The organism is uncultured Mucilaginibacter sp., from assembly GCF_937859865.1.
Classification (GTDB): domain Bacteria; phylum Bacteroidota; class Bacteroidia; order Sphingobacteriales; family Sphingobacteriaceae; genus Mucilaginibacter_A.
Genome location: NZ_CALMAT010000048.1, coordinates 1 through 42,961, shown reverse-complemented (window position 1 = coordinate 42,961; position 42,961 = coordinate 1). Strand labels below are relative to the sequence as shown.

Annotated in this window: 41 protein-coding genes; 16 read left to right on the top strand and 25 right to left on the bottom strand. The window is 39.8% G+C overall.

Annotated elements, in window-relative coordinates; translation table 11 throughout:
• Positions 1-107 precede the first annotated feature (107 nt).
• Positions 108-416 carry a 50S ribosomal protein L21 gene (gene rplU / locus Q0192_RS05710; protein WP_174288451.1) on the top strand — a complete coding sequence of 103 codons (309 nt, stop codon included), beginning with the start codon at positions 108-110 and terminating at the stop codon, positions 414-416.
• 51 nt (positions 417-467) lie between these two features.
• Positions 468-890 (top strand): 50S ribosomal protein L27, encoded by a 423-nt coding sequence (gene rpmA / locus Q0192_RS05705; RefSeq protein WP_299287423.1) that lies wholly within the window; start codon positions 468-470, stop codon positions 888-890.
• Positions 891-1,190: 300 nt separating this feature from the next.
• On the opposite strand, the gene Q0192_RS05700 is transcribed toward rpmA, so the two are convergent.
• Both Q0192_RS05700 and Q0192_RS05695 read right to left on the bottom strand, forming a co-directional pair.
• The gene (locus Q0192_RS05700) at positions 1,191-2,417 is read right to left on the bottom strand and encodes a CDP-glycerol glycerophosphotransferase family protein (RefSeq protein WP_299287420.1); all 1,227 of its coding nucleotides are present in this window, start codon (positions 2,415-2,417) and stop codon (positions 1,191-1,193) included.
• A gap of 201 nt (positions 2,418-2,618) precedes the next feature.
• Positions 2,619-3,998 (bottom strand): bifunctional cytidylyltransferase/SDR family oxidoreductase, encoded by a 1,380-nt coding sequence (locus tag Q0192_RS05695; protein WP_299287417.1) that lies wholly within the window; start codon positions 3,996-3,998, stop codon positions 2,619-2,621.
• Positions 3,999-4,367: 369 nt separating this feature from the next.
• Here Q0192_RS05695 and Q0192_RS05690 point away from each other — a divergent pair, with 369 nt between their 5' ends.
• The 3 genes from Q0192_RS05690 (at position 4,368) to Q0192_RS05680 (ending at position 5,935) form a co-directional block, all read left to right on the top strand.
• Positions 4,368-5,237 (top strand): NmrA family NAD(P)-binding protein, encoded by an 870-nt coding sequence (locus Q0192_RS05690; RefSeq protein ID WP_299287414.1) that lies wholly within the window; start codon positions 4,368-4,370, stop codon positions 5,235-5,237.
• A gap of 150 nt (positions 5,238-5,387) precedes the next feature.
• On the top strand, positions 5,388-5,609 hold the full coding sequence (locus Q0192_RS05685; protein ID WP_299287411.1) for a DUF433 domain-containing protein: 222 nt from the start codon (positions 5,388-5,390) through the stop codon (positions 5,607-5,609).
• Positions 5,606-5,935: a DUF5615 family PIN-like protein gene (locus Q0192_RS05680; RefSeq protein WP_299287408.1), complete on the top strand. Its 330-nt coding sequence runs from the start codon at positions 5,606-5,608 to the stop codon at positions 5,933-5,935. The genes Q0192_RS05685 and Q0192_RS05680 overlap by 4 nt, the downstream gene beginning before the upstream one ends.
• On the opposite strand, the gene Q0192_RS05675 is transcribed toward Q0192_RS05680, so the two are convergent.
• From Q0192_RS05675 to Q0192_RS05640, 8 genes are all read right to left on the bottom strand, one after another.
• Positions 5,932-6,906 carry a polyprenyl synthetase family protein gene (locus tag Q0192_RS05675; protein ID WP_299287405.1) on the bottom strand — a complete coding sequence of 325 codons (975 nt, stop codon included), beginning with the start codon at positions 6,904-6,906 and terminating at the stop codon, positions 5,932-5,934. The genes Q0192_RS05680 and Q0192_RS05675 overlap by 4 nt on opposite strands.
• A 17-nt stretch (positions 6,907-6,923) precedes the next feature.
• On the bottom strand, positions 6,924-9,062 hold the full coding sequence (gene rnr, locus Q0192_RS05670; protein ID WP_299287402.1) for a ribonuclease R: 2,139 nt from the start codon (positions 9,060-9,062) through the stop codon (positions 6,924-6,926).
• 62 nt (positions 9,063-9,124) lie between these two features.
• Positions 9,125-10,858: an ABC transporter ATP-binding protein gene (locus tag Q0192_RS05665; protein ID WP_299287399.1), complete on the bottom strand. Its 1,734-nt coding sequence runs from the start codon at positions 10,856-10,858 to the stop codon at positions 9,125-9,127.
• A 3-nt stretch (positions 10,859-10,861) separates the two neighbouring features.
• On the bottom strand, positions 10,862-11,569 hold the full coding sequence (locus Q0192_RS05660) for a 3'-5' exonuclease (protein ID WP_299287396.1): 708 nt from the start codon (positions 11,567-11,569) through the stop codon (positions 10,862-10,864).
• 33 nt (positions 11,570-11,602) lie between these two features.
• Positions 11,603-12,880: a DUF5103 domain-containing protein gene (locus tag Q0192_RS05655; RefSeq protein WP_299287393.1), complete on the bottom strand. Its 1,278-nt coding sequence runs from the start codon at positions 12,878-12,880 to the stop codon at positions 11,603-11,605.
• Between the two features lie 8 nt (positions 12,881-12,888).
• The gene (locus Q0192_RS05650; protein ID WP_299287390.1) at positions 12,889-13,653 is read right to left on the bottom strand and encodes a hypothetical protein; all 765 of its coding nucleotides are present in this window, start codon (positions 13,651-13,653) and stop codon (positions 12,889-12,891) included.
• Complete coding sequence (locus tag Q0192_RS05645) at positions 13,650-13,844, bottom strand: hypothetical protein (RefSeq protein WP_299287387.1); 195 nt, start codon at positions 13,842-13,844, stop codon at positions 13,650-13,652. Before Q0192_RS05645 ends, Q0192_RS05650 begins: the two co-directional genes overlap by 4 nt.
• 100 nt (positions 13,845-13,944) lie before the next feature.
• A complete protein-coding gene (locus Q0192_RS05640) occupies positions 13,945-15,870 on the bottom strand; it encodes an ABC-F family ATP-binding cassette domain-containing protein (RefSeq protein WP_299287384.1) in 1,926 nt (641 codons plus the stop codon).
• A 192-nt stretch (positions 15,871-16,062) separates the two neighbouring features.
• On the opposite strand from Q0192_RS05640, the gene Q0192_RS05635 reads away from it, so the two are divergent.
• A complete protein-coding gene (locus Q0192_RS05635) occupies positions 16,063-16,611 on the top strand; it encodes an FUSC family protein (protein ID WP_299287381.1) in 549 nt (182 codons plus the stop codon).
• 377 nt (positions 16,612-16,988) lie between these two features.
• On the opposite strand, the gene Q0192_RS05630 is transcribed toward Q0192_RS05635, so the two are convergent.
• The 7 genes from Q0192_RS05630 to Q0192_RS05600 all read right to left on the bottom strand — a co-directional run bounded on the left by Q0192_RS05630 (position 16,989) and on the right by Q0192_RS05600 (position 23,747).
• Positions 16,989-18,167, bottom strand: a complete 1,179-nt coding sequence (locus tag Q0192_RS05630) for a carboxypeptidase-like regulatory domain-containing protein (protein ID WP_299287378.1) — start codon at positions 18,165-18,167, stop codon at positions 16,989-16,991.
• Between the two features lie 490 nt (positions 18,168-18,657).
• Positions 18,658-19,518, bottom strand: a complete 861-nt coding sequence (locus Q0192_RS05625) for an Rpn family recombination-promoting nuclease/putative transposase (RefSeq protein WP_299287375.1) — start codon at positions 19,516-19,518, stop codon at positions 18,658-18,660.
• 219 nt (positions 19,519-19,737) lie between these two features.
• Complete coding sequence (locus tag Q0192_RS05620; RefSeq protein WP_299287372.1) at positions 19,738-20,187, bottom strand: hypothetical protein; 450 nt, start codon at positions 20,185-20,187, stop codon at positions 19,738-19,740.
• A gap of 232 nt (positions 20,188-20,419) precedes the next feature.
• Positions 20,420-20,896, bottom strand: a complete 477-nt coding sequence (locus tag Q0192_RS05615; protein ID WP_299287369.1) for a GNAT family N-acetyltransferase — start codon at positions 20,894-20,896, stop codon at positions 20,420-20,422.
• A 154-nt stretch (positions 20,897-21,050) separates the two neighbouring features.
• The gene (locus tag Q0192_RS05610; protein WP_299287366.1) at positions 21,051-21,971 is read right to left on the bottom strand and encodes a response regulator transcription factor; all 921 of its coding nucleotides are present in this window, start codon (positions 21,969-21,971) and stop codon (positions 21,051-21,053) included.
• A 69-nt stretch (positions 21,972-22,040) separates the two neighbouring features.
• Positions 22,041-22,850, bottom strand: coding sequence for an SDR family oxidoreductase (locus Q0192_RS05605; protein WP_299287361.1), 810 nt, complete (start codon positions 22,848-22,850; stop codon positions 22,041-22,043).
• A 162-nt stretch (positions 22,851-23,012) separates the two neighbouring features.
• Complete coding sequence (locus tag Q0192_RS05600) at positions 23,013-23,747, bottom strand: SDR family oxidoreductase (RefSeq protein WP_299287358.1); 735 nt, start codon at positions 23,745-23,747, stop codon at positions 23,013-23,015.
• A gap of 201 nt (positions 23,748-23,948) precedes the next feature.
• Between Q0192_RS05600 and Q0192_RS05595 the strand changes: the two genes are divergently transcribed.
• Positions 23,949-24,860 (top strand): AraC family transcriptional regulator, encoded by a 912-nt coding sequence (locus tag Q0192_RS05595; RefSeq protein WP_299287355.1) that lies wholly within the window; start codon positions 23,949-23,951, stop codon positions 24,858-24,860.
• 758 nt (positions 24,861-25,618) lie between these two features.
• On the opposite strand, the gene Q0192_RS05590 is transcribed toward Q0192_RS05595, so the two are convergent.
• The 4 genes from Q0192_RS05590 to Q0192_RS05575 all read right to left on the bottom strand — a co-directional run bounded on the left by Q0192_RS05590 (position 25,619) and on the right by Q0192_RS05575 (position 31,073).
• Entirely contained in the window at positions 25,619-26,467 is an 849-nt protein-coding gene (locus Q0192_RS05590; RefSeq protein ID WP_299287352.1) for an Rpn family recombination-promoting nuclease/putative transposase, read from the bottom strand.
• A gap of 230 nt (positions 26,468-26,697) precedes the next feature.
• Entirely contained in the window at positions 26,698-27,543 is an 846-nt protein-coding gene (locus tag Q0192_RS05585) for a hypothetical protein (RefSeq protein WP_299287349.1), read from the bottom strand.
• Between the two features lie 246 nt (positions 27,544-27,789).
• Positions 27,790-30,351, bottom strand: a complete 2,562-nt coding sequence (locus tag Q0192_RS05580; protein WP_299287346.1) for an FtsX-like permease family protein — start codon at positions 30,349-30,351, stop codon at positions 27,790-27,792.
• Positions 30,352-30,380: 29 nt separating this feature from the next.
• Positions 30,381-31,073: an ABC transporter ATP-binding protein gene (locus Q0192_RS05575; RefSeq protein WP_299287343.1), complete on the bottom strand. Its 693-nt coding sequence runs from the start codon at positions 31,071-31,073 to the stop codon at positions 30,381-30,383.
• A 100-nt stretch (positions 31,074-31,173) separates the two neighbouring features.
• Here Q0192_RS05575 and Q0192_RS05570 point away from each other — a divergent pair, with 100 nt between their 5' ends.
• The 3 genes from Q0192_RS05570 to Q0192_RS05560 all read left to right on the top strand — a co-directional run bounded on the left by Q0192_RS05570 (position 31,174) and on the right by Q0192_RS05560 (position 36,726).
• Positions 31,174-31,857 carry an arylesterase gene (locus Q0192_RS05570; RefSeq protein ID WP_299287340.1) on the top strand — a complete coding sequence of 228 codons (684 nt, stop codon included), beginning with the start codon at positions 31,174-31,176 and terminating at the stop codon, positions 31,855-31,857.
• Between the two features lie 345 nt (positions 31,858-32,202).
• On the top strand, positions 32,203-35,712 hold the full coding sequence (locus tag Q0192_RS05565) for a PKD domain-containing protein (RefSeq protein ID WP_299287337.1): 3,510 nt from the start codon (positions 32,203-32,205) through the stop codon (positions 35,710-35,712).
• A gap of 3 nt (positions 35,713-35,715) precedes the next feature.
• Entirely contained in the window at positions 35,716-36,726 is a 1,011-nt protein-coding gene (locus Q0192_RS05560) for a type IX secretion system membrane protein PorP/SprF (protein ID WP_299287334.1), read from the top strand.
• A gap of 58 nt (positions 36,727-36,784) precedes the next feature.
• Here the strand turns inward: Q0192_RS05560 and rpoN are convergent, their stop codons facing one another.
• Entirely contained in the window at positions 36,785-38,263 is a 1,479-nt protein-coding gene (rpoN, locus tag Q0192_RS05555; RefSeq protein ID WP_299287331.1) for an RNA polymerase factor sigma-54, read from the bottom strand.
• 135 nt (positions 38,264-38,398) lie between these two features.
• On the opposite strand from rpoN, the gene mscL reads away from it, so the two are divergent.
• Both mscL and Q0192_RS05545 read left to right on the top strand, forming a co-directional pair.
• Positions 38,399-38,788, top strand: a complete 390-nt coding sequence (gene mscL / locus Q0192_RS05550; RefSeq protein ID WP_299287329.1) for a large conductance mechanosensitive channel protein MscL — start codon at positions 38,399-38,401, stop codon at positions 38,786-38,788.
• 265 nt (positions 38,789-39,053) lie between these two features.
• Entirely contained in the window at positions 39,054-39,719 is a 666-nt protein-coding gene (locus Q0192_RS05545; protein ID WP_299287326.1) for a cyclase family protein, read from the top strand.
• Between the two features lie 171 nt (positions 39,720-39,890).
• Here Q0192_RS05545 and Q0192_RS05540 read toward each other — a convergent pair whose 3' ends face one another.
• The 3 genes from Q0192_RS05540 to Q0192_RS05530 form a co-directional block, all read right to left on the bottom strand.
• Positions 39,891-40,301, bottom strand: a complete 411-nt coding sequence (locus Q0192_RS05540; protein ID WP_299287323.1) for a type II toxin-antitoxin system VapC family toxin — start codon at positions 40,299-40,301, stop codon at positions 39,891-39,893.
• Positions 40,283-40,501, bottom strand: a complete 219-nt coding sequence (locus Q0192_RS05535; protein ID WP_299287320.1) for a hypothetical protein — start codon at positions 40,499-40,501, stop codon at positions 40,283-40,285. Before Q0192_RS05535 ends, Q0192_RS05540 begins: the two co-directional genes overlap by 19 nt.
• A gap of 168 nt (positions 40,502-40,669) precedes the next feature.
• Positions 40,670-41,560 carry a ChaN family lipoprotein gene (locus Q0192_RS05530; protein ID WP_299287317.1) on the bottom strand — a complete coding sequence of 297 codons (891 nt, stop codon included), beginning with the start codon at positions 41,558-41,560 and terminating at the stop codon, positions 40,670-40,672.
• Positions 41,561-41,676: 116 nt separating this feature from the next.
• On the opposite strand from Q0192_RS05530, the gene rpmH reads away from it, so the two are divergent.
• From rpmH to tsaB, 4 genes are all read left to right on the top strand, one after another.
• Entirely contained in the window at positions 41,677-41,835 is a 159-nt protein-coding gene (gene rpmH / locus Q0192_RS05525; RefSeq protein WP_299287314.1) for a 50S ribosomal protein L34, read from the top strand.
• Positions 41,836-41,917: 82 nt separating this feature from the next.
• Positions 41,918-42,301: a ribonuclease P protein component gene (locus Q0192_RS05520; protein ID WP_299287311.1), complete on the top strand. Its 384-nt coding sequence runs from the start codon at positions 41,918-41,920 to the stop codon at positions 42,299-42,301.
• Positions 42,298-42,540 carry a membrane protein insertion efficiency factor YidD gene (gene yidD, locus Q0192_RS05515; protein ID WP_299287308.1) on the top strand — a complete coding sequence of 81 codons (243 nt, stop codon included), beginning with the start codon at positions 42,298-42,300 and terminating at the stop codon, positions 42,538-42,540. The genes Q0192_RS05520 and yidD overlap by 4 nt, the downstream gene beginning before the upstream one ends.
• 5 nt (positions 42,541-42,545) lie before the next feature.
• Positions 42,546-42,961 (top strand): tRNA (adenosine(37)-N6)-threonylcarbamoyltransferase complex dimerization subunit type 1 TsaB (gene tsaB / locus Q0192_RS05510; protein ID WP_299287305.1); only part of this gene is annotated, 416 nt, incomplete at its 3' end.

Genomic DNA, 42,961 nt, shown 5'->3' with positions numbered 1-42,961 from the left:
CAGCGTTTGGCCGATGCCGAAGACCGCACAAAATAGATGGCAATACTGTTTTTATTAATGGGAAAAGATGCTATATTTGCGCCTCATTTAAAAAATATTATTTAACAATGTACGCAATAGTAAGTATAGCCGGACAGCAATTTAAAGTTGCTAAAGACCAGAAGCTTTTTGTGCACCGTTTGCAAGGAGAAGAAGGCGCTAGTATTGAATTTGACCAGGTATTGTTGGCAGAAAACGAAGGAAATTTTTCAATCGGAAGTGGTTTGGAAAATGCACGTGTTTCGGCTAAAATCGTGTCTCATTTAAAAGGTGATAAGGTGATCGTTTTCAAAAAGAAACGCCGCAAAGGCTACAAAAAGAAAAACGGCCACCGCCAGCAATTCACAAAAATCGAGATCACCGGGATCACTTTATAATTGATTTTTAAATTCGGGGCTGAACTTTGTCCCACAAAAAATTAAAACAAAATGGCACACAAAAAAGGCGCGGGCAGTTCAAGAAACGGACGCGAATCGCATAGCAAACGTTTAGGCATTAAAATATTTGGCGGCCAACCGGCCATTGCAGGCAACATTATTGTACGCCAGCGCGGCACACCGCACAACCCCGACAAAAATGTAGGCATCGGCAAAGACCATACTTTGTTTGCTTTGGTTGATGGTTACGTAATGTTCAAAAAGAAAGCAGACAACCGTTCTTACGTTTCGGTTATCCCTTTTGAAACTGCAGATGTTGCTCAACAAGTAACACCAGAACCGATTGCACTAAACGAAACCGTAGATGCACACCCAACGGTAGTAACACCGGAAGGCAATTTGGTTGACGAAGCCATTGCTTCTACAGAAACTGAAACTGCCACAGAAGGCGAAGGAGAAGCTGTTCCGGCTTAATTTCTTACTGTAAAATTTAAAAAGCCCAAACCAGAAAAAATCTGGTTCGGGCTTTTTGTTTGAATATCTAATTTGTTTTGAAACAGATTGATCAATAGAAATCCGGAAATCAATCCAAATTTAAAAAATAAAGGGCTTGTTTAGATTTATGCTAAACTACCAATGCTTCTTTTACCCTATAAAAATTTGTGCTTAGATCAAATCAATAAATCAACCCTTCACCAAATTTTAGGTGATAAAAGAAGCATTCAAATTGTATTCAATAAATTTTGTACAGGCTTTACAGTTTAAAAACCAAACTTAATGCTTTCTGATTTTCAATTCTGAATACACAAAGCCGACTATTTTTTTGGATGCATCACCGTTATAATTTCCCCAAAACTTATCTCGAATTGTACTGATCTCATTGATACTTTCAGCCTTCATTTCTTTATCAAAAATTTTGTAAAAACCCTGGTTATCCTTTACAATAGCACCGGCCACATTTTCCATAAACGGATAATTAAAATCACGGGTATCAACGTACTGGTCATAATCAAAAAGGTAAAGTACCACTTCTTTTCCCGGCATGATGATGTAATCATAAAGGATAGAAGAATAGTCTGTAATCAATGTATGGGTGTATGGCAAAATCCCATATACATCAATATTGCCATGCAGAAGAACAAGGTTTGATAAAGCGGTTATCTCTTGGATATGCGGCGTGTTGATATGCAGTTTAAGGATCAGCAATGCATGGTTGGCAAGCAAAATATCGTTTAAAACAGCAAAATCAATCCCGGTATCTTGGAGAAAATCAATCGAATCGCGCCAGGTAGGCATATAAATATACACCTTGTCGTAGTTTTTCATCAACCCGAGCAACTGTAATGTTTCCTCCCGTTCGTATTTCTGGATAAAACGCAGCCGCTCATCTTCGGTAGCCAATAAAATATCGTTTCGCGGGTAACCGAAATCAAGGCATTTTTGAAGCGGGATACGAAAGGCCGTAGAAAACGGGATAGATTGAAATTGAGTAGAAGAAACAAACCAGCTTGGCCTTTTGTACAACCAGGGCATCGTAAGCCGATAAAAAAACTTTTTTCTTTTGTAAAGATCAGTAAGCTTTCCCCGCTCTATGTTAAACTCAATTTTTTTTAAACCTACGCCATGCCATAGATTTATCAGGACGGCACCGCCGCTGGTGTAATAATTTATATCGGCCGGGTAGGCATTGTAAAAGTAAACTTTTGCGGTAAGGCAATGCCAAACTCCTGCAAAGCTTTTCTTTTTATAAACCTTTAAGCCAAGTTTCTTTAATTGAAAATAGATGCCCGGGTCAGGGGTGATATAGATAGCCTTGATATCAGGGCAATGTTGGTTTACATAAATAAACAAGTATTTAGGGTTGTCGTTAAAAGCATCTACAATATAATTGGCAAACACCCACTTTTTTTTATCGCGCGGCATCAAAAAAGACAGCAGGTATAAACTATAATTACGCAGTACTTTATAAAAAAACAATAAACGGGCTTTAAATTTGAACACAGCTAATTATATAAAGTAGATTTTTTAATTGCATCGGAAATTGTTTTGTTATGGTCTTTTATTAAATTTTTTACAAGAAAAACAGCAATGCTTCTTTTATGCCCATAAATTTTGTGCAGGATATTTACCGAAATAGAAACCATAAAAAAGGCAATGATTTTTAGGTGGTAAAAGAAGCATGGCAAATAGTTGAACAGGCTTTTAAAACGCCGACAATTTAACATCAATTACCTGGCCGGAATGTTCAGACAAAATAGCAGCTATCGAAGCATTTGCAACATGGTCTGCAGATAAAAGCGTGTTTATATTTTCGTTGCCAAAGTTCTTGATCCTCATCGGCGTGTGGGTACGCTCCGGGTTGATACAATTTACCTTGATTTTAAAACCGTCCCACTCTTGCGAAATAGCCTGGACAAAATTTACCACAGCAGCTTTTGAAGAAGAATAAAGGCTGTAATAGGCGCGTCCTCGGGTATATGAACTCGAAGTAAAAAACAGGAGATGGCCCTGGCTTTCTTTCAAATAGCTAAAACTCTCAAGGGCTACATGAACTGTCCCTAAATAATTGGTATGCACAGCCTCCAAAATCTGTTCATAATCCATGTTCATCAAAGGTTCTTTTTTCAAAACGGCAGCCGTATTGATTACAAAATCAATCTTGCCTTCCTGCTGATATACATTTTTTAAAGCTTGTGCAACACTTGTCCTGGAACAGATATCCACATTGCCGCAACTTCTGGAAAATGGATATACAATGGCGTTATTGGCAGCGGCAATATCAACAATGCTTTTTCCAATTCCATAACTTCCTCCAAAAACCACCAGCACCTTGTCTTTCAAACCTGTAAAATCTGTTACGGCCCAATTTGTAAAAACAGAAGCTTTTAACTGAAACAACCGGTCTAACAAGTAAGTGTCTTCTTTATAAGTTAGTTTCATGTTGGCTTCTTCTCCCTTAACTACAAAAATTGGTTCGGCAGGAAGATATTTTTTAACAACGCCGCAATCATCGGTAGATTTAAAGTTTGGATCTTTAAAAGCACTTTGGTAAGCTTTTTTTATCAATTGTAAAGTAAAAGCTTGCGGGGTTTGGCCCCGCATCAGTTTGCTGCGGTCGGGTATGGTTTCAATTTCACTGTCTGCTGATGTTACCTGGATGATCGTATCCACCGCAGGGACCGCAACGTCTACTGCCCGATAACCTCCCTCCAAAGCCTGGATCACTTCATCAATAATCCGATCTGAAACAAGCGGCCGGACAGCATCATGAAAAATAAGATGACAATCATTGCAATCTTCGTAGGCATTGATGGCACTCCAGGTTGACAAATACCTTTCGTTGCCGCCAAACAAAATTTTTTTAACCTTGGTGTAGGCGTTTTTGTTCACGCTGTCTTCGATCATTCCGATAAAATCAGGATGGCCAACTACCGCTATTTCATCTATTTTTTTATGCTTTTGAAAAATATCCAAAGTATGTTCTAAAACGGTTTTCCCCGCCACTTTAAAAAACTGTTTGGGCAACTCCAGGTTTAGGCGGGCCCCTGTTCCGCCAGCTAAAATAACTGCAATATTTCTCATTAATTTAATAATCTAATAGAAGAAAGAAATTGATTACTAAACCTTTTCTATGGTTTATTTGGTCTCGGCTTTCAGTATTTTTCAAACTTAAAATTTTATGTTGATATTTTTCAAATTTGTTATTGTAATGATGTTGATGCAAAATTTTCCTATGCTTCTTTTACCACATAAAAATCATTGTTTGTTTTGATTGGAAATAGGTTCAGAATTAAAATTCTGGTTGTTTTGCCCACAACAAACAATAACATTTCGATAAACATTTTGCCACAATAAAGCATTGACCATGTAGGTTAATACTGTTTTTATCGGGTAATATTTTAAACGTAAAAGGCAATACCAACATCGTTTATATAAACATATTTTTTTGTGATGAAAAAGGTTTTGATAACAGGCGCAACCGGTAATGTAGGCATTGAGGTAATCAAATGTTTAAGTAAACTTAACCATACAATTCAAGTTTTTGCCGGTTTACGGAACGTGGAAGAAAATCAAAAAAAATTGGCAGCTTATCCTATTAGCGCTGTACAATTTGATTTTACCGATAGCACAACTTATAAAAGTGCCTTGCAAAATTGTAATATTTTGTTTTTGTTAATGCCGCCTCAAATTTCTAAAGTAGAAAAACATTTCAAATCTTTTATTACATTGGCAAAAGCAGAAAGAGTTGAGCATATCCTGTTTTTATCTGTCCAAGGTGTGAAGAACAATAAAATAATTCCACATTATAGAATTGAGAAATTGATTGCAAAAAGCAATATTGCTTATACCTTTTTGCGACCGGCTTATTTTATGCAAAACTTTACAACTGTTTTGCGAAATGATTTGGTAAACAAAAGAACAATATTTTTGCCAGCCGGAAATGCAAAGTTTACACTGATAGATGTGCGAGATATTGGCATGGCAGCAGCAACAATAATTGCAGCTACTAAAAACCATGTTAATAAATCATACGATTTGACCAGTGACGAAAAGCTTACTTTTGAAGAAATGGCAAACAAATTTACTGCCAAGTTGGGAACGAAAATCCAATATCAATCACCAAATTTATTAAAGTTTTATATAACAAAACGAAGGGAAAAAGTTCCAACTATGTTTATTCTGGTTATGATTATGCTCCACTACTTTCAACGGTTTCGCAAAGGACCACCAATTTCAAATTGTATAGAAAAAATAACCGGCAGGCAGCCTATATCGTTTGATCAATTTGTAGTTGATAACAAAGCTTTACTTGTAAAATAACCTACTTGGAGTTGAACAAGTTTCTAAAACTACCGATACTTCTTTTACCGTATAAAAATTGGTGAATTTGGTATAAACCACCTTCTTTAAAATATAATTATATTTGGTTATTAAAACTATAACACTAAAATATCAACAAACTTGTAAATTATGGAAAACCACGTCATCAACATTGATCCTGAAATTTTAGGAGGAACACCAGTTTTTTTCGGAACACGAGTTCCAATTAAAAATTTGTTTGATTACTTGGAATCCGGCGAATCTATTGATTATTTTTTGGATGACTTTGAAGGTGTACAACGGGAGCAAGTAACGAAAGTTTTGGAAATGTCGCTCAAGTTAATTGAGTTATCAACAAATAATTTAGCATGAAAATTTTACTTGATGAATGTGTAACCAAACATTTAAAACCACATTTAAATGGGTTTGAAGTTTTTACGGTAAGAGAAATGCAATGGAGCGGTATTAAAAATGGCAAATTGATGAGCTTATGTGTATCAAGCAATTTCGATATTTTGCTAACCATTGATAAAAACCTCCAGTATCAACAGAACCTGGATAAGTATCCTCTAACAATTGTCGTTTTCAATTCTTATACAAGCAAAGCAGAAGAACTAATATCATTTTTACCAGCTTTTCGTGAAAAGCTTTCAAAATTTAAGAAACATAAAGCTTACGTTATCAATAAAACTTGTTAATTCTCCCTTACCAGCAACATATCCGCAAACTCATACAATTGCGATTTTTGTGCTTCATCCAACGGCAAATCCTTTAAACTTTGCAGAGCGCGTTGGGCGTAGCGGTTCATTTCCTGTTCTGCTTTTTCGCGGATCTCCATTTGGTCAAACAGCTTTTTAACAGCCGATACTTTTTTTACCGCATCAAAATTGGTAAGCTGCAACCAGGAATTGAGTTCTGCAAATTGCGTTGCATCCGCAGTTTCCAAAGCTTTGATTAACAAATACGTTTTTTTGTTGGATAAAATATCGCCGCCAACTTGCTTTCCGAATTTTTCGGGATTGCCATAAACATCCAAAATATCGTCCTGCAATTGGAAAGCAATGCCTAAATCTTCGCCAAAAGCATAAGTTAAATTGGCTTCGGTTGGCGTGGCACCGGCAATCAAAGCACCGATTTTTAAAGCGCCGCCCAAAACAACCGCAGTTTTTAAACGAATCATGTTGATATAAGCATCAATTTTAACAACTGGCAATTGCTCAAAATTCATGTCTAACTGCTGGCCTTCGCAAACGGCAATGGCCGTATGGTTAAAGATTTCTAAAACCGGGCGCAGCACTTTTTCATTTACCTGCATCATCAGCTTGTAGCCTTCCACCAGCATTGCATCGCCGGAAAGAATACCAACGCTCGAATTCCACTTTTCATGGACCGTCGTTTTCCCTCTGCGGATTGGCGCATTGTCCATAATATCGTCGTGCATCAACGTAAAATTATGGAACACTTCAATAGCAATTGCCGGATTGATGGCCTGGTAAATATCGCCGCCAAAAGCATCGCAGCCCATCAAAAGCAGGGCAGGACGCAAACGTTTTCCGCCCAAGTTCATCATGTACTGCATCGGCTCGTAGAGTTCTGCCGGTTCTTCAGGATATTTTTTGCCTTCGATGGCCTGAACAATAATATTTTGTAGCTGCTGTATTGAATACATAAAATTTTCTGAAGGCGTTATTCCTGGACGAGTGAAAAATCAATTTGCTTTTTGGTAAGGTCAACGCTTTTTACCTTGATTTTTACCTCGTCGCCCAACTGATAAATTTTCTTTTTCCGCTGACCGATAATAGCGTAATTCTTTTCGTCCAATGTATAAAAATCGTCGGTAATGTCGCGTAGCCGGATCATCCCTTCGCACTTGTTTTCTTCAATCTCCACATACATTCCCCACTCGGTAACACCCGAAATTATACCGGTAAAAACAGTACCAATCTGGTTTTGCAAATACTCGGCCTGCTTGTATTTCACCGAAGCACGTTCTGCATCGGCCGCTTTTTTCTCCATTTGCGAAGAATGCACGCTTAGTTTTTCATAAGTTTCTGCATCCACCGGTTTTCCGCCAGCCAAATAGTGTTCCAATAAACGGTGCACCATCACATCTGGATAGCGGCGGATGGGCGAAGTAAAATGCGTATAAAAATCAAAAGCCAAACCGTAATGACTGGTTTTCTTAGTTGTATAAACCGCTTTTGCCATCGAGCGGATAGCCAATTGCGTTAACACGTTTTGCTCTTTTTTGCCTTCCACATCGGCCATTAAATGGTTGAGCGATTTTGCAATTTCTTTATCCGTGTTCGTGTTGATTTTGTAACCGAAACGCAAAGCAAACTGCGCAAAAGAAAGTAGGTTATCTTCCTTCGGCGAATCATGCGAACGGTAAACAAACGTGTATTTGCTTTTGCCTTTGCCTTTTTTACCAATAAATTCTGCTACGCGGCGGTTGGCCAGCAGCATAAAATCTTCAATCAGTTTGTGCGCATCTTTGCGTTCTTTGGTGTAAACGCCCAAGGGTTTGCCTTGCTCGTCCAACTTAAATTTTACCTCAGTCGTTTCAAAGCTGATGGCTCCGTTTTTAAATTTTCGGTCGCGTAGTTTGTAAGCCAGTTCGTTCAACAGCAAAATCTCTTTTACAAAATCTCCTGATTGTGCTTCAATGATTTCCTGCACATCTTCATAAGCAAAACGCCGGTTAGAATGAATGATCGTTTTGCCAAACCATTCGGTTACAATTTGTGCATCGGCATCCATTTCAAAAACGGCCGCAAAACACAGCTTGTCTTCTTTTGGCCGAAGCGAACAAACGCCATTGGATAACCTTTCGGGCAACATTGGAATTACACGGTCAACCAGATAGACCGAAGTGCCGCGCTCAAAAGCTTCAGCATCTAAAGGCGTATTTGGCAAAACATAATGCGAAACATCGGCAATGTGGACACCAATTTCGTAATTGCCATTCTCCAAAAATTTAAAAGAGATGGCATCGTCAAAATCTTTCGCATCAACCGGGTCAATGGTGAAAGTGGTTGTCGTCCTAAAATCGCGGCGTTTGGCAATTTCTTCTGCCGAAATTTCATCGCTGATCTCTTCTGCTTCCCGTTCAACTTCGGCAGGAAACGAAAGCGGAAAGCCGTACTCGGCCAAAATCGCGTTCATTTCGGTATTGTTCTCGCCTTGTTTTCCCAAAATTTGTTTGATGCGGCCAATCGGGTTTTTGGCTTCCGGCGGCCAGTCGGTAATTTCTGCAATCGCTTTGATACCGTTTTTAGCACCATTCAATTCCGAGATCGGGATAAAAATATCATGCAGCATTTTCCTATCGTCGGGGATGAAAAAAGCAAAACGTTCAGAAAGTTTGACAATGCCCGAAAACTCCATTTTGGCGCGCTGGATAATCTCGATCACTTCGCCTTCTTTGTGCTTGCCTTTGGATTTTCCGTAAACGTAAATCTTCACGCGGTCGCCGTGCAAAGCGTTGCGCAATTTCCGCGGGGCCACAAAAATATCAGTTTCAGCTTCGTCATCGGTAACGATAAAAGCCGAACCGTCAGCCGTTAAATCTACCCGGCCTTCCACAAAAGTTTTCAGTTCTACCAGTTGGAAGTTGCCGCGCGATACTTCTTTTAGCACCTGTTTTTTGGCCTCTTCCTGCAAAATTTCCAGGATAGTTTCCCTGGATTCGGGATCAGTAATGTTCAATTTTGCCGAAACCTGTTTGTAATTATAAGATTGGTTGCCATTATTCTCAAAAACCTGCAGCACCAATTGGCTAAGCACTTGTTTTACAGAATGGCTGGTTTTATTTTTTGTTGCCATATATTCTTTGCAAAGATACAAGGATTTAGCCTGATAAAGTGTTTTGCCTGGCTGAACGATTTTTAGTAAGGCAAACCGGAACCGGGAATGGAAGCAATCAGTTTTTGCGTATAAGTTTCTTTGGGATGTTCGTAAATCTCCTGCGGGTCGCCAGTTTCAATGATTTCGCCTTTGTTCATCACCATCATACGGTCGGCAAAATGTTTTACCACCGAAAGATCGTGCGAAATAAAAATATAAGTGAGGTTAAATTCGCGCTGCAATTCTTTCAGCAAATTTAAAACCTGCGCCTGCACAGAAACATCCAAAGCCGAAACCGATTCATCACAAATGATAAACTCAGGCTGCAAAGCCAAAGCGCGGGCGATGACAATGCGTTGGCGTTGTCCACCGGAAAATTCATGCGGATAACGGTTAAAATGTTCGGGCAATAAATTTACGCGGTCCAACAATTCCAGCACTTTCTTTTTTCGTTGTTGCTGATTTGCGTACAATCCATGAACTTCCATCGGTTCTAAAATGGCGTTTCCAATCGAGAGTTTTGGGTTGAGGGAAGAGTAAGGATCTTGGAAAATCAACTGCATTTTTTTCCGCATCCGGCACATTTCATTTTGCGGAAGCGTTAAAATATCTTGTCCTTTAAAAATAATTTTGCCCAGATTTGGTTCGATCAAACGGATCAAACTTCGTCCCAGCGTTGTCTTGCCGCAACCTGATTCGCCAACCAAACCCAGCGTTTCTCCCGGAAAAACTTCAAAGCTGATGTTGTTTACCGCTTTTACCACTTCGGTTGAGCGTTGCAGAAACCCTTTTTTAATCGGAAACCAAGTGTTTAGGTTTTTGATTTTCAGCAAAGGTTCCTGATCGTACAGCTTTTTTTGCCGCTGCTTTTTTTCATCGTCGCTCAAAGCATACCGTTGCCGGATTTCGTGGATGGTTGTGCCGAAAGTTTGGATTTCGCCATGCAAACCTGTCTTTAAAAAATCGCGGATAACCGGCAACTTTTTTAAGCGAAATTGCGGCGAAGGGCGACAGGCCAGCAGTCCTTTAGTGTAAGGGTGCTGCGGATCAGAAAAAATAGTTTCAGCTGCAGCCTGTTCCACAATCCTGCCTTTGTACATTACAATTACTTCGTCGGCAATTTCACGGATCACACCCAGATCATGCGAAATAAAAATCAAACTGCTGTTGCGCTCATTTTTGATGCGTAAAAGAAGCTCCAGGATTGATTTTTGTACGGTTACATCCAAAGCTGTGGTTGGTTCATCGGCAATTAAAATTTCCGGGCTGCAACTTAGCGCCATGGCAATCATCACGCGCTGTTTTTGCCCGCCCGAAATTTGGTGCGGATAAAGTCCAAAAATAGCTTCCGGCCGCGGCAGTTGTACTTCTTCAAAAAGCTCGATTGTTTTGCTTTTGGCTTCTTTTCGGCCAAGTTTTAAATGCAGTTGTATCGCTTCGGCAACCTGGTAACCGCAAGTTAAAACCGGGTTTAAGGAAGTCATCGGTTCCTGGAAAATCATTCCAATTTGGTTACCGCGAAAGCTGCGCATTTCTGCTTCCGATAGTTCTAATAATGCTTTGTTGTTCAGTAAAATAGAACCCGTTACCTTTGCTTTTTCTTCATCCAGCAAACGCATTAAAGCCAGCGAAGTAACAGATTTTCCGGAACCGGATTCGCCCACAATCCCCAGCACTTTTCCAGGCTCCAATTGAAAGGATACTTCTTTTACCGCATAAAAATTGGTGTCCCCGGTTTTGAAACTTACATTGAGCCGGTCAACTTTCAAACTCATTGGCTAATCAATATAAGTAATGTTTTCTTCGGAAATTAAATCTTCTCCGCGGAAACGTTTGAGGAGTTGTGCTACCGTGATAACGTCTTTCTGGCAATAAATACGAATGCGTTCCTGGTCGTTTTCTTCCCAATAAACGCGGCCAACTTCGCTGCCGTCTATGTCGTCTTTTGGTGTTGGAATGTTGAAAATAGCAGCCAGCAAACTCAGCGAAGTGTAGTTTTTATGGTCGCCGAACTTCCACAATTCCATCGTATCCAAATGGTTTACTTCCCAAGGTTTTTTGCCGAAAGTTTGGAGTTGAGGCGGAATGGCGATTTGATGGATCAGCATCCTTCGGCACAAATACGGAAAATCAAACTCTTTGCCGTTGTGCGCACACAGGATTTTGTTGACAGGTTGGCGGTTAAGCATTGTTGCAAAACTTTCCAGCAATTCACTTTCTTCATCGCAACAATAAGATTTAATGCGAAGCGAATTTCCCTCAGCATCCGAAAAAACACCGGCAGAAATGCAAATTATCTTTCCGAATTCGGCCCAAATTCCTGCCCGTTCGTAAAAATCTGCCGCCGAAATTTCTTTGCGCTGGTAAGCCGTTTTCTGTTCCCACAAAAGCTGCAAATGTTCCGGCACTTCTTCGTAGTGTCGAAATTGCGGTGCCGTTTCGATGTCTAAAATCAACAGGTTTTGTAGGTCCAATTGTTCGAGCATGCTTCTTTTATCGTGCTTTTTTTGGTGATGTGTTTAGCGCAAACTGTTTCCTTTAACCGAATTGAGCAATTGATATCCTACCAATTCTTCGTAACGGCTGCCTGCGCGTTTGTAATACACCAAAATCTGGTAATCGTTTTCGGTTTCAAAATGGCTGCCGTCAATCGTGGTTTGGTCAATCTCGTTTCCATTTTTCAGCACGTAATGATAATCATAAATGCCCTGCTTTAAATATAAATTGCTGTAAAAAAAGCCGCGCGAAGCATCGTAAACCATTTTGCTGCTTTCATCCAAACGGTAATTGTTAAATTTTCCGGTGATAAAAACAGTACTGTTTGGCGTTGGCGGCGTGAAATATAAATTGAAGTAAACGTGCGCATAATCGGCATCTAAACGCGGATCGCGGCCATTGATATTGCGGATGAAAAAGTTGCCGTCGTTATCGTATTGAAAAGTGTAACTGGGCTGATCCAACGGACGATCATTCATCAACATCACCGTGTTTGCCGTATCGCGGTAAATTTTATCAATGTGTTCTCCACCCGAAAGCAAAGTGCGCAAATCAAAACGTCGAAATTCATTTCCTCCGGGAAAATCATTGGTTTGGAAATCGGTGTATTGCAGCAATCCGCCTTGGATAAATTGCGGGCGCGTGTTCATTTGGCTTACATCGTTCCGGCCATTTTGTAAAACCAAAGTCCGAACTTCAGCATAAGGATTGGTTACGTTTAACGGCGTTACATCAACATTAAAATTGAGTTTTTGGTTGGAAGTCCGGCTGGCCACATTGTTGGAAGGCGCGATGACAGCGGCAATTCCGGCACGGTTATCAATTACATAAAAACGGCGCGTTAAAATAGGTTGCTGCGGGTTTCCTTCGGGATAAACTTTTAAAACGTAATTTCCCGAAAGTTTTGGAGCGATGTTGTAATTGGGAAATGTAAGCTGGTAATGGGTGTATTTTTGCAAAGTGTTTGATGAATAACGGTAATCCATGATCCGGTCTTCGTTGAAACTTTGCAAGTATTCGGAAGGCGACAAGTTGGAAGGTTTCCAGTCGGCATCGCAATGTTCGATGGTATAACTGTAGGATTTAGAGCCGCCGTTCAGATCATCAAAACTCAACAGCAAAACATCGTTACTGCGCAAACCAATGATCGGGAAAGAGCTTTCCTGCTGCGCGTTAAAAAGATCAACAGATTTGATGTTGGGTTGGAAAACAGCGTCTTGATAAATGGTTTGCGCTTTTACATTTCTGAAATTTAACAGGTAAAAGAAGCATATCAACCAAAAACTTAAACTTGTTTTCATAGGCGTTTTTATTCAGCTAATACTTCCGGCGGACTTTGATTGATCCGGTAATAAGTAATATTTAAATTCATTACCTCGCGGTAAGGAATAATGGTGAAATCTCCGGGCATGTAATAATAAGGATCGTCGTTTTCGGGCCGATGATCGTCTTTCAAATAACGGCGCTTTACATCGCTCAAATACAATTGGTCAATTCCGTTGGAACTGGAAAGGACGTAGTGCGAGAGGTAGCCGCTGTACAAAACACTGCCTTCAGCCGTTTTTACCAATGCATCAACATATTGGACTTCCGGCTGCACATCATACTGTCCGCCAATATTTGGAAAACCCAGGATTTCTCCGGTAAAAACATAATGCCATTCGTTTTGATAACGAAACAACTGGTATTTACGGTCGAGCTTTAAGTTCCGCACCACATATTTACCGAGGTAGCCTAAAATTGCACCGGCCAATGCAGTAAAAATAAAGTAAAAGAAAATATGATAGATGTTTTGATAAATCTGTAAGAAAGCAACACTGGTTTCGCTGCTGCTGCCGTTGCTTCCAATCAGGAGGAACAGTGGCCACAAACTTATTTTATAGCCCGACAGCCTGATAAAACCCTGGCAAACAAGGTGGATCAGAATGCTAAAGAGGAGCGAAGGGAAAAGGTAATCGGTAAAGTTTTGCTTAAAATATTCCTTAGAAAATTCTCCGCTGTAATACAAACGCCTGAACAAAAAACCCGGCACCAGCATCAACAACAAAATGATGGTAGGCAGGGCAAAATTCATCTGCTTTTTGGAAAAGAACCGATGCGTTCAACAGTAATCAATCCGTTTTTAGAAGTTCCTTTAAGCGATTTTTTATTATGACGTTCATCATCAATAGCTTCCATAATATCGGGCAGATGGCCTTCTTTTGCCAATTTGATAAACCTGTCGCTTAATAATTTGGGTGCCGTGTTAAAAAATGAAAAAGCCATAATTTAATTATCCTGTTTAAAATTAAGAAACAAATCCTGTAATATAAAATACCAAGACCTTAAATTGTTTGCTGATTTTATGCCGGTAAAAGAAGCATCGTTACCTTTCTTCCATTTCCAGGATCTGGTCGGCCAGGGCTTCCCATTTTTCCTGCTGTTGTTTCAATTCTTGCTGTTTTTGTTTCAGGTTTTTGTTCACTTCCTGCAAACGGTTTTGCTGTTTGTAAATTTTATCGTCGCTCAGTTCGGCTTCCAGTTGCTTTACATTTTTTTCCAGCTCCGTAATTTTCTGCTCCATTCCGGATAAATCCTGGTTCAGTTTTTTTAATTGTTTGGATTTATCTTCCGTTGGCTGTTTAACCGCAACGGTTTCTTTTTTTACCTCTTTTTTAGGCTGAGGTGTTGCCGGAGCCGATTTCGCTTCCAATTTCCGTTTGGCCTGCCAAACTTCGTACTCGGCGTACGTTCCCGGATATTCTTTGATCTGCTGGTCTTCGATAAACCAAATCTTGTTGGCAATATTGTCGAGGAAAAACCGGTCGTGCGATACGGCAATCACCGTTCCTTCATATTGCTGCAAAGCCTGGATCAAAATATTGACCGAAGCAATATCCAAGTGGTTGGTCGGCTCATCCAGAATCAAAAAGTTGGCATCGGCAGTTAAAGCTTTGGCCAATGCCACGCGTGATTTTTCGCCTCCGGAAAGTACTTTGATTTTTTTGAAAACATCATCACCGGTAAACAAAAACGAACCCAAAATAGAGCGCAGTTCCGTTTCGTTGTGTTTTGGGGCGAAGCGTTGCAATTCCTGCAAAATCTCGCTGTCCAGGTGCAAAGCCTCCAACTGGTGCTGTGCGAAAAAGGTTTGGGTAACGTTGTAACCGGTTTCGCTTTTGCCTTCAAAATCCTGATCTGCACCGGCAATAATGCGCAAAACGGTAGATTTACCGCGGCCGTTGGCACCAATCAAAGCAATTTTATCGCCTTTTTCGATGACGGCATGTGCGCCTTCCACAATGTCAATCGCCGGATATTTTTTGGTGAGGTTTTCAATATTGATGACATGGCGGCCAGACTGACGGGAAAACTTAAAACTGAAATTTACCGATGGGTTATCATCGTCCACATCTTCCACACGCTCCAGTTTATCTAAAGCTTTGATACGCGATTGCGCCATTTTTGCTTTAGAAGCTTTGGCGCGGAAACGCTCGATCAGTCGTTCTTCCTGTTTAATTTTTGCCTGCTGGTTTTTAAACTCGTTCTTCTGGATTTCTCCTCTCAAGTCTTTTTCTTCAACATAAAAAGAGTAGTTGCCTGAATAAGAAGTCAATTTTCCTTTGCGGGATTCGACTGTTTTGTTGATTACTTTATCCAAAAACCACCTGTCGTGCGATACGATCACCACTGCGCCTTCAAAAGCTTTTAAATAATCTTCCAGCCATTGGATCGAAGGCAAATCCAAGTGGTTGGTTGGCTCATCCAGCAATAAAATATCGGGCGCTTGCAACAGGATTTTGGCCAGCATTACGCGCATCCGCCAACCGCCCGAAAAAGTGCTCAATTTGCGTTCGGTATCGGCATCGCTAAAACCCAAACCAGCCAAAATTTCGTGCGCTTTGTACTCGATATTGTAACCGTCCAAAGCTTCAAACTCGCTTTGTTTATCGCTCAATTTATGCAAAACATCTTCCGAATAATCGGTTTCCAGTTTCTTTAATAAAGCTTCGATTTCATCGTGCAACTGGTTTTGCCGCTCAAAAGCTTCCATCGCCACGTGCAAAATACTTTTATCAGAAGCGTAAGAAAGCAAATCCTGGTTCAGGTAACCGATGGTGAGTTCCTTGGATTTGGAAATAGTGCCCGAAGTAGGTTTCAAATCGCCCACAATCAGCTTCAGCAAAGTTGTTTTTCCGGTTCCGTTGGCGCCAATCAAACCAATTTTTTCGCCTGGTTTAATATGCCAGTTGGCTTCGTCGTACAATGCCCTGGAACCAATTTCGTAAGTTAAATCATTAATTGCAATCATTGGCACAAAGGTAAGTTTTTACCATGATATTTACGTTTTTTGTGCCATATAGGTACAGGAATATTACCAGAAGCAAACAGAATTTTGAGTTTGGCAGATGCTTCTTTTATCACATAAAAATTGGTGTCCGCCGATTGTATTAAACCAAGGCATACCTTTGTTGTTCAGTTTTCGATTTGCTTAACAAAATATATGGACCAGAAACAAGTTGATTTTTTATTGTATATTTTAAAATGCCTGATTGGTGCCGCAATCGGGTTTTTTATTTACCGCGCTTTCCCAGAGGGCGGTGCCTGGAGCCTGATTTCAATTTTACTGGTGCTTTCTCCCGAAGGAAAAGATGCCATCAACCTGGCGGAAGTGCGCATCAAAGCCAATTTAGTAGGGGCGGGCACTGGTTTGCTGCTGTTCTTTCTGCATCCGCCGGCTTTTTTTATGATTTGTTTGGGCGTAATGATTGTGGTTGTAATTTGCGAATTGCTGAAATTGCAGGCCGCCACACGTTCGGCATTGGCTTCAGTTGTTATCATTTGCATCCATGAAACAAGCAAATATTTTTGGCAGGTTGCTGTTGAGCGGGCAGCAGGCGTTATCGGCGGTTGTTTGATTGCTTTGCTGATTACTTATTTGGTTCATTATAAAACCCTAATCAGCAATGTGCGGGAACGAAAAGCGCGGGTTTCGTGGCGCAGAAACCGTTTTAAAAAACCGGCAGAAACTGAGGAAACGGAAGTGAAATAAGATGCTTCTTTTATGGGTCATAATTTCTTACTAACAATCAGTAAAAAAACTTACAAGAGTCGATCGCAGAATCCAAACAATTCTACATACTTGTTATTTTATTTTTCTTGAATAAACCTTTTATTTTATTCCAATTACGCTGAATCGTTAAAATTAAGCCTACGCTGACAACGCTAAATATCTGTTGGTCTATTGGTCGGATCTGATGTTTTGAGTAGGAATCCCAAAATAGCATCAGCAAATATACAGCTGCCATATTCAAAAGAAATGAGACAAATAGTTTAACGGCCAAAGGTAACTTGCTATATTTCCAGATCATGATTTAAAGATAGTGAAAATACATCACAAGTTATCAGAAGTGAAATAGCATGCTTCTTTTAGGGGGCATAATCTACCGGCAGCAGTTCGGCCAACTTGTCGTTCGCCCAATCGCCTTCGTACAAAGTACTTTGCGGGGAGATCACTACACCATTCAAATCAAACAAAGCATATTGGGCATATAAAGTGATGATGCTGGTGGCATTGCTTTCCAAATCAAGCGGACGGTAAACATTGTCCAAATTGTTGGGATCGCTTTTTTTGGTATAAACAACATACAAACAATCAGGAAAAGTAAGCGCAAACAAACCGGGCTGCTCTGTGCGCCGCAATACATCTTCCTCATGCAAAGGTTGTTTAATCAGGTTTTCGATATACCGCGGTTCCTGCGCCTTTTCGTTCCAGTAGTTTACCGAATCGCGGTTGTTGCTTTTGTTAAACTTTGCATATTTCTGCTGCAAAATTTCTTCCGGCAGGCGTTTTGGGTTTGGCCGCCGTTGCAACTGGCGGATCACGAAACCTTCCTGCTGTAAATGCTGCTGGTACAAGGCGCGGAAAAAGTGCATGCTCGAACCGTAATAAGCCAGTCGCCGTTTTTCCTGCCATTTCTTTTTTTGCGATTCGCTGCCTTTTAGTTCTTCAAACAACACCTGCCCTTGATAACGGATAATGCTGGTAAGCGAGCTGCTTTCAAATTCCTTAATCAAAAAACGGACTTTATAACCTAAAGCCCGGTTTTCGACCTCCAAAAACTCATCCGTAGATGCTTCCAGCGTTTGCGTTTTTTTATGGTAAATAAGGTAAACGGCGTGCGGGTTTAGCACTTTGCAAAGTTTGGCGTTTTCTGTTGTGCCAATAAAATTCCTGATAAACAAAGCATAGTTTTTTTTCCAGTTGGCACTGGTGGTGATAACAACTTCCCGCATTTGTATCGGTTTGGGCATCATTTCGATGGTTAGTTGCTGCGGTTTTGTGCCCACCAAAATGCTTTGGTTATAAGTTTCGTAACCCAAAATAGAAACCACCAAATTGTACTGACCAGGTTTTACACCGGTTAGCGTAAAAGTCCCGTCTTCGGCCGTAACGGTTCCAAACGTAGCGTTGCTGAGAAAAACACTGGCTTTGCCCAACGGGCCTTTGGTATCAATCGCGGTTACCTTTCCGGAAATGGTGCCGTTTTGTGCCCATAAAACCGACGGCAGAAAAATAACCAGGAAAAAACAAAAGAAAAAACGCATGGCTAAAAGTAACAGAATTTCGGCTAAAGATTTATGTAACCTTAGTTTTTAGTTGATAAAAGAAGCATGTAACTAAAATTTTGCGGAAGGTGAACCAAGCCTTCACAAAAAAATCCCTGCCTTTTGCAAAGCAGGGATTGAACTAAAACAGAACATTAACCAAATAATTTCTAAAACCGCTTTCTTCTACGTGGGCTTAGTTAAAAGGGTTTCGCTTTTTTGAAATTATTTTTCATGGTACCAAAATTATTTTTTCAGCTATAATTTTTTTTCGGCAGTCAATATTCTCCGGAAGCAAATGTGGTTCCATCTGTTTTGATATTGTCTTTAATTGGATTTTTTTACCAAGTTCTGAAAGTCTTGGTGCAGAGGAGGAAGCCTGCCATGCTTCTTTTACCGAATAATAATTGGTATTGATTATAGTCGGATTTCAGATTGGGGCTTTAAAAACAGGATTACCAATCAGGGGCTATCGGAATGTTTTTTAAAACTACAACTTTTCTATTTCACTTTCGGTAAGGCCCGTCAATTCAGATATATCTTTAGGTGAAATCCCCTTCAGTTTCATCTTTTTTGCAACTTCTATTTTGCCTTCTATTTTGCCTTCTAACTTGCCTTCTATCTTGCCTTCGTCAAAAGCGGTGTCAATAACGCCTTTTAGATCACGGTATGTTTTTAAACTGTTTTCATAACTGTCTAATTCGTTCTGGTTAAACTTTGCAAGTTCTGCTTTTTCAAAGGCTTGTATAAAAACTTCATCTTTAAAAATGGTGGGTATTGACTGGAAGTCTTCCAAGTGCTTGATAAAATACAGCCATTGGTCTAAACGGGTTTCCAATTCGGCTTCCGCCTTTTTGAAATTTGGCATTTCCAAATAAATGTAGGTCAACTTATTGTAGAAAACCTGCCCGTTTTGGTTTTTCAACTTAATGGTGTGCACGACCTCGCTTTTCTCTGGCTCGTTTTCATAATCGTCAAAAGTAAAATCTAAGATGCCAACACAATAAACTGCTTTGAGGTTGTAGTTCCATTCGCCTTTTTCGGCCTGTTCCCGAATAGGAAAAGTGGAATAGTAAATTGTCCTCTCTTTGAAGTAATTCTGTTTGGCTTTTTGCAGCTCCACGATAAACTTTTCACCGTTTTCATTTTCACAATAAATGTCGTAAATAGCTTTTCTGTCTGATTCTGTTTGTCCTAATTGTTCGGTGTTTTTAAAAGTTAGGTCTGCTATTTTATTGGTTTGAGGCAAAAGTGCATTCAAAAAATCAAGCAAAAGCGGTTTGCTGGCTTCTTCGCCAAAAATTTTTTTAAAACCAAAATCTGTAAACGGGTTAATGTATTTTGCCTTCATGTTGCTTGGATAACCTTGTTGACAAATTTACATTCTTTTGTTAGAGTTTTGGTTTAGCTGTTTGGTTTTAATAAATTAACGGACGTTTTTTAGGAAAAGGTACTATACTTCTTTTATCAGGTAAAAATTGGTGTGTTGTTTTTTTAATGATTAGAAATCCATAGTTCAAAAAACAAGATTGCAAATTTGGATTATTGGATTGGAGTTACATAACCAATTTCACTTTTTCACAAAAATAGCCGTCAATGCTGCTGATTCTTCTTCTGTAAGTTCGAAAACAGGATAGCCGCCTGGTTTAAAAATTGGCAAATCGTCCAGCACAACGCCGCTTTTGTTCCTGATTAAAAATTCGTCTGTAAAGATACAGAAGTAACCGCCTTGTTTTTCGCTGTTTGGTGTCCAATGGTAAGGCACTTTAGGTGTGGCAAACAACAGGCCGTTATTCTTAATTTCAATCACTTTGTCGGCATATTCGGAAGTGCTGCTGCCATTGATCAAACTGATTTTATAAAACGCCCTTGTGTTATAAGGCATCACTTTTTTTGTTTTAAACTGCGCAACTACTTCTTTGTTTTTGAAAACGTTAAAATGCCCAATCTCCTTACTGATTTCTTCGGGTATCGTTGTTCCGATTGTTTTATACCAATCGGTAAGTGAGATAGTTTCCATGTTTGATCTGATCTGCAAAAATCAAATATAACAAATTTAGCAACGATGGAAAGAATTGGATTTTTTCGATTACATAGTTTTAAATATGGATTGCAGCAATGCTTCTTTTATCGTACAATTTTCAGAAAAAGAAAAATTTAAAACATTAAAAAGTTACATTAACAATCCGGAGACAGCTAAGGCTCAAACTCAAATTATCTGATCAAAGTTTTACCAAACTTTTTGGTTCAATTTACAATGCTAGTTCCATTTTTATTGTTGCCCTGATATAAGGAACATCATCAAGCGGAACTACTTTGAAACCATTTTTAAAGTACAGATTAAGTGCATTAATTAATTTTTGATTTGTATAAAGAATTATGCTATTCAAACCAAGTTCTTTAGATTTTTCAATGGCTTTTTCTATTAAAGATTGCCCAATTTTTTGTTCTTGATAACCTGGGTTAACTCCCATTCGGGTTAGTGCATATTGCTGATCGGTTATTTTTTCTAAAGCAACCGAGCCTACAATTTGATTTTCGTATTGGGCCAAAAAAATAAACCCTCCTTTATCAATAATTTCCTGTTGCGGATTGTTGAAAGCTTTTTTATCAAGTTCGGTAACTTCAAAGTATTTTTCAATCCACTCGTAGTTTATATTTCTAAAGATTTCCTTAAACTCTTCACGATAAGTAATAATTTTAACTTTGTTTTCTGCAGATAAGTTCATGCTTTAATTAATTTGAATTGATGCAAACACCAATTTTTATAGGGTAAAAGAAGCATTGACTTAAAGTGTTTTAATGTTAAAGAATTGGGTTTGGAATGTATAGTTCAAATATTAAATTGTAAACTTTGACTAAATAAAGATTTATTTTTAGAAGTTAATTAAACGAAGACCGGAACTCTAAAGGCGATAAGTTTGTCTTGCTTTTAAATATTTTGTTAAAAGATTGCGGATGCTCAAACCCCAATTGATAAGCTACTTCTGCAACGGTTAAGTTGCTGGTAGATAATATTTCTTTTGCCTTTTCAATCAGCTTGTTGTGGATGTGTTGCTGTGCGTTTTGGCCGGTTAAAGACCGAAGCATATCGCTTAAATAACTTGGCGAAACGTTCAATTGTTCTGCCAGGTTTTGAACCGTTGGCAAACCTTGCATCAACGCTGCTTTGCTGTTGAAATAGTTGGTTAAAAGCGTTTCCATTTGTTCCAGTAAATCATTGCTTGCTGCCTTACGGGTGATGAACTGCCGCTTATAAAAACGGTTGCTATAATTTAACAATACTTCGATGTAAGAAACCGTAACGTCCTGGCTGATATCGTCTATTGTTGTGGTAAGTTCCTTTTCGATATTTTCAAAAACAGAAACAATAGTTTGCAATTCGGTTTCTGAAAGATGCAATGCTTCGTTTACCGAATATAAAAAGAAACCGTAATCTTGGATCTTTTTTCCCAGCGGATAATTTCTGATAAAATCAGGGTGAAGGAGTAAAGTATATCCTTTAAAATCGGAATTGGCCTCCAAACATGCAAGCAATTGGTTGGGCGAAATAAAGATCATACCACCTTCATCAAAATCATAATAATTTTGTCCGTATTTCATTTTCCCCTGAAACTTTCGGGTATAGGATATTTTGTAAAAGTTTAATATATAGGAAGGCGGAAGTTTTCTCAGGGCTGTTTCAATTGCACCAAAATCAACAAGGCTGACCAAAGGATGCAAAGGTTTCGGCAAACCTAAAAAAGAATGCATTTCTGAAATTGAATTGAAAATCACCGGTGCTTCTTTTTTTTCGGTCTTCATTTTTAAAGTTTTAAGGCAGGCAAAATCTAACCTTGGATTTTGCCTGCCAAATTTAAAAATTTAATAAATTTACTTCTCAAAAAACATCTTGTCAATGTCTTTTCTAAATTGCTCATTGCCCACTTTTAAACGTTCGTTATATAAGTATTTGGCATCATCGCCGGCCACATATCTTATCTGGTCTTTGCCGTCTGTGGCAGCTTCATAAACAATTGAAGCGATGTGTTCGGGAGAGGATAAAGTTCCCATATTCGGATTGTTGGCAAAAGCTGAAAATGTTTTATCCAACAGTTCATCATAAGCAGGATGTTTTGCCAAATCCAATGAACGGCTGATAAAATCAGTTTCGGTGCTGCCCGGTGAAACTGTTTTAATCCCAATCCCAAATTTACTTAGTTCGAACGACATACTTTCACTCCAGCCTTCTAAAGCCCATTTACTTGCATGATAAATAGAAAAGAATGGGAAAGTAACCAATCCGCCGATGGACGTAGTGGAGATAAAAAGCCCGCTTTGTTTTTCCCTGAAATGCGGTATAAAAGCTTGTGTAACCCGCATTGCGCCAAGCAAATTTGTTTCGAGTTGTCTTACAATTTGTTCGTCGGCCATGCCTTCCATCGGTCCGGCCAATCCATAACCTGCATTGTTAAAAACGACATCAACAGGCCCTAACGCAATTGCTTTTTGTGCTGCTTCCTTTATTTGATCCAAGTTTGTAACATCCAATGGCAACAAAGTAATATTGCCAACGAGGTTTAGTTCTGTTTCGTTTTCGGGTTTTCGCATCGTTGCAATAACTTTCCAACCATTTTCGGCAAATAATTTCGCCGTTGCTTTTCCAATGCCTGTTGAGGCCCCGGTGATGAAAATTGTCTTCATTTTTTTGTTTTTAAATTGAAGTACAAAGGTTGGCCGTCCGGATTTTTTAAGTGTAGCCTAATTGAAGAATGGTGTAGCCAAAATGGGGAAGGGCTTGAAATTCGGAATGCTTCTTTTATCGTATAAAAATTGGTATCAATAAATGGATAATCCCCGACATGTTTATACCAGCGCCATCCCGCCATCAACATTTAATTCTACACCGGTAATAAACTTCGAGTCATCTGATGCTAAAAACAAAACCGCTGCTGCAATTTCCTCAGGCTGGCCAAGCCTGGCAAAAGGAACACCCGCAACTATCGCATCAACCGTTTCTTTTGGCGCATGCGCTATTATTGCCGTATTGATTGGTCCGGGACTAACCACGTTTACACGGATCCGCCTGCTTTTTAACTCAACAGACCAGGTGCGTGCAAAGACACGAAGTGCCATCTTGCTTGCACTATAAACGCTCATACCTTCCATCACTTTTGAAATTACTGCGGTTCCCGTCATGATGATGGAACCTTCGTCCTTAAATAACGGCAACGCTTTTTGTATTGTAAACAAGGTTCCTTTTGTGTTCACATTAAAGTTTTTATCAAAATGTTCTTCAGTTATAGAACCTATGGAGTTACCAAACTCGCCAAACCCGGCACTGGCATATAAAATATCAATGTGGCCTTTTTCTGTCTTAATGGTTTCAAACAATCGGTCCAGATCGGCAAGGTTTGCAGAATCACATTGCACACCTGTTACATTGCTGCCAATGGTTTTTACAGCTTCGTCCAATTCTTTTTGGCGGCGGCCGGTGATAAACACATAAGCACCTTCTTCTACAAATAGTTTGGCAGTGGCCAGGGCCATGCCTGAGGTAGCGCCGGTAATTACGGCAACTTTGTTTTCTAACTTTTTCATGAATTTAATTATTGGTATTGTTGATATAATTTTGTTGACAGGATCGGATTCGTTTTCTAATTATTTTATTATGATCCGGTTGTAGGTTTTACAGTTGTTCTTAATGTTTTGATTATTTACAGTACAAAAATAGTTTTCCGTTTTAACACTCATGGTATTAAAAGATGTTTTATATTTGCTCATTCGTATCAATTTATTTAAATGGACGCTTTAAGTACCGTAATAGAAGCAACAAAACTTAAAAGTATAGTATACAATAAGCTTGTCGTTTCGTCTCCCTGGGGTTTGGATGTAGCGAAGGATGAAAACTCACAATTTTGGAGGTTGATTAAAGGAAGCTGTTTTATTGGCTTATCTAACGGACTAACCGTTGAAATGAAAGAAGGGGATTTGGTATTTATCCCGCATGGCTCTTCGCATTGGATAGCAGATAAAACAACAAGCAGGCGTGTGCCCTCGGCTGAATATGTTAAAGCGCGGCAAACGGGTATTCCTATTTTTTGTACCGGGGGAGAGGAAACAACCATTATCGGAGGCCATTTTCAATTTGAAGACCAGGACATCCATCCTTTTTTGAAAGATTTACCGCAAATTATCCACATAACTCAATTTGAAACCAAACATCAGCTATTGCTACAGCATACGGCTCAATTGATTCTTGCCGAACTGAACGATGAAAAGCCAGGCAGTAAAGTAATGCTGAAGTGCCTGGCAGAAATGGCTTTTATCAACATTATAAGGGCTTATCTGGAGCAGGACGCTCCGGAAAGCGGTTTTCTTTCTGCATTGAACGACACCAGGATCAGCAAAGCTTTGAAATTAATGCAGGATTCGCCACACATCGAATGGACGTTAGAATTGCTGGCACGCGAGATTGGAATGTCGAGGTCGGTTTTTTTCAACCGCTTTAAAAAATTGATTGGCGAGACGCCCTTAAATTACCTCACCAACTGGCGAATTATGAAGGCCAAAGAAATTTTAATAACAAATACCGATAACATCAGTGCGATAGCGGTAAATGTTGGTTATCAGTCGGAAGCTGCATTTAACAGAGTTTTTAAAACCAAAACCGGCCAAACCCCGGCCATATACAGAAGAAGCAAAGTAAATTAAAGTTATGGCTCAAACAGTTAAAGTAAATAGTGTACAACCATTGCCAAACAAAAAAAGTTTAAAAGCCAGGTTTCTGCTGTTTGGATTTGTTAAAGCAAATAAATTTTAATTTGTCGTTTCTATGAGCCTGTTTAAATTTATATAAGAAAAAATGTTAATGCTTCTTTTCCCTTACAAAAATTGGTGTTAGCATCAACCCAAAAATCAAAAAATTAATTTCTCCAATTTTTAGGTAATAAAAGAAGCATAAAAAATAAAATGAACAGAATTTAAACAGGCTTTATATTGTAAACAAAAAACCAGGTTTGAAAGTAGGTTTTAATCTAAACCGGGGAAATTTAGAATGCTTCTTTTATCGTATAAAAATTGGTGTTGATGTTGCCGGTTTGCGCCATAAAACGGCTGGCAAAAAACCCGAAAAGCACAAACAAAACCGCATGGCTAAAAGTAACAGAATTTCGGCTAAAGATTTATGTAACCTTAGTTTTTAGTTGATAAAAGAAGCATGTAACTAAAATTTTGCGGAAGGTGAACCAAGCCTTCACAAAAAAATCCCTGCCTTTTGCAAAGCAGGGATTGAACTAAAACAGAACATTAACCAAATAATTTCTAAAACCGCTTACTTGTACGGTGGCTTGGTTAAAAGGGTTACAGTTTTTTGAAATTATTTTTAGCTGTGTAGAAATTATTTTTTCGGTTACTAATTTTCTTTTCAAATTTCAATGTTTTAGAAGTAAACGTTGTTTTTAAAGTTTTGATCATAACTTTTCTATTTCATTCTCAGAAAGTCCGGTTAATTCAGCTATGTCCTTTGGTGAAAGCCCTTTTAATTTCATCCTTTTTGCAACTTCTAACTTGCCTTCTAATTTACCTTCTGTCTTGCCTTCATCAAAAGCGGTGTCAATAACACCTTTTAAATCACGATAGCTTTTCAAACTGTTTTCGTAATTGTCCAATTCAATTTGGTTAAACTTTGCAAGTTCGGCTTTTTCAAAAGCTTGTATAAAAACTTCATCTTTAAAAATTGTTGGGATGGTTTGAAAGTCTTCCAAATTTTTAATAAAATACAACCACTTGTCTAAGCGGCTTTCCAGTTCGGCTTCCGTTTTTTTGAAATTTGGCATTTCAAGATAGATGTAAGTCAGCTTGTCATAAAAAGTTTTACCATTTTGGTTTTTCAACTTAATTGTATGCACAACTTCGCTTTTCTCGGTTTCGTTTTTGTAATCGTCAAAAGTAAAATCCAAAATACCAACACAATAAACTGCTTTTAAATTGTAATTCCATTCGCCTTTTTCGGCCTGTTCGCGAATCGGAAAAGTGGAATAGTAAATAGTCCTTTCCTTAAAATAGTTTTGTTTGGCTTTTTGTAGTTCCACAATAAACTTTTCGCCATTTTCATTTTCACAATAAATATCGTAAATAGCTTTTCGGTCGACTTCTGTTTGTCCTAATTGTTCGGTGTTTTTAAAGGTTAAATCTGCTATTTTGTTGGTTTGAGGCAAAAGCGCATTCAAAAAATCAAGCAAAAGCGGCTTGCTGGCTTCTTCGCCAAAAATCTTTTTAAAGCCAAAATCGGTAAACGGGTTGATGTATTTTGCCTTCATATTGGTTGCCTAACTTGGTCAGCAAATTTATATTGTTTTGTTAGGGTTTTTTGTTTACTTGTTTGAATAGGTTACGGTTTTGTACTGTAAAAATTAGGTATGCTTCTTTTATAGGGTAGAAGTTAATGTTAGTTTAGAAAGTAAGTTAGAAACATGAAACTCAAAAATATAGATTATAGATTGTAAATTTGGACTGATGGATTAACTAAAAATTTTCTCTTTGTATTATTCTAAAATTCTTCATTAAAAATGTCAAAACCTTTTGGAATGTGTTTAATCAACATTTTATAACCTAAATAAATATAAGGAATACCTAACAATGGAAGAATTATATTAAAAAAGGGAGAGTTTTCAGTCACAGGTTCTAATTTATGGGGATTGTAAAAAGAAATTGTACAAAAAAGAATACCCACTAAAATAGTTACCCATCCTAAAATTCTTATCATTGTTTTTCGTTTAATTTTTGTTATGTTACCATTTAATATTTCGAATATTCTTAAGGGTAATATTGAATAGTTAATTTCTTTTCGTCTAATGTTTTTAACGGATTTTATTGTTCCTGAAATAGATAAGTCGTCGCTTGAATTTCCAGTATGAAAGAGTTGTAAAACTATACCATCCTCGTAATCAAAAAAATCGAAAATTATTGATATTGACTTATTGTCTTCACTAATATCTATTTTGAAATCATTAGAATTATTTTTTTGAAACAATATTTCTGCATATAGAATATCAAATTCCTCTGATATATTTAGTTTTAAAGGATGATTTATCGCAACATTACTTGAATCAATTGTCTCCTTTCCGTCGTTCCAAAAAGCTATCTTAGAAATAGAAAGATTGTTAACTTTCTCGCCTGAGTATAGGATTTGAACTGTGTCAATTTTCTGGAACTTTTCTTTTACCAAATTTATCGTTCTTATAATGTAAACTGGTAACCTGCTTTTTTTACTTTTAAAATAGAAGTAAATCGTAAAAACAATTCCAAGAATAGCCAGTAATAGTGATATTAAATTTAAAAGTGGATTATTATTGAATAAATCATAAATAGATGTTGTTAAGTCCTTTAAGTTCATTTTTTACTATATCTTAATGCCGTTATTTTACAGTAGTAATAAGTTTAATTACTTTTCTAAAATATATATTTAATTCAAAAGTATTAGGCTTAAGGTCAAAAATAAACAAAAAAATCCCCACCGTCTCCGGCAGGGATTTTAACTAAAACAGAACATTAACCAAATAATTCTAAAACCACTTACTTCTACGGCAAGCGATAGCGAATAGTTACACCTTTTTTTATTTTTCTCGAAAATAAATTTCGGTTACACATCTGATCGTAAAACTTCTAACGGCGGCTTGTTTAAAATACCGCGACTGTTAAACAGGCCGATCAGAACCGTAATCAGCGCGACTACAAAAAACAGGATGACCACGGGCAGCAAAGGCGGCGAAAAGGCGGTATCAAAACTGTATTTGGCCAAAGCCCAGCTTCCCGGCACGGAAATTAAAATACCGGTTAACGCCGCAATGGAGCCGAGGAAAAAGTATTCCAGCCCGGTGATAATCAGGATTTGCCTTTTGCTAGCGCCCAAAGTCCGCAACAATACGCTTTCCTGGATGCGCTGGTATTTGCTGATGAGCACGGAAGAAACCAACACAATCAATCCGGTTAAAATACTGAAACCTGCCATAAAACGGATGACGAAACTAATCTTGCCCAAAATATCGTCCAATAATTTTAAAACCAAAGCCAGATCAATAATCGAAACATTGGGAAATTGCTTCACCACGGCCTGCTGGTATTTGGCCGAAGCGGTGGTAGAAGGTACGTGCGTGGTAAAAACAAAATATTGCGGCGCCTGCTCTAAAACACCTTTGGGAAACAGCACAAGGAAATTGGTTTGGATGCGGTTCCAATTTACTTTCCGAAAGCTGGCAATATGCGTTTCCATGTTTACACCTTGCACGTTGAACAAAAGTTTGTCGCCAATTTTGATGTGGTTGTGCTGTGCAAATTTCTCTTCGATGGAAATGGGAATGTTGTTGGCAGCAGGATCAGCTTTTCCAATCCAGTTGCCTGCCGTTATTTTCTCCGAAGAAACCAACGAATCGCGGTAGGAAACACGGTATTCGCGACTAAAAACCTGACGGGAAACATGTTTGGAAGTGTCTTTTTTGTAGAAAGCGGCGTTCTTTCCGTTTAGTTCTTCCAAACGAATGGTTACAATCGGCACCATTCCAAACACCGGCAAATGTTGTTGTTTGGTTAAATCCACGACTTGCTGTTGCTGGTTGCTTTGGATGTCAAACAAAATTAAATTAGGCTGATTGCCGCCGGAAGAAAGGTTAATCCGGCTTAACAAAATGGATTGGATAAAAAATAAAGTACTGATAAAAGCAGTGCCCAAACCAATGGAAACTAGCAAAATAATGGTTTGGTTGTTGGGCCGGTACAAGTTGGCAAAACCTTGCCGCCACAAATAACTCCAGGAAAGCGGCAGGAATTTGCGCAGCAACCACATAATCAGCGTGGCAATTCCGGTCAGCACAAAAAACGCCAGCAGCACAAACGCGGTAAAAGACAATGCCTGTTTCCAACTATTCAATTGCAGGTAGGTAAAAACAGTAATAAAAGCCACAATCAGTAAATAAACCAGCCATTTTAAAGGGTCGCGTTTTTGGTTGACGGATTCATCCGAAACGCGCAAAGTGTTTAACGGAGAAATATTTCGAACCGAAACCAGCGGCAGCAAAGCAAACAACAATGAAATGACTACGCCCAACAAAATTCCGGTGCCGATGGAAGCCCAGGAAACTTCAACTGTAATTTCAATCGGCAGAAAATCTTTAAAAGCAATCGGTAGAATTTGCTGCACCAGTGTTCCTAAAACCGCGCCCAAAACTGAACCGATAAAACCGATGATGACGATCTGGATCAGGTAAATCAAAAAAGCTTCGGTAGATTTTACGCCCAAACAACGCATAATGGCAATTGCTTTCAGCTTTTCGCGCACATAAATATGGATGGAACTGGCCACGCCGATGCAACCCAAAAGCAAAGCCACAAAGCCAACCAAAGCCAAAAAATGTGTGAGATCCTCAAAAGAACGCGAAGTTTGTTCTTTTTGCGAAGCCACCGTTTGCAAACTCAAATCTTCTTTATCTAAACGCGGTTCTATGTTGGTGGTCAGTTTTTCGATGTTTTCTTTGCGGTCATACTTGATGTAATAACTGTAATTAATACGGCTGCCACGCTGCATCAAACCAGTTTGTTCGAGGTAGGAGAGCGGCATATAAATTACCGGCGCAACAGAAGCAGAAATGCTGGTTTGCCCAGGCGCTTTGTCCAAAATACCGGCAATGGCAAACGTTACTTTTCCTATTTTGATGGAATCGCCGGGATGCGCGTTAAATTGCAGCATCAGGTTGCGGTCGGCCAGCACTTGCTGTTTCTTCCGGAAAGTGGTTGCTGCGGAAGCCGGCGTGGTTTCAATGGAACCATAATAGGGAAAATCGCCTTGTAAAGCACGAACTTCTACAAAACGCGTTCCTTGGTTTTTGGTGAAAAGTGCCATCGAAACAAAACTGCGTTGGGTTGATTTTCGGTCGCCTAAAGAATCAACCAGACTTTGAATTTGGGGCGAAAGCGGTTTGTTGCCCGAAATTACGATGTCAGCACCAACCAGTTCTGCGGCCTGCCGGTCAATATCCTGCCTCAAATTAAAACCGAAAGAATAAATGGCAACGAGCGAGGCGATGCCCAGCACAATGGAAGAAATAAAAAGGAACAGCCGCGACCGGTTTTTACGGCTGTCGCGCCAGGCCATTTGCAGCAGCCAGCCAAAATTGATGGGGCGTTTATAATTGATGGAATCTGTGTTCATTAAAAAAAGGGCGATAAAAGAAGTATGTGTTAAATTGCGGCGGCGGTGCGCTCATCAGAAATTAAATTGCCGCCTTTGATGCGGATAATGCGCTGGGTTTTAGAAGCCAGTTCCATATCATGCGTTACCAAAATCAGTGTGGTCCCGCTTTCGCGGTTCAGGTCAAACAAAAGCTTTACCATTTTTTCGCTGGTTTCGGCGTCCAGGTTTCCTGTCGGTTCATCGGCAAACAAAATTTTTGGCTGATTGGAAAAGGCACGCGCCAAAGAAATACGCTGCTGCTCGCCGCCCGAAAGTTGGGTTGGATAATGATGGCTTCGGTCTGCCAGCCCAACTTTATCCAGCAAATCCATCGAGCGGGCGCGGCTGTTTTTCTCGCCCCGCAATTCCAACGGAACCATCACGTTTTCCAACGCAGTCAGCGTAGGCAGCAACTGAAAGTTTTGAAAGATAAAACCCACATATTGGTTGCGGACTTGTGCGCGTTCATCTTCGCTTAAATTATCCAAACGAATGTTGTTGAGTTCCACCAAGCCGGAAGTGGAACGGTCTAAACCGGCGCAAAGGCCAAGCAACGTGGTTTTTCCGCTGCCGGAAGGGCCAACAATGGCAAAAGTGGAACCTTCATCCACCGAAAAATTGATATTGTTTAAAACGGTTAAAGTATTGCCTGCACTTTTATATGTTTTGGTGAGGTTTTCTATTTTGAGGATATTGTTCAAAAGATTGAAAGATTAAATATGTGGAAATGTACGTTTAAAGCTAAACTTAAATGTCGGGCTTATGTTTAAGAAACAATTTCAGCAATTTTGTTACGCTTTTATGCAAAAATTATTTCCCTTTTCCGCGCTTGTGTTCCTGGTTTTTTTCTGCGGGTGCGGAAACAGTTCTCAACCTAAAACCAACACTGAAAAAGATACGGTAAAAGAAGTATCGGCTAAAACGCAATCGCAAAAAAGTATCTTGTTTTTCGGAAATAGTTTAACGGCCGGTTACGGTTTAGATGATCCGCAAAACGATGCTTTTCCGTCTGTTATTCAGCAAACTATTGATTCGCTGAAACTGCCTTATAAAGTGGTAAACGGTGGTTTAAGCGGAGAAACTTCGTCGGATGGCAAGAACCGGATCAATTGGTTGCTGCGCCAGCCGGTGAATGTTTTTGTGTTGGAATTGGGCGCGAACGATGGTTTACGCGGAATTCCAGTTGCCGAAACGGAAGCAAGTTTGCAATCCATCATTGATCAGGTAAAAGCAAAATACCCGAAAGCAAAATTGGTGATGACGGGCATGCAGGTGCCGCCAAACATGGGCGGAACGTATGCCAGCGATTTCAAAAAAGTTTTTCCAAAGTTGGCCAAAAAGAACAACATGGCTTTGGTGCCTTTTTTATTAGAAAATGTAGCGGGAAACCGGGATTTAAACCAGCGCGACGGCATCCACCCAACGGCAAAAGGCGCAAAAATTGTGGCGCAAAATGTTTGGCAGGTTTTAAAAGATCAGCTATGATACTGTTTTTACCGGTGTTTTTTTAAGATTAAAGCTTCGTCCATTTTTGCTTCGTTCAAAATAAACCGAAACAAGTTTACGGTTCAATTCTCTTTCCAAACAAAAATATTGCCTGAAGAAGCCGACTGGTTTTTCAAATATTAAAATTTGAAATAGTATAATTTAAACTGCTTTTTTTTAGTATGTTCGGATGTTTTTTTGCTGAAAAAATTTTTTGTAAAGAAAGATTGTCAGTGAAATAATGAGCATAACTTATCCGATTTAACTTTTATACGCTTAATAAAATTTATAGGTTACCGAGAAACCAAAAATTGTGGGCACAAAAATTAAGGCAGTAAAAGAAGCATGATAAAAAAATTTACTTTCTGTATTTTTTATTTGTTGCTGATGCTTGCCTTTGCCGGTTCGGTTTTTGCGCAAACCAACAAAGGAACGGATTTTTGGGTGGCTTATATGGACAATGTCCGCGGAGTTACCAGCAATTCGTCTTGCCAGATGAGTTTGTATTTAACTTCCGATATCAGCACTTCGGGTACCATAACCGTTGCCGATGGAAGCTATTCAACGAGTTTTAATGTTACGGCCAACCAGGTTACCGAAGTGGTGATGCCACAATCTGCTTTTCTAGGCACCGAAGGGCAATCGTTAAAAGGCATCCACATTACCGCCGCCAACCCGATTGTGGTTTATGCCCATATTTATGCTTCCAATGTTTCAGGCGCCACATTGGTTTTGCCGGTGAATACTTTGGCTAAAGATTATTACTCGATCAATTATACGCAACGCTCGAACGAGGGAAATTCTTATTCGGCTTTTGTGGTGGTTGCTACCGAGGATTCTACAATGGTTGAAGTTACGCCAGCCGCAACCTTGCTGAGCGGAAAAGCTGCTAATGTGCCTTTCACTTTGAATCTGAAAAAAGGCGAACTTTACCAGGGATTGTCGGCTACGGATTTGACCGGCACGCGCATCCGTTCGGTTAGTTCTGGCACAAATGTTTGCAAAAGGATTGCGGTTTTCTCCGGAAGCAGTAAAATTTATATCGGCAACGGTTTGACAACTTCTTCAGATAACCTTTTTCAGCAGGTTTATCCAACCGCATCTTGGGGCAGAAATTATGTAAGCGCGCCGCTTAGCCACCGGCCTTATGATACTTTCCGGATCATCATCAGCGACCCATCTACCAAAGTAACTTTAAACGGTTCGGTTTTAAGCAATGCTTCTTTTACCAATGGTTTTTATTACGAGTTTAACAGCACAACGCCCAACGTAATCAGTGCCGATAAACCGATCCAGGTGGTGCAATATGCCATTACGCAAACCAATTCCAGCCCGGTTACGCCACCGCCCGGAGCCGATGTGGGCGACCCGGAAATGATCTACCTTAACCCGATTGAGCAAATTGTAAATAACGTAACGCTTTATTCGCCAACGGCTTACCGTATTTTGCAAAGTTACATCAACGTCATTATTGCCACTTCGGCAGCGCCAAGTTTTACGATTGACGGTTCGGTGCCTGCCGCTGGTTTTAAACCGGTTCCGGGAAATACGGCTTATGCTTACGGACAATTTCCGGTTGCTTCGGGCACGCACAATATCAAAGCTTCAACTGGTTTTAATGCCATTGCTTATGGTTTTGGCAATGCCGAGTCTTACGGTTACTCGGCCGGGACAAACTTGCGGAACCTGAACGAGTTTGTGCAAGTTAAAAACAGCATTGGCGACAGCATTGCCAGCACTTGTGTTGGTAACAATGTAAGGCTGGAAGTTTCGCTCCCGTTCCAAACCAAACAGCTTATTTGGGACCCGCAAAACGGCAATGCTGTTTTTACCGACAATAATCCAACCTTGGTTAGCCAAACGGTTAAAGACAACAAGCCTTTGTACACGTATAGCTATCCAAAAATGGTTGCTTATGCAAAACCTGGCTTGTACGATGTAAAGGTTAAAGCTTTTAATGCCATTGCAGATGCCTGCGGAACGTATGAAGAAGTGAATATTGATTTTACGGTTTATGACAATCCGGTTGTTGCGTTTACTGCCCGAGCCCAAAATTGCCCGTCGGACACTTTAAGTTTTACTGATAAAAGCAATGGGGCAGGGGCAACCATCAAAGCCTGGAACTGGAATTTTGGCGATGGCACAACTTCAAGCGTACAAAACCCAACGCATACTTACAAGCAATCAGGAGATTTTATAGCCACTTTAATGGTTACCAATTCCAATGGTTGTACTTCGGCTTTGGATTCCCAAAAAGTACATATCTATGCCAAGCCGGTTTCCAAGTTTATAGTTTCCAATCCGGATTGTGCCAGCAAAGCGGTTACCATCACAGATCAATCAACTTCCGCCGAAGGCACCATCAACAGTTGGGTTTGGAGTTTTGGCGATGGAACGAAGCAAACGCAAACGAGCAACGCACCATTCCAACATACTTATAAAAATGCAGGAAACTACAATGTGCAATTAATTACTTACACCAATTTAGGTTGCCACAGTGATTCGGTTGGCGTTCCGTTAATCATTCATCCGCTGCCTGTTCCTGATTTTGTTTTGCCTAAAGTTTGTTTGTCAGATACGTACGCAAATTTTACCGATAAAAGCAGTATTAGCGACCATACCGAATCAGGCTTTACGTACTTGTGGAATTTTGGCGATGCCGCTGCAACTCCGGCCAACCCGAATACTTCCACCCAAAAAAACCCACAGCATAAATATACTAACGCGGCACTTTATCAGGTTAAATTAACGGTTACTTCTGCAGACGGTTGTTTTGCCGATACGACAATGAATTTTACGGTAAACGGGGCAACGCCAAAAGCTGATTTTACCGTTTTAAATACCGGTAGTATGTGCAGCAAACAGGCGTTGATGATCAGAAATAAATCTTCTGTTGACTTTGGAAAGCTGAGCAAGGTGGTGGTTTATTACGATTATACCAACCATCCGGACCAGTTTGAAACCGATGACAGCCCGGAAACCGATAAATTGTACAGCCACCAATATCCGGTTTTTCATGCCCCGGCTACCATCAACTATACGGTTTTGATGCGTGCTTATTCGGGCATTACTTGTGTAGACGAAAAAATGCAGGTGGTTACGGTTAATGCCGATCCGCAAGTTTCGTTATCCATCCCAGCCAGTACTTGTGCAGAAATTGACCCGTTCCAGGTTGTCGCTACAGAACTGAACGGCGCTAACGGAACAGGTACTTTTTCGGGCAAAGGCATTTCGGCTTCGGGCTTGTTCAGCCCGGCGGCGACAGGGCTGGGCATCCAAACCATCACTTATATTTTTACGGCACAGAATGGCTGTGCCGATACGGTTTCAAAACAAATCACCGTTTATCCGACACCAAAAGTAAATGCAGGCAAAGATATATTGATCCCGGAAGGGGAAAGTGCTACACTAAATGCAACCGCATCCGGCAATAAACTGACGTATAAATGGACACCTTCCACCGGTTTAAACTTCGATAATATTTTAAACCCGGTTGCCAGGCCAAACGTAAATACTATTTATAAGCTCACGGTATCTTCTGCCGATGGTGGTTGTACCATCGCAGATGAAGTTATGGTAACCGTATTGAAAGCGCCGGTAATCCCAAATACTTTTACACCCAATAACGATGGCATCAACGATATTTGGAACATCCAAAATTTAGACAGCTATCCGGACGTTACCGTAGAAATATATAACCGCTACGGACAGCAAATTTATTACTCTAAAGGATATTCCATACCTTGGGACGGACGTTATAAAGGGGCAGAATTACCAGTGGGAACCTATTTTTATGTTATTAACCCGGGCAGCGGAAGAAGCAGAATGGCAGGCCCGATCACCATTATCAGATAAGCGATGAGGAAACTAATTTTTACTTTTTTATACTGTTTTTGTGCAATGGGAGCGTGGGCGCAGCAAAAGCCGCAGTATACCCAATATATTTTCAACAATTACCTGCTCAACCCAGCCATAACCGGGATTGAAAGTTATACTGATATTAAGGCTGGCTACCGCAACCAGTGGTCGGGCCTGGATGGTGCGCCGGTAACGATGTTTTTTACCATCCAAACACCAATTGGCAATAAATTTATTCAGGGCGATCCCATGAGCCAGCCAGGGTCAAATGATGACCCGATGAGCCGGTCGTACGTGCAAGATTATCAGGCGGCGGCACCGCACCACGGCATTGGTTTTACTTTGGTTTCTGATAAAGCCGGTCCAATCACCCAAAACAATTACGATCTTACTTACGCTTACCATTTGGGCATCACCAGCAACTTGAATATTGCGGTTGGTGTTGCAGCAGGTTTGGCCAGTATCAATTTAAATACCAGCCAAATTACTTTGGAAAATGCGCTCGATCCGGCCATTGCAAACGGCCAAAACAGCCAGTACAAACCAGATCTCGGCCTGGGCGTTTGGGCGTATTCTGCCCGGTATTTTGTGGGCGTTTCTGCACAGCAGGTTTTGCCGCAAACCTTGTTTTTCTCTTCCAATTCCAACTACAACCAAAGCAAAACCGTGCCGCATTATTTTGTAACGGCAGGCGTAAAGCTGTTTTTGGCAGAAGATATTACCTTGCTGCCTTCGGTAATGTTTAAATATGTAAACCCAGTGCCATCTACTTTTGATGTAAACATGAAACTGGCTTTTCAGGATAGGTTTTGGATCGGGGCTTCTTACCGCCATAACGATGCTATTGCCGGCATGGCGGGCATTAACATCGGCAGCTTTTTAAATGTAGGTTATGCTTACGATCATACCACATCCAACTTAAACACCGTAAGCAACGGTACGCACGAAATTATTTTGGGCGTGATGCTGAACAACTTATACAAAGTGGTTTGCCCGAGAAGGTTTTGGTGATGCTTCTTTTACCGCACTAAATTTTAGCCGATAAAAGAAGCATTGTACTGTTTTTGATTTACAGCTCTTTTCTTAAACGCGCCACCGGAATGTTCATCTGCTCGCGGTATTTGGCAACCGTTCTTCGGGCGATGTTGTAACCGGCATCTTTTAAAATTTCAGTCAGTTTTTCATCGGCCAAAGGGTGCAGTTTGTCTTCTTTGGCAATATTTTCTTCCAATATTTTTTTCACTTCTTTGTTGGAAACTTCTTCGCCGCTTTCAGTTTGTATGGCTTCCGAAAAGAAAGATTTAAGCAGATAAGTGCCATGTTCCGTTTGCACATATTTAGAATTGGCAACGCGCGAAACCGTAGAAATATCCATCCCGATCTTATCTGCAATATCTTTTAAAATCATGGGGCGCAGGTTTTTTTCGTCGCCCGTCAAAAAGAAATCGTACTGATAATGCATAATCGCGTTCATCGTTTTCAGCAGCGTTTGCTGGCGTTGTTTGATCGCGTCAATAAACCACTTGGCCGAATCCAGCTTTTGCTTCACAAACTGCACAGCTTCTTTCAGCTTCTTGTCTTTTTGTGCCGATTTATCATAATGCTGAAACATATCCTGGTAAGAACGGCTTACGCGCAGTTCCGGTGCATTTTTCGCATTCAAAGTCAAAATCAAAACGCCATCACTGTTGCGAATATGAAAATCCGGGATCACCTGCATTTGCTTGGTATTGATCTCGTTGGAATCGCCGGGTTTTGGGTTGAGTTTTAAGATTTCGGCCACAATTTCCTTCAGTTCATCATCGTGCAGGTTTAAAGATTTTTCGAGTTTGTCGTAATGTTTCCGCGTAAATTCGTCCAGATAATGTTCCACCACCTGGATGGCTTTTCTGATCACCGGAATATTGGTGTCTTTTCTCCGAAGCTGGATCAGCAAACATTCCTGCAAATCGCGCGCGCCAACGCCGGCTGGGTCAAAACTTTGGATCACCTTTAGCATGTCTTCCACTTCCTCGTCCTCGGCCATAATATTTTGGGAGAAGGCCAAGTCATCCGTGATGGACATAATCGGGCGGCGCAGATAACCATCGTCGTCCAAACTGCCGATAATCTGCTGGCAAACCCTGAAATCTTTATCCGATAAAGGAAGCAAATCCAACTGGTTTTGCAGCTTCTCGAAAAACGAACTTTGGATGGCAATCGGCATTTCTTTCCGTTCTTCCTCGTCGTCTCCGTTTTGGTCGAAACGGCTGCCGTAATCGTTCAGGTTGTCTTCCTGCAAATATTCGTCGATGTTAAACTCGTCGAAATCTTCACCGCTGCTCTCTTCTTTATTAAAATTATCGTCGTCCGGGTCGCGGTCAGGATATTCCTCCACGGGTTCCGTCATATTGGCCAAACTCAAATCCTCCAGCGCCGGGTTTTCCTCCAACTCTTCTTTGATGCGTGCATCTAAAGAAACCGTTGGCACTTGCAGTAATTTGATAAACTGTATTTGCTGTGGCGAAAGCTTTTGAAGTAGTTTTTGTTGTAAATTTTGTCTTAACATACGAGGCCTCAAAAATACATTAAAATTGATGATACCTAAAGGTAACGTGCTGTTTTTACAGCATATTTTTGGTTGTTATACGGCAGTTTTTACTAACTTACACCAAATTAATTCTTAAAACCAAAAATAAACGATATGGGCTTTTTGACAGAATTTAAGGCTTTTGCACTAAAAGGAAACGTGATTGACCTGGCTATTGGTGTGGTTATTGGTGCCGCTTTCGGTAAAATTGTAAGTTCGTTGGTGGATGATATTATCACGCCGGCCATTTTAACGCCTGCATTAAAAGCGGCCAAGCTATCCAATTTAAGCCAGTTGGTAATCCCCGGAACGGCTATTAAATATGGCAACTTTTTATCACAAGTAATTGCGTTTTTAATTGTAGCCGTTGCCTTGTTTTTGATTATCCAGGCCATCAATAAAATGCAACGCAAACAACCCGTTGCAGCGGTGGAAGTGAAGGCGACGAAAGAAGAAATGTTGCTGACGGAGATTCGGGATTTGCTGGCGGGACAGAAAAAATAGGGGTAAAAGAAGTATGGGTGAAATTACTATAATCCGTATTAAGATTAGAACTTTTAGTTGAAGATTAAGATTGTAAATGCTGGATAGTAAACCAACTATTGACTTAAAACGATCAAATTATTGGAATAGGTAAACATTAATTAAAAATTGACTAAAGTAGCAATAGGATTCAGGCTCTATGGTTGCACAAACAAAAAACTATGAGCCAGAAATCCAAGACTAAGCTTAAAAAAGAAAACTAATTAACGAAAAAGTAATAAAAGATATGTTTATTGATTTAAGCCACACAATTCAAAACGGTCTTGTAACTTATAAGGGTCTGCCAGCACCTATTATTTGTGACTATTTAAGTAGAGAAAACTCAAAACAGTTTTACGAGAAAGGAACGGAATTTCAAATTGGAAAAATTGAGATGGTAACAAATACGGGAACGTATATTGACTGTCCCTTTCACAGGTTTGAAAACGGTAAAGACCTTTCAGAAATAGGATTAGAGAGTTTTACAGACCTTGACGCAGTTGTAATAAGAATTCCATTTTCTAAAACATTAGAAATCACAGAAGAGCATTTAAAAAATCACGAAATTAGAAATAAAGCAGTTTTAATTCATACAGGTTGGGATAGCAATTGGAATACAGAAAGGTATTATGAAAATCACCCCTATTTGACAGAAGAAGCCGCTAAATATTTAAAAAACTGCGGTGTTAAATTAGTAGGTATTGATTCTCATAATATTGACAATACATTAGGTAAAACAAGGCCTGTTCATACAACACTTTTAGAAGTAGAAATTTTGATTGTTGAGCATCTTTGCAATTTATATCTATTGCCAAACAATGGGTTTACTTTTAGTGCAATTCCGCCCAAGTTTAAAGGCGTTGGAACATTTCCTGTAAGAGCGATGGCTAAATTGACTAATGAACAATATTGATAAAGCAAAGAACTGTTGAAAGCTTCTACTGGTCTGAATTTGCAATTCCAGTTTTTGAGCTACAGATTTCCAATCTGTTTCAACACTAAAAAATACCCGGTAAAAACAGCATCAAAAATCTTTCGTTCCCGAGCCTTCCGTTACAATTACAAAATCGCCAACTTGTTCCAATTAATTTAAGATACTTGTATCCCTGATTTCCCAAGGATTGCAAGTTTTTAAATTGTTGATTGTTTTAAAATCGGTTGTGTTTCGGGTCAATAATATTAAATTATTGGCTAATGCTGTTGCGGCAATAACGGCATCTGGCAATTTAATCCTATTATTTTTGCAAATGCTAATTGTTAAATTTATAATGTTATCATTTAAATTTAATACCAAACATTCATTTACAAATTCAACCAAAGTTTGATAGGTTGATTCATCAAGAGAATTGAAGCGTAAAACCTCAATTTTGTTTATGACAGAGATAGTAGGACTGTCATCAATTACAATGTTCAAAAATTGCATTCCTGAAGTTGGAATCTTATTATCCAGATAACCAATAATAACATTTGAATCTATTAAATATCCCTGTTCCATTCGTTACGGCCTTCAGTTATTAAGTTTTGAAAGTCGTTATATTGTGCATCTGTAAGTTTTAATGAACCTGCAAATCGTTCTGATAACTTCTTTTTAGGTTCGATGTTTTTTTTGAGAACTTTAACAAGGTGCAATGCTTCAAGCCCTTCAATAAGTTTATAAGCATTTTGGTCGTTTATTTGAAGCAAAATAGTTTCCATGTTTTAATTTGGTTCTTAAACAAATATACACATTTGATTCTTTTTCAACCGATAAAAACAGTATTAGAAAACCTTCGTTCCAGATCTGGTCGGTTATTACAATCCCGATTTTTGAACTACAGGTTTTCAATCTGTTTCAACACTAAAAAACAACCGATAAAAACAGCATCAAAAACCTTTCGTTCCCAAACCTTCCGTTACAATTATAAAATCGCCCATTTTACCCAACTTATTCCAGTCCGGTTTATTAAAATCTTCTGAACCATAAGCCGCAATATTTTTGACGGAAGCCTGGGGCAAATACTTTTTAAACTGGGCAACTGCGCCCAACTTTTCCTCACTATGAAAACCACCGTTGATCTGAAAAACCGTAAAACCCAGATGCGTTTTTAAGAAAGAAGCGACTGACCAACCCATCGTGGCGTCCCACAGGTTTTGCGCCTGGTACATTTCCATGCCGCCCATCGCGTGGCCGCCCATAATTGCATCAAACTTAGTTAGATAAGCACCGGTTGCGGTATCAATCGGCAAGGGCGGCAGGTAAGATTTTCCGGTTTTATCCAATTGGTTCAGTGATTTTAAACCCAATCGGCTAACCATATTGGTATATCGCGAAGCTGCATTTGCGGCAATAACCGGCAAATGGTTTTCTTTTGCATACTCTACCAACGGCCGGTAATCTTTATAATTTGGCCAGACGCGTGCATCAACCACATAGTTTTTCTCGCGGATCAATCCGGCTAAATATTCGTTCAACACATTCTGGCAATCGGTCTCAAACATTTCCATAGACAACGCCACTTGTTTTGGGTGCGCTTCGTTCAGCTTTTGCAAAATTGTTGCTTCCAAAACATGGCTGACCGAATCGTTGTGTTCTTCGCCAAAAAACACCGCATCGGTTTTGTTTAAGGCTTTAACCAACTCGTCAATTGTAATTATTTTTTTAGTGGAAGTTTGATAGATTTTGTAAGAAGAAGCATCTTGGGAAAAAGCATCAACACAAAATGCAAACAGCAAAATAATAGTGGCAATGCTTCTTTTAGCAGGTAAAAATTTCATAAAAACAAAAAATAGATGATTTAGCTTTGGATAAAATCCAATGTTGCGTTGTAATTTTGAAAAAACAACCCTATATTTGCGCTCTTGTTTTAAAAAGCGTATAACACCACAAAGATATGAAAAGAACGTTCCAGCCTTCACAGCGTAAGAGAAGAAATAAGCATGGTTTCCGCGAGCGGATGTCATCAGCAAACGGCAGAAGGGTTTTGGCCTCAAGAAGGGCAAAAGGCCGCAAAAAACTGAGCGTATCTTCAGAACGCCGCCACAAAGGATAAGCTTTTGTTTTTTTCCTGTGATCGGCAGGAACTGCTGACCTGACCGGTTTCTTGATTTAAACCAACCGGTCCCTCCAATTTCATGAATACTTTACCAAAAGAAGAACGGTTATCCGGCATCAGGCTCATTTCAGCTTTGTACGATAACAGCTCTTCTTTTTTGTGTTATCCGTACAAAGTGAACTGGCGGCAGGAAACTTTTGCAGATGCAGTTCCGGTTAAAGTGCTGTTTTCCGTCTCCAAAAAAAGGTTTAAACGGGCAGTTGACCGCAATTTATTGAAGCGGAAAATGCGCGAAAGCTACCGGCAGCAAAAGCAGGAATTTCTGTTTCCACAGGTAAAAATTTCGGAAAAGCAATTGCTGGTTTCGTTGGCTTACATCGGCAAAGAAGTGGAAGATTATGCTTTGATGATGAAAAAAATGCAGAAAGCCTTGCAGCAATTAGCCGAAAAACTGGCATCGTGAACACAATTGGAAGACTTTTACGTCAACTCATCAGCAGTTTTTTTTTGCTGCTGATCCGTTTGTACCAAATCCTGCTTTCGCCAATTTTGGGTGCTTCCTGCCGCTACACGCCAACCTGCTCGCAATACGGCATAGAAGCCATCCGAAAATACGGGCCGTTTAAAGGCGGCTGGCTTACGCTAAAACGCATCGGCCGCTGCAACCCCTGGGGCGGCCACGGCCACGATCCTGTTCCTTAATTACCATGAGTTTAATCCTGCAAATAGAAACTTCTACCACGTCTTGTTCGGTTGCTTTGGCAAAAGACGGAACTGTGCTTTCTGCCAAAACCATCAACCAAAGGAACATTCATGCCGAAGTGATTACTGTTTTTATCGGTGAAATTTTTGCGGCGAACGGGTTAACATTTGAAGAAATGGATGCAGTTGCCGTAAGTTCTGGCCCGGGTTCGTACACCGGTTTGCGCATCGGCGTTTCTACGGCCAAAGGTTTGTGTTTTTCGTTGGATAAACCACTGATTGCCATCGAAACTTTGCAGGCAATGGCTTCCGGCTATTTATCCCGCATAAAAGAAGTATCGGGAGAATTTTTGTGGGGCCCGATGAGTGATGCGCGCCGGATGGAAGTTTATACCGCTTTGTTCGACCAGCAATTGAACCG

Excerpts from the sequence above, each read along its gene's own strand:
- Q0192_RS05545 (WP_299287326.1), top strand. The coding sequence starts at position 39,054 with ATGTTTATTGATTTAAGCCACACAATTCAAAACGGTCTTGTAACTTAT.
- Q0192_RS05680 (WP_299287408.1), top strand. The coding sequence starts at position 5,606 with ATGAAAATTTTACTTGATGAATGTGTAACCAAACATTTAAAACCACAT.
- Q0192_RS05600 (WP_299287358.1), bottom strand. The coding sequence starts at position 23,747 with ATGAAAAAGTTAGAAAACAAAGTTGCCGTAATTACCGGCGCTACCTCA.
- Q0192_RS05685 (WP_299287411.1), top strand. The coding sequence starts at position 5,388 with ATGGAAAACCACGTCATCAACATTGATCCTGAAATTTTAGGAGGAACA.
- Q0192_RS05620 (WP_299287372.1), bottom strand. The coding sequence starts at position 20,187 with ATGGAAACTATCTCACTTACCGATTGGTATAAAACAATCGGAACAACG.
- Q0192_RS05610 (WP_299287366.1), bottom strand. The coding sequence starts at position 21,971 with ATGAAGACCGAAAAAAAAGAAGCACCGGTGATTTTCAATTCAATTTCA.
- Q0192_RS05595 (WP_299287355.1), top strand. The coding sequence starts at position 23,949 with ATGGACGCTTTAAGTACCGTAATAGAAGCAACAAAACTTAAAAGTATA.
- rnr (WP_299287402.1), bottom strand. The coding sequence starts at position 9,062 with ATGGCAACAAAAAATAAAACCAGCCATTCTGTAAAACAAGTGCTTAGC.
- Q0192_RS05690 (WP_299287414.1), top strand. The coding sequence starts at position 4,368 with ATGAAAAAGGTTTTGATAACAGGCGCAACCGGTAATGTAGGCATTGAG.
- Q0192_RS05565 (WP_299287337.1), top strand. The coding sequence starts at position 32,203 with ATGATAAAAAAATTTACTTTCTGTATTTTTTATTTGTTGCTGATGCTT.
- Q0192_RS05630 (WP_299287378.1), bottom strand. The coding sequence starts at position 18,167 with ATGCGTTTTTTCTTTTGTTTTTTCCTGGTTATTTTTCTGCCGTCGGTT.
- Q0192_RS05585 (WP_299287349.1), bottom strand. The coding sequence starts at position 27,543 with ATGAACTTAAAGGACTTAACAACATCTATTTATGATTTATTCAATAAT.
- Q0192_RS05580 (WP_299287346.1), bottom strand. The coding sequence starts at position 30,351 with ATGAACACAGATTCCATCAATTATAAACGCCCCATCAATTTTGGCTGG.
- Q0192_RS05535 (WP_299287320.1), bottom strand. The coding sequence starts at position 40,501 with ATGGAAACTATTTTGCTTCAAATAAACGACCAAAATGCTTATAAACTT.
- Q0192_RS05645 (WP_299287387.1), bottom strand. The coding sequence starts at position 13,844 with ATGGCTTTTTCATTTTTTAACACGGCACCCAAATTATTAAGCGACAGG.
- Q0192_RS05675 (WP_299287405.1), bottom strand. The coding sequence starts at position 6,906 with ATGTATTCAATACAGCAGCTACAAAATATTATTGTTCAGGCCATCGAA.
- Q0192_RS05530 (WP_299287317.1), bottom strand. The coding sequence starts at position 41,560 with ATGAAATTTTTACCTGCTAAAAGAAGCATTGCCACTATTATTTTGCTG.
- Q0192_RS05520 (WP_299287311.1), top strand. The coding sequence starts at position 41,918 with ATGAATACTTTACCAAAAGAAGAACGGTTATCCGGCATCAGGCTCATT.
- Q0192_RS05560 (WP_299287334.1), top strand. The coding sequence starts at position 35,716 with ATGAGGAAACTAATTTTTACTTTTTTATACTGTTTTTGTGCAATGGGA.
- rpmH (WP_299287314.1), top strand. The coding sequence starts at position 41,677 with ATGAAAAGAACGTTCCAGCCTTCACAGCGTAAGAGAAGAAATAAGCAT.
- Q0192_RS05695 (WP_299287417.1), bottom strand. The coding sequence starts at position 3,998 with ATGAGAAATATTGCAGTTATTTTAGCTGGCGGAACAGGGGCCCGCCTA.
- rpmA (WP_299287423.1), top strand. The coding sequence starts at position 468 with ATGGCACACAAAAAAGGCGCGGGCAGTTCAAGAAACGGACGCGAATCG.
- Q0192_RS05570 (WP_299287340.1), top strand. The coding sequence starts at position 31,174 with ATGCAAAAATTATTTCCCTTTTCCGCGCTTGTGTTCCTGGTTTTTTTC.
- Q0192_RS05605 (WP_299287361.1), bottom strand. The coding sequence starts at position 22,850 with ATGAAGACAATTTTCATCACCGGGGCCTCAACAGGCATTGGAAAAGCA.
- Q0192_RS05615 (WP_299287369.1), bottom strand. The coding sequence starts at position 20,896 with ATGAACTTATCTGCAGAAAACAAAGTTAAAATTATTACTTATCGTGAA.
- Q0192_RS05640 (WP_299287384.1), bottom strand. The coding sequence starts at position 15,870 with ATGATTGCAATTAATGATTTAACTTACGAAATTGGTTCCAGGGCATTG.
- rpoN (WP_299287331.1), bottom strand. The coding sequence starts at position 38,263 with ATGTTAAGACAAAATTTACAACAAAAACTACTTCAAAAGCTTTCGCCA.
- Q0192_RS05625 (WP_299287375.1), bottom strand. The coding sequence starts at position 19,518 with ATGAAGGCAAAATACATTAACCCGTTTACAGATTTTGGTTTTAAAAAA.
- Q0192_RS05650 (WP_299287390.1), bottom strand. The coding sequence starts at position 13,653 with ATGAATTTTGCCCTGCCTACCATCATTTTGTTGTTGATGCTGGTGCCG.
- Q0192_RS05590 (WP_299287352.1), bottom strand. The coding sequence starts at position 26,467 with ATGAAGGCAAAATACATCAACCCGTTTACCGATTTTGGCTTTAAAAAG.
- Q0192_RS05655 (WP_299287393.1), bottom strand. The coding sequence starts at position 12,880 with ATGAAAACAAGTTTAAGTTTTTGGTTGATATGCTTCTTTTACCTGTTA.
- Q0192_RS05665 (WP_299287399.1), bottom strand. The coding sequence starts at position 10,858 with ATGAGTTTGAAAGTTGACCGGCTCAATGTAAGTTTCAAAACCGGGGAC.
- Q0192_RS05635 (WP_299287381.1), top strand. The coding sequence starts at position 16,063 with ATGGACCAGAAACAAGTTGATTTTTTATTGTATATTTTAAAATGCCTG.
- rplU (WP_174288451.1), top strand. The coding sequence starts at position 108 with ATGTACGCAATAGTAAGTATAGCCGGACAGCAATTTAAAGTTGCTAAA.
- mscL (WP_299287329.1), top strand. The coding sequence starts at position 38,399 with ATGGGCTTTTTGACAGAATTTAAGGCTTTTGCACTAAAAGGAAACGTG.
- Q0192_RS05540 (WP_299287323.1), bottom strand. The coding sequence starts at position 40,301 with ATGGAACAGGGATATTTAATAGATTCAAATGTTATTATTGGTTATCTG.
- Q0192_RS05660 (WP_299287396.1), bottom strand. The coding sequence starts at position 11,569 with ATGCTCGAACAATTGGACCTACAAAACCTGTTGATTTTAGACATCGAA.